General features: G+C 32.8%; 48 protein-coding genes and 1 riboswitch (1 of these 49 running past the window's edge). Of the genes, 38 read left to right on the top strand and 10 right to left on the bottom strand.

Annotation, left to right across the window (positions count from 1 at the left end; genetic code table 11):
- The 7 genes from BN349_RS08340 to BN349_RS08305 form a co-directional block, all read left to right on the top strand.
- Window positions 1–435 carry the 3' portion of a sensor histidine kinase gene (locus tag BN349_RS08340; protein ID WP_148335232.1) on the top strand. It extends 987 nt beyond the left edge of the window, so the window shows 435 of its 1,422 coding nt (coding positions 988–1,422); its start codon lies beyond the left edge, outside the window; it ends in the stop codon at window positions 433–435.
- Between the two features lie 56 nt (window positions 436–491).
- Window positions 492–1,187, top strand: coding sequence for a response regulator transcription factor (locus BN349_RS08335; RefSeq protein WP_019241832.1), 696 nt, complete (start codon window positions 492–494; stop codon window positions 1,185–1,187).
- A 367-nt stretch (window positions 1,188–1,554) separates the two neighbouring features.
- The gene (locus BN349_RS08330; RefSeq protein ID WP_081591205.1) at window positions 1,555–2,991 is read left to right on the top strand and encodes a sensor histidine kinase; all 1,437 of its coding nucleotides are present in this window, start codon (window positions 1,555–1,557) and stop codon (window positions 2,989–2,991) included.
- 88 nt (window positions 2,992–3,079) lie between these two features.
- A complete protein-coding gene (locus BN349_RS08320; protein ID WP_019241829.1) occupies window positions 3,080–4,519 on the top strand; it encodes a HAMP domain-containing sensor histidine kinase in 1,440 nt (479 codons plus the stop codon).
- A gap of 25 nt (window positions 4,520–4,544) precedes the next feature.
- Window positions 4,545–5,030 (top strand): FixH family protein, encoded by a 486-nt coding sequence (locus tag BN349_RS08315; RefSeq protein ID WP_019241828.1) that lies wholly within the window; start codon window positions 4,545–4,547, stop codon window positions 5,028–5,030.
- A gap of 360 nt (window positions 5,031–5,390) precedes the next feature.
- On the top strand, window positions 5,391–5,867 hold the full coding sequence (locus tag BN349_RS08310; RefSeq protein ID WP_019241827.1) for a DUF6385 domain-containing protein: 477 nt from the start codon (window positions 5,391–5,393) through the stop codon (window positions 5,865–5,867).
- Window positions 5,868–6,202: 335 nt separating this feature from the next.
- Window positions 6,203–7,105, top strand: coding sequence for a CAP domain-containing protein (locus tag BN349_RS08305; RefSeq protein WP_019241826.1), 903 nt, complete (start codon window positions 6,203–6,205; stop codon window positions 7,103–7,105).
- A gap of 136 nt (window positions 7,106–7,241) precedes the next feature.
- Here BN349_RS08305 and BN349_RS08300 read toward each other — a convergent pair whose 3' ends face one another.
- Window positions 7,242–7,733, bottom strand: a complete 492-nt coding sequence (locus BN349_RS08300) for an Hsp20/alpha crystallin family protein (RefSeq protein WP_019241825.1) — start codon at window positions 7,731–7,733, stop codon at window positions 7,242–7,244.
- 180 nt (window positions 7,734–7,913) lie between these two features.
- Here BN349_RS08300 and BN349_RS08295 point away from each other — a divergent pair, with 180 nt between their 5' ends.
- The gene (locus BN349_RS08295) at window positions 7,914–8,693 is read left to right on the top strand and encodes an SDR family oxidoreductase (RefSeq protein WP_019241824.1); all 780 of its coding nucleotides are present in this window, start codon (window positions 7,914–7,916) and stop codon (window positions 8,691–8,693) included.
- A 143-nt stretch (window positions 8,694–8,836) separates the two neighbouring features.
- Here BN349_RS08295 and BN349_RS08290 read toward each other — a convergent pair whose 3' ends face one another.
- Both BN349_RS08290 and BN349_RS08285 read right to left on the bottom strand, forming a co-directional pair.
- Complete coding sequence (locus BN349_RS08290; protein WP_019241823.1) at window positions 8,837–9,268, bottom strand: Hsp20/alpha crystallin family protein; 432 nt, start codon at window positions 9,266–9,268, stop codon at window positions 8,837–8,839.
- Window positions 9,269–9,371: 103 nt separating this feature from the next.
- A complete protein-coding gene (locus tag BN349_RS08285) occupies window positions 9,372–10,733 on the bottom strand; it encodes an MATE family efflux transporter (RefSeq protein WP_019241822.1) in 1,362 nt (453 codons plus the stop codon).
- Window positions 10,734–10,914: 181 nt separating this feature from the next.
- On the opposite strand from BN349_RS08285, the gene BN349_RS25315 reads away from it, so the two are divergent.
- The 7 genes from BN349_RS25315 to BN349_RS08250 all read left to right on the top strand — a co-directional run bounded on the left by BN349_RS25315 (window position 10,915) and on the right by BN349_RS08250 (window position 15,897).
- On the top strand, window positions 10,915–11,067 hold the full coding sequence (locus tag BN349_RS25315) for a DUF2639 domain-containing protein (protein WP_019241821.1): 153 nt from the start codon (window positions 10,915–10,917) through the stop codon (window positions 11,065–11,067).
- A 55-nt stretch (window positions 11,068–11,122) separates the two neighbouring features.
- On the top strand, window positions 11,123–11,443 hold the full coding sequence (locus BN349_RS08275; RefSeq protein ID WP_019241820.1) for a DUF4870 domain-containing protein: 321 nt from the start codon (window positions 11,123–11,125) through the stop codon (window positions 11,441–11,443).
- Window positions 11,444–11,624: 181 nt separating this feature from the next.
- A complete protein-coding gene (locus BN349_RS08270; RefSeq protein ID WP_019241819.1) occupies window positions 11,625–12,428 on the top strand; it encodes a hypothetical protein in 804 nt (267 codons plus the stop codon).
- Window positions 12,429–12,507: 79 nt separating this feature from the next.
- Window positions 12,508–13,077, top strand: coding sequence for a beta-class carbonic anhydrase (locus BN349_RS08265; RefSeq protein WP_019241818.1), 570 nt, complete (start codon window positions 12,508–12,510; stop codon window positions 13,075–13,077).
- Between the two features lie 307 nt (window positions 13,078–13,384).
- Window positions 13,385–14,365 (top strand): diaminopimelate epimerase, encoded by a 981-nt coding sequence (gene dapF / locus BN349_RS08260; RefSeq protein ID WP_019241817.1) that lies wholly within the window; start codon window positions 13,385–13,387, stop codon window positions 14,363–14,365.
- 195 nt (window positions 14,366–14,560) lie between these two features.
- Window positions 14,561–15,229: a phosphatase PAP2 family protein gene (locus tag BN349_RS08255; RefSeq protein WP_019241816.1), complete on the top strand. Its 669-nt coding sequence runs from the start codon at window positions 14,561–14,563 to the stop codon at window positions 15,227–15,229.
- A gap of 197 nt (window positions 15,230–15,426) precedes the next feature.
- Window positions 15,427–15,897, top strand: coding sequence for an SRPBCC family protein (locus tag BN349_RS08250; RefSeq protein WP_019241815.1), 471 nt, complete (start codon window positions 15,427–15,429; stop codon window positions 15,895–15,897).
- A gap of 95 nt (window positions 15,898–15,992) precedes the next feature.
- Here the strand turns inward: BN349_RS08250 and mscL are convergent, their stop codons facing one another.
- Window positions 15,993–16,445: a large-conductance mechanosensitive channel protein MscL gene (mscL, locus tag BN349_RS08245; protein WP_019241814.1), complete on the bottom strand. Its 453-nt coding sequence runs from the start codon at window positions 16,443–16,445 to the stop codon at window positions 15,993–15,995.
- A 379-nt stretch (window positions 16,446–16,824) separates the two neighbouring features.
- Window positions 16,825–16,927: riboswitch (SAM riboswitch) on the top strand.
- A gap of 396 nt (window positions 16,928–17,323) precedes the next feature.
- On the opposite strand from mscL, the gene BN349_RS08240 reads away from it, so the two are divergent.
- The 10 genes from BN349_RS08240 to BN349_RS08200 all read left to right on the top strand — a co-directional run bounded on the left by BN349_RS08240 (window position 17,324) and on the right by BN349_RS08200 (window position 31,680).
- The gene (locus BN349_RS08240) at window positions 17,324–18,481 is read left to right on the top strand and encodes a trans-sulfuration enzyme family protein (protein ID WP_019241813.1); all 1,158 of its coding nucleotides are present in this window, start codon (window positions 17,324–17,326) and stop codon (window positions 18,479–18,481) included.
- A 59-nt stretch (window positions 18,482–18,540) separates the two neighbouring features.
- Window positions 18,541–20,385, top strand: a complete 1,845-nt coding sequence (locus BN349_RS08235) for a bifunctional homocysteine S-methyltransferase/methylenetetrahydrofolate reductase (RefSeq protein WP_019241812.1) — start codon at window positions 18,541–18,543, stop codon at window positions 20,383–20,385.
- The gene (gene metH / locus BN349_RS08230) at window positions 20,378–23,815 is read left to right on the top strand and encodes a methionine synthase (protein WP_019241811.1); all 3,438 of its coding nucleotides are present in this window, start codon (window positions 20,378–20,380) and stop codon (window positions 23,813–23,815) included. Before BN349_RS08235 ends, metH begins: the two co-directional genes overlap by 8 nt.
- Window positions 23,816–24,193: 378 nt before the next feature.
- Window positions 24,194–24,394, top strand: coding sequence for a hypothetical protein (locus BN349_RS08225; protein WP_019241810.1), 201 nt, complete (start codon window positions 24,194–24,196; stop codon window positions 24,392–24,394).
- Between the two features lie 358 nt (window positions 24,395–24,752).
- Entirely contained in the window at window positions 24,753–25,547 is a 795-nt protein-coding gene (locus BN349_RS08220) for a polysaccharide deacetylase family protein (RefSeq protein ID WP_019241809.1), read from the top strand.
- Between the two features lie 298 nt (window positions 25,548–25,845).
- Window positions 25,846–28,680 carry a 2-oxoglutarate dehydrogenase E1 component gene (gene sucA, locus BN349_RS08215; protein WP_019241808.1) on the top strand — a complete coding sequence of 945 codons (2,835 nt, stop codon included), beginning with the start codon at window positions 25,846–25,848 and terminating at the stop codon, window positions 28,678–28,680.
- Between the two features lie 23 nt (window positions 28,681–28,703).
- Window positions 28,704–29,954, top strand: a complete 1,251-nt coding sequence (gene odhB / locus BN349_RS08210; protein ID WP_019241807.1) for a 2-oxoglutarate dehydrogenase complex dihydrolipoyllysine-residue succinyltransferase — start codon at window positions 28,704–28,706, stop codon at window positions 29,952–29,954.
- Window positions 29,955–30,189: 235 nt separating this feature from the next.
- The gene (locus tag BN349_RS26635) at window positions 30,190–30,447 is read left to right on the top strand and encodes a TraX family protein (RefSeq protein WP_269719695.1); all 258 of its coding nucleotides are present in this window, start codon (window positions 30,190–30,192) and stop codon (window positions 30,445–30,447) included.
- A gap of 8 nt (window positions 30,448–30,455) precedes the next feature.
- On the top strand, window positions 30,456–30,854 hold the full coding sequence (locus tag BN349_RS26630) for a TraX family protein (RefSeq protein ID WP_269719694.1): 399 nt from the start codon (window positions 30,456–30,458) through the stop codon (window positions 30,852–30,854).
- A gap of 199 nt (window positions 30,855–31,053) precedes the next feature.
- Window positions 31,054–31,680 (top strand): cell wall hydrolase, encoded by a 627-nt coding sequence (locus tag BN349_RS08200; protein ID WP_019241806.1) that lies wholly within the window; start codon window positions 31,054–31,056, stop codon window positions 31,678–31,680.
- 233 nt (window positions 31,681–31,913) lie between these two features.
- Here BN349_RS08200 and BN349_RS08195 read toward each other — a convergent pair whose 3' ends face one another.
- Both BN349_RS08195 and BN349_RS08190 read right to left on the bottom strand, forming a co-directional pair.
- Window positions 31,914–32,777, bottom strand: coding sequence for an IS3 family transposase (locus tag BN349_RS08195; protein ID WP_232423538.1), 864 nt, complete (start codon window positions 32,775–32,777; stop codon window positions 31,914–31,916).
- The gene (locus BN349_RS08190) at window positions 32,741–33,304 is read right to left on the bottom strand and encodes a helix-turn-helix domain-containing protein (protein ID WP_019241804.1); all 564 of its coding nucleotides are present in this window, start codon (window positions 33,302–33,304) and stop codon (window positions 32,741–32,743) included. The genes BN349_RS08195 and BN349_RS08190 overlap by 37 nt, the downstream gene beginning before the upstream one ends.
- Window positions 33,305–33,678: 374 nt before the next feature.
- Between BN349_RS08190 and BN349_RS08185 the strand changes: the two genes are divergently transcribed.
- From BN349_RS08185 to adhE, 6 genes are all read left to right on the top strand, one after another.
- Window positions 33,679–35,928 carry a DEAD/DEAH box helicase gene (locus BN349_RS08185; protein WP_019241803.1) on the top strand — a complete coding sequence of 750 codons (2,250 nt, stop codon included), beginning with the start codon at window positions 33,679–33,681 and terminating at the stop codon, window positions 35,926–35,928.
- An 86-nt stretch (window positions 35,929–36,014) separates the two neighbouring features.
- Window positions 36,015–36,899 carry an LCP family protein gene (locus BN349_RS08180; protein ID WP_019241802.1) on the top strand — a complete coding sequence of 295 codons (885 nt, stop codon included), beginning with the start codon at window positions 36,015–36,017 and terminating at the stop codon, window positions 36,897–36,899.
- Window positions 36,900–37,277: 378 nt separating this feature from the next.
- Window positions 37,278–37,928 (top strand): PAQR family membrane homeostasis protein TrhA, encoded by a 651-nt coding sequence (trhA, locus tag BN349_RS08175; protein ID WP_019241801.1) that lies wholly within the window; start codon window positions 37,278–37,280, stop codon window positions 37,926–37,928.
- A 251-nt stretch (window positions 37,929–38,179) separates the two neighbouring features.
- Complete coding sequence (locus tag BN349_RS08170; RefSeq protein WP_019241800.1) at window positions 38,180–39,181, top strand: phosphotransferase enzyme family protein; 1,002 nt, start codon at window positions 38,180–38,182, stop codon at window positions 39,179–39,181.
- A 272-nt stretch (window positions 39,182–39,453) separates the two neighbouring features.
- Complete coding sequence (locus BN349_RS08160; RefSeq protein WP_019241799.1) at window positions 39,454–39,681, top strand: hypothetical protein; 228 nt, start codon at window positions 39,454–39,456, stop codon at window positions 39,679–39,681.
- Between the two features lie 108 nt (window positions 39,682–39,789).
- Window positions 39,790–42,411 carry a bifunctional acetaldehyde-CoA/alcohol dehydrogenase gene (adhE, locus tag BN349_RS08155; protein WP_019241798.1) on the top strand — a complete coding sequence of 874 codons (2,622 nt, stop codon included), beginning with the start codon at window positions 39,790–39,792 and terminating at the stop codon, window positions 42,409–42,411.
- Between the two features lie 92 nt (window positions 42,412–42,503).
- Here adhE and BN349_RS08150 read toward each other — a convergent pair whose 3' ends face one another.
- Complete coding sequence (locus tag BN349_RS08150) at window positions 42,504–42,719, bottom strand: hypothetical protein (RefSeq protein ID WP_019241797.1); 216 nt, start codon at window positions 42,717–42,719, stop codon at window positions 42,504–42,506.
- Between the two features lie 1,316 nt (window positions 42,720–44,035).
- Here BN349_RS08150 and BN349_RS08145 point away from each other — a divergent pair.
- Entirely contained in the window at window positions 44,036–45,307 is a 1,272-nt protein-coding gene (locus BN349_RS08145; protein WP_019241796.1) for an MFS transporter, read from the top strand.
- 542 nt (window positions 45,308–45,849) lie between these two features.
- On the opposite strand, the gene BN349_RS08140 is transcribed toward BN349_RS08145, so the two are convergent.
- Window positions 45,850–47,469, bottom strand: coding sequence for an ABC-F family ATP-binding cassette domain-containing protein (locus tag BN349_RS08140; protein ID WP_019241795.1), 1,620 nt, complete (start codon window positions 47,467–47,469; stop codon window positions 45,850–45,852).
- Between the two features lie 489 nt (window positions 47,470–47,958).
- Between BN349_RS08140 and BN349_RS08135 the strand changes: the two genes are divergently transcribed.
- Window positions 47,959–48,462 carry a hypothetical protein gene (locus tag BN349_RS08135; protein ID WP_019241794.1) on the top strand — a complete coding sequence of 168 codons (504 nt, stop codon included), beginning with the start codon at window positions 47,959–47,961 and terminating at the stop codon, window positions 48,460–48,462.
- Between the two features lie 155 nt (window positions 48,463–48,617).
- Here the strand turns inward: BN349_RS08135 and BN349_RS08130 are convergent, their stop codons facing one another.
- A complete protein-coding gene (locus tag BN349_RS08130; protein WP_019241793.1) occupies window positions 48,618–49,787 on the bottom strand; it encodes an LL-diaminopimelate aminotransferase in 1,170 nt (389 codons plus the stop codon).
- 386 nt (window positions 49,788–50,173) lie between these two features.
- On the opposite strand from BN349_RS08130, the gene BN349_RS08125 reads away from it, so the two are divergent.
- Window positions 50,174–51,043: a CvfB family protein gene (locus tag BN349_RS08125; RefSeq protein WP_019241792.1), complete on the top strand. Its 870-nt coding sequence runs from the start codon at window positions 50,174–50,176 to the stop codon at window positions 51,041–51,043.
- Window positions 51,044–51,146: 103 nt separating this feature from the next.
- Here BN349_RS08125 and BN349_RS08120 read toward each other — a convergent pair whose 3' ends face one another.
- Window positions 51,147–53,294, bottom strand: coding sequence for an MMPL family transporter (locus BN349_RS08120; protein WP_019241791.1), 2,148 nt, complete (start codon window positions 53,292–53,294; stop codon window positions 51,147–51,149).
- A gap of 349 nt (window positions 53,295–53,643) precedes the next feature.
- Between BN349_RS08120 and BN349_RS08115 the strand changes: the two genes are divergently transcribed.
- The 4 genes from BN349_RS08115 (at window position 53,644) to BN349_RS08100 (ending at window position 57,668) form a co-directional block, all read left to right on the top strand.
- A complete protein-coding gene (locus BN349_RS08115; protein ID WP_019241790.1) occupies window positions 53,644–53,829 on the top strand; it encodes a cold-inducible protein YdjO-related protein in 186 nt (61 codons plus the stop codon).
- A 182-nt stretch (window positions 53,830–54,011) separates the two neighbouring features.
- The gene (locus BN349_RS08110; protein WP_019241789.1) at window positions 54,012–54,785 is read left to right on the top strand and encodes a 3D domain-containing protein; all 774 of its coding nucleotides are present in this window, start codon (window positions 54,012–54,014) and stop codon (window positions 54,783–54,785) included.
- Window positions 54,786–55,070: 285 nt separating this feature from the next.
- Window positions 55,071–57,224: a PAS domain-containing protein gene (locus BN349_RS08105; RefSeq protein WP_019241788.1), complete on the top strand. Its 2,154-nt coding sequence runs from the start codon at window positions 55,071–55,073 to the stop codon at window positions 57,222–57,224.
- Between the two features lie 39 nt (window positions 57,225–57,263).
- Window positions 57,264–57,668, top strand: coding sequence for a sporulation protein (locus tag BN349_RS08100; protein WP_019241787.1), 405 nt, complete (start codon window positions 57,264–57,266; stop codon window positions 57,666–57,668).
- Window positions 57,669–57,671: the final 3 nt, after the last annotated feature.

The following is a 57,671-nucleotide window of genomic DNA, read 5'->3' as shown; positions in this document are numbered from 1 at the left end:
ATGGATAAATATTCATCTGTTTTAAAAGAAAAAGACTTACATTTAGAATTAGACCTTTGTCCAGATGTTATTATAAATGGTGACGAACATAGGATAGAGCAAGTCATTCAAAACATTATGGAAAATGCTATTCGCTATTCTAACGAAGGTGACACAATTACAATTTCATTAGTTATGGAAGATCAATCTTGTGTTTTATCTATTGAAGATAATGGAATCGGTATTAGTGAGAAAGATTTAACCAGAATAACAGAGAGATTTTATCGAGTGAATAAAGCAAGATCAAGATTTGATGGAGGAACAGGACTAGGATTGTCTATTGTTGAAAAACTAATGGATTTACATAATGGGTCAATGGTAATAGAAAGTAAACTTGGATTTGGAACAAAAGTTAGTTTACATTTTCCAATTTTAATGGAAGATGAACAAATATAATCTAAAAAATAATGAAAGTTTTAAATTGTAGTGATAGATAGGAGTTGTTGGAATATATGACAGATTTTAAAGTGCTTGTTGTAGATGATGAAGAGGATATGAGGCATCTCGTTGAAATGTACTTATTGAATTCTGGATTCCAATGTATGGAGGCACAGAATGGTTCTGATGCTTTAAAAATTATAGAAAAAGAAGAAATTGATGTAGTTCTTCTAGATATAATGATGCCAGAAATTGACGGCTTTGAAGTATGTGAGTTAATTCGAAAAAATTCGGATGTCCCAATCATATTTGTTAGTGCTAAAGGAGAAGAATGGGATAAAGTTAAAGGTCTGAAATTAGGTGGAGATGATTATATCGTAAAACCATTCAGCCCTGGAGAGTTAATGGCGCGAATTGAAGCTTTGCTTCGAAGAGTTGGCAAAAAAACAGATGTGGTTAATGAAGATGTCATTGTTTTTGGTGATATTAAGATTAATAAGCTATCTAGAACTGTTACTGTATGTAACCAACCAGTTATGCTAACTCTAAAAGAATATGAATTAATTAACTTCTTAATTATTCATGCTAATCAAGTATTGAGTAGAGAACAGCTATTGGAAAGAATTTGGGGTAATGATTATAGTGGTTCACTCCGTACAGTAGATACACATGTAAAAACATTAAGAATGAAGTTAAAAAATACAGATTATATTCAAACTGTTTGGGGAGTCGGATACAAGTTTGAAAAACCAGTAGAAATGTGTATTTAATGATAAATAACAAATCACAATAAATAGGGATGAACATTTTGTAATGTTCATCCTGTTTTTTTCGAGAAAATATTTCCTAGAAAAAGTAGTGTAGAGAATTTTTTAATTATGTGCATTTACTGATTTTATACTGTTTTGAGTGTATTAGTCTAATATCTATTGACTATTTTTTAACTATCTAGTTACTATATTAATATAACTTTGTATTTTTGATAAATTTATTTGAGGTTTGTAGAAATATTAGAAGTTTTTAATAAAAGTGGGGGATTTTCTCTTTGAAAGAGGAAATCATTATTCTACTAATATATTAATAGAAATTTAAAAGAAATAGAGTGTATAGGTAAAAAGTTCATGAAATTGAGGTTTAATGATGAAAAATAAGTATAAACAGTTAAAATTTAATCAAAAAATGTGGTTAATTATTATTTGTACAGCACTATTAGGTATGATTTTTTCAAATTTTTTAATGAATTTATCTGGTGGGAAGGCAGTAGTAGGCTTTGTCACAAGTGCTATTCAGTCTATAACAGAAAAAGTAGCAGAAGATTATCAAGGTGGCTCCATTGATGAACAATTAAAGGAAAAAGTAAAGCTGTTAGATGATACATTGGAATGGAATATTTCATTATTTGGCGACATCGACATCGATGAATACGAAAAAAACGCATCTGGAAGCATTTCATTGACTGATGAGGAAGAAAGTAAGTTCTTGGCGGGTAATTCCGTTGTAAAAAAAGTATATATCGAAGAGACAAAAAGTGACTCTTTAACGATTCTTCTTCCGTTACTTGATCAAGAGGTATTAAAAGGAGTGATTATATCAGATATTCCAATGACTTCCTTTTCGGAGGTTGGTCATGAAAAATCCATTATATGGATGACTGCTGTCTTTTTCTTTATTGTTTTGATGATCATTATAGGCGTTAGACAAATTAATAAATTCATAAAACCTATTAAAACTATTGAATCTGCTGCTTACAGTGTTTCTAAGGGAAATTATTCTGTTTTGCTTGATGAAGATGGAGCAGATGAAATGAGTAATCTGGCAAAAGCATTTAATAAAATGGCAAAAGCAATTGAAGAAGAGGATAAAAGGAAACAAGAATTTCTTGCAGATGTTTCACATGAATTACGGACACCACTCACTTATGTGAAAGGTTATACGCATGTTTTGTTAGATGATATGGTTCAAAAGCCAGAAGAAAAGCGTAAGTATTTAAAGCTAATTGATCGAGAAACAAGTCGTTTACAAACGATTCTTCAAGATTTATTAGACTTAAGTAAACTAGAGTCAAAAACGTATAAAGTAAATTTACAACCGATTGTTTTTGCACAGTGTATTGAAGATGTTATGCATAAATATGAATCAATAATAGCAGATAAAAATTTAAAGTTAAAAATGAATTTGGATCCTGAGATTATTATTAATGGTGATGAAGATCGACTAGAACAAATCATTCGAAATATTGTTGAAAATTCTATTCGCTATTCAAAAAAGGATAGTTCAATCGTTGTAGAGCTTGAAACTAATAAAGATAATTGTATTTTGTCAATTGCAGATAATGGAATTGGAATGTCTAAAGAGGATTTACAAAAAATTACTGAACGTTTTTATCGTGTGGATAAAGCAAGATCAAGAGCGAGTGGTGGAACAGGACTTGGTTTATCAATTGTTGAAAAATTAATGGATTTACACAAGGGTAAAATGATCATTGAAAGTAAATTAAATATTGGTACAAAAGTAAGCTTGATTTTTCCACTACTTACAGATGATGATATAGATGATACTTCAGAATGCCATTGATTATAAAAGAAAATGTATTTACTTATCTTGAGATGGATTTTGGTGGAAAAGTCATTGTGAATAACACAGTATATTTGGAGATAGATGTATGAAACTTATGAATAAAATTCGAAATAGATCAATGACTGTTAAACAAAAGATTTTAGGTATTGTTGTTATTCTAATTTTTCTTTGTATTGGTTTTTCGTTTTTATTATCGTACGTTATGTATAACCAATTATATGTAGGGGGAACGAAAAAAAATTTAACGACAATAGTGGAAAATCTTTTAGATGAATATAATGGAGAAGCGATAACAGCTGAATTTATCGAGAAAGTAGATTATATCAATACAAAAATATTCGGAGTAACAGGTGTAGTAGATATTGAAAAATTCTCTAATCATAAACCGAATGAATTAATACTAGAATGGTTTACAGAGGATAGAATAAAAAAATTATATAATGGTGAGTTTCTCTTTTATGATGATCGCAACAGACCAGAGTTGGAGGATAAGCTAACCGTGGTTATTTATCCGTTGCTTTCAAAGGGAGAATTGATTGGATTCATCTATGCGTATACTCCGTATAATTACCTTGTCGAGCCTATATTTCTAATAGCAACTCTTTGGATTCTCATTGCAATCTTTTTTGGATGTATCATTGTCTATCCATGTATTAAAATTGTTGACAAAGTAGTGAATCCAATAAAAGAAATGGAGCTAGCAGCAAATCGCGTATCAAAAGGGGATTACTCTACTCTTATTGAAAATTATTCGAATGATGAAATTGGCAAATGTGCGGAAGCCTTTAATAAAATGTCGCTTGCTATTCGAGAAGAGGATGAGAGGAAAAGAGATTTCTTAGCGGACGTTTCTCATGAGCTGAGGACCCCTTTAAGCTATGTAAAGGGTTACTCTCATGCATTGCTTGATGAAACAGTTGACACGACTAATCAGAAAAAATACTTGAAATTAATCGTAAGAGAGTCAAATAGGATGCAGTCTCTTATTCAAGATTTGATGGATTTAATTAAAATGGAGAAAAAGATTTATAGCATAGACTTAAATCCTATCGTGTTATCTCAGATAGTAGAAGAGTCTATGGAGAAATTTCAAACTAAATTACGAGAAAAAAACCTTACCCTAGTTATGAAACTAGATCCAGAGATCATTATTAATGGTGATGATTGCCGAATCGAACAAATTGTACAAAATATTGTAGAAAACGCGATACGTTATTCAAAAGTAAATGGTAAAATTATGATATTCTTAGAAGAAAAGGAAAATGACGTATATTTATCAATTGTTGATAATGGGATTGGAATTAGTGAAGATGATATAAAGAAAGTAACTGAAAGATTTTATCGCGTTAATAAAGCTCGATCAAGATTTAATGGAGGAACTGGTCTAGGATTATCAATTGTCGAAAAGTTGATGATTTTACATCATGGGAAAATGGAAATTTCAAGTAAACTGAATATGTGGACGAAAGTTAACTTGATTTTTCCAAAAATGGAAATTGAAGAAGATGAGTTTTTAACAGGATAAAAGTATAGAACAAAGGGGAAAAGGGATGAAAAAATGTTGGATCGTGTTAATATTAGGGGTATTGATGTTAGCAGCGTGTGGAAAAGACTCTGATTCTACCACATCAGCGAGTAATTCTGGAGATGAGCTACCATTTTTAGATGTAAAATTATCTATTAATCCAGAAACAGCTCAAAAAGGAGATCCGATTGAATTTAGTGCAGAGGTATCCTATGGTAATAAGAAAGTCACTGATGCTGATGAAGTTAAATTTGAAATTTGGAAATCCAAAAGTCAAAACCATGAAAAAATTGCTGTAAAACATAGTAGTAATGGCATTTATAAGTTAGAGAAAAGTTTTAATGAAGAAGGTACATATTATATTTATGCCCATGTAACAGCTGAAGGTATGCATAATATGCCTAAAAAAGAATTTGTAGTAGGTCAACCTAGTGAGCCAGAAACAAAAGATGATATGGAAAATATGGATAGCATGAACGAAGATAAGGATCATTCTTCAAGTAATCATTAGGGCTGAAGGGGCCACAGTAAAATGAATTTATTATTTTACTGTGGCCCCTATGCTTTATGTTATCTACAATTTTTATAATCTTGTTTTGTACTCATGTTAATTTTTTTGGTGTGTCACTTTATTTTATTCTTTGAGTTGAGATAAGTAACAGAGAGAAAATCACATAACATGTAAGAGGGTGTCCATCAAATTTTTTCTTTGGGCACCCTCTTTTTATTGTAACGATCCTATAGATGAGTGTGGCTGAATATCTATATTTTTTAGCAAAAGGATTTTGAAACATAGCTAAATTATTGTTCTTATTACTCATTTGAAGGCATACGATAGCTATTGATAGGAGCAGATAGGTGAGGTGAAAATATGAAAAAGCGTCCAAGTGAACATACACCTCAAAGTACAATGAATCAGGATATCATTCATCAAGAAGTGATTTATGGAGATGAAATTCCAAACCAATGGTCTTTAAAACTTAAAAAGGTGGACGCTAACGTCATAGCACGTACTGATCTTGCAGAGAAAAAAGAATCGAAAATCGTAGATATTAAAAGAAATTTGATTCTTAAGAAAGATGGAAAAGCATCGATTACATTTGATGTATCAACCTTTGATAGATATTCAATTAGCGTCATCAATGATAGTGAGTATTCCATTTCATTTTGTTTTGAACTTAGTCCAGATAACATCCATTTTATGAAGAAATCAGTTTATAAAGAAATTGAAGCATGGCAAATTGAGGCGGTCTCATCAACTGATTACTTTAAGTATGCAAGAATCAAAGTATTTGGAAAAAATATTTCTTCTATCATTGTTTATTTACAAGGAGTGAAGCAATTCTAGAAGATTACATGGCTATTAAATTGGTAATATGTTTGTAATAATAGTCATATAACATGCGTAGTGAAAAAAGTGTCAAGGATAGATTACTGATAGGATTATGGAAATCAATTTACAAATATGGATAGGAAACCTAAATAACACTTAATTGGAAAATAATTGGAAAACTCTAATTGTAGAGGGTTTCAATTATTTTTTTCTTGTGTAAAGGAAAATATTTCTTTATTTCATTTACAAAAAATCCCGATGTAAGATTATGGAACGATTATTACAAAAATCGCATGTTACGATGTGAAGGCAGAAAAGAAAATCACATATATTACAGGAGGATGTTTCGAATGAATAAAAAGATGATATTTTCTATTGCAGCGGCAGCAGCGATTACATTTACAGGGGTAGGTGCTATTAATACAAATGCAGCTTCTCTAGATCAAAACGTAAAGGTTTACCATTATAACCAATATAAAAAGGTTCAATGTTTAGATAAAACAAGTTTAAAAGGTTTATATACATTTGCTAATAGTTTAATAAATATACGTTGTAATCAAGGGAATGTAGTTATTAAACCATGTCCGGATAATAATCAAACAACTCCAGAAGTAGAAAAACCAAACACTGATAACAATAAACCAGAAGCAGATCAACCAGTTGTTGATAACAATAAACCAGAAGCAGATCAACCAGTTGTTGATAACAATAAACCAGAAGCAGATCAACCAGTTGTTGATAACAATAAACCAGAAGCAGATCAACCGGTTGTTGATGATAATAAACCAGAAGTAGATCAACCAGTTGTTGATAATAACAATTCAGAAGTAGATCAACCTACTCAAGATGAAGAAAAGCCTTCTGTTTCAGGAGAAGTAAGTGCATTTGAACAAAAAGTTGTTGAACTAACGAATGCGGAACGTGCAAAGCAAGGATTACCAGCACTAAAATTAGATACTGAATTAAGCAAAGTTGCACGTATTAAATCTCAAGATATGAAAGATAGAAACTATTTTGATCACAATAGTCCAACTTATGGTTCTCCATTTGATATGATGACGAAATTTGGTATTTCTTATAAATCAGCTGGAGAAAATATTGCTCAAGGTCAAAGATCACCTGAAGAAGTAGTACAAGCTTGGATGAATAGCCAAGGGCATAGAGAAAACATTATGAATGCTAGTTATACACACATTGGAGTTGGACATGTAAGTGAAAATAACTATTGGACACAAATGTTTATCGGAAAATAAGTTATTAAACTAAAAGATAATGATAAAAAACGGCTGGGAAAAGGTATGTATCAATTGCCTTTTTCTCGGCCGTTTTTATATTTGGTTTCATGAAATGTAATTAATAATAAAGTTTATATATGAATAGTATTCTTATTTATAGCTCAGTAATGTTAATTTCAGAGTATTGTAGATCATTTGCTTTAGGAAGTTTAATTTCCAGTATTCCTTCTTTAAATTGTGCTGAGCCACCTTTCTTTTTAATAATTGCAGGTAATGTTATAGTATGTCGATCGTTATCTTTCGGAAAACCCTCAATAATAGATGTATTCGAAGTATGGTAGATTTTTAGTTTTTTTAATTGTTCAGGTTCATCGATTGGAAACCGGATGTAAATATCACTATGGGTTTCATATACGGTTGCATGAATCGCTGAGAGTTCATTATTATTTTGAGCTTCATTGGAAAATTGATCAAAAATGGAATGAAAGGCGGACTCGTTACTTGTACCATTGTCATCATTGTTTGCACTTTGTTGCCAATTAGAAAACATATTAGCCATATACTTCTCCATATCCTTAGATTGAGATGATGAAGAAAAATTTTTCATGTATTTTTGAAAAGGGAAAAGTATATTCCAAGGGTTCATTTGTAATAAGCCTCCTTGAAGAGGAAACATCTTAGTGTCTGTTATTATGCACCGCTTCTTGATATCTTATGCAAACAAATGCCTATGTGTTAAAGCTATAAAATCTAGTATTTTAATTTTTCATATTTTTATAAAATTTCTTGTATAATAAATATAATACTAAAAAAAGAGGGGAAAGATGTGAGGGGAAAAGTAGCTCTTATAACTGGTGGTGCAACAGGAATTGGCAAGAGAACGGCATTGGAGTTAGCTAAGAAGGGTTTTCACATTATTATTACATATGTACATAGCAAACAACTTGCAATAGAATTAGTTCAGCAATTACAAAATGATTATGGTATAAAAGCGGCATGCTATTATAGTGATGCCTCAAAAGAAAAAGATTGTAAAGCATTAATTCATAGTATACAACAAGAATTTGAAGGTATTGATGTTTTCGTTCATAATGCAGGACCATATATTCATGAGCGGAAATTGATGTCAGAATACTCTATTCAAGAATGGCAATATATGATCAATGGAAATTTAAACAGTTTTTTTTATTTAGCTCAATATATCCTTCCTTATATGAGAAAACAAAAGTGGGGAAGAATGATTACATTTGGGTTTGATCGTAGTGATACAGCTCCAGGCTGGATTTACCGTTCAGCTTTTGCAGCAGCAAAAAGTGGTTTAACATCCTTAACGAAGACTTTGGCTTTAGAAGAAGCGGGTAATGGAATTACGGTAAATATGATTTGCCCTGGTGATATTATTCCTACATGGAAAGAAAAAAGTATAGAAGAAGCAAAAGTAGTTCAAGATGAAAGCGTACCTGTCGGTAGACCGGGTACAGGAGAAGATATAGCAAGAATGGTTCTTTTTTTATCGAGTGATGAATCTAGCTTTATTACTGGAAGTATAATTCCAGTTACCGGTGGTAAGGATGTGTTAGGAAAAATAGGGCAGTTTAAAAGGTGAATGTTTATCACTTAAACTGCCTTTTGTGTTTTTGCTTCTTAGGCTAGGTTGATTGAGTGGATGTTAAAAACTACTCTCGAATTGTTATATTACAGATTATAAGTTATAGATAAACTAGAAAAGATTATTGTTAGTGATTCCACCTATTCCGTTGTTATGGTGAATGGTATAGGCTGAACTTGTTTATTAGACTTTTGGATTGTCAATTTAAGAACACCATCTTCATATTTTGCCTTTATTTGATTAAGCTGAAATGAAAAGGGGACGATAATGGTTCGTTTAAATGGTCCAAGCTGCCTTTCTTGCTGTATAACTTTTATATTATGCTCCTTTTGTGGGTTAGGTATAATTCCTTCAATTGTTAGTTGCTGACCTTGAATTGAAACGTTAATTTGTTCCTTTCGTTTGATTCCAGGTAATTGAACAAAAATATATCCATTTTCATGGTCCTCCATTACATCAATAGGAGGAGCTTTTTGAGGGAGCATTTTAAGAAAGTCATTCCAAAAATGATCGCCCAGTACTTTTTCATGATCTGACGTATTATTTTCAAATTGATTCTGTTCTTGTGCCATAGCCCACCCTCCAAATAGAAAATGCTATTAGGAATAAACCGTATAAGTATAATCACTTTTTTCTTATAAACTATATGAAGAGTAGGTTGTATATTATGAGTAGTTACGATGATACTTTCGTGACGAATTTCTTCTTCTGAATGTAGATGAGACGAATAGCTAAGCTGATTGCACCGATGGCAAGACCAACAATCAGCCCTATCCAATAACCGTAAGCACCCATATTTGTAAAATGAGCAAACAGATATCCAGTTGGAAGTCCAATAATCCAAAAAGAGGTAAAGGACATAATAAATGCGATGTTAACATCCTTGTAGCCTCTTAATGCTCCTTGTATTGGTGCCATAATAGCATCTGATAATTGGAAGAATAAAGCGAATATTAAAAAATGAGCTGCTAAATTTATGACATCAGCTTCATTAGAGTATAGAGCCGCAATATTTGTTCTAAAGAAGAATAAAACAATACCAAATAATAATGCCATACCTATGGCAAAAACGGTACCGATTATACTGTATTGTCGAGCGTGAATGTATCTTTTCGCGCCTACTTCAAAACCAACAACGATTGTCATAGCCATCGAAATACTTAAAGGAACCATGTATAAGAACGAAGCGAAATTCATAGCTGTTTGATGAGCGGCAATTGTTATCGTATCAAATGAACTCATTAGTAGTGTTACAGCTGAAAAAATACTTGTTTCAAAGAAGATGGACAAACCGATTGGTATGCCAATTTTTAAAACATTTTTACATTCTTTCATGCTAATAGGAACAATCTTCCTAAATAATTGATATTGCTTAAACGGATGGATTTTCACTACGACTACAATTGCAATGAATAAAATCAACCAATAGGTGATGGATGTTGCTACTCCTGCTCCAACACCACCTAGCTCTGGGAATCCCAATTTACCAAAAATAAATAGATAGTTTAATAAGACATTAATAGGTAATGAGATTAATGTAATGATCATAGATACTCGAGTTTGTCCAAGAGCATCAATAAAAGAACGCAACACATTATAAAAAAATAACGGTATGATTCCCCATGATAAAGCCACTAAAAAATCGTGTGCTACTTCACGTACATGTGCATCTAAAGACATGGAATCTAATATAGGATTTAACGTGAAGTATCCGATAAATAGTACACATACAGCTAAAATGATTGCTAAATAAGATCCCTGTGTAACAGAATAGGGTACCCTTTTGGTATTTTTTGCTCCTACTAATTGTGAAACAATTGGGGTAATAGCAATTAAGATACCAGATAGACCTGTATTAACCGGTACCCATATAGAACTTCCGATGGCAACTCCAGCTAGGTCTTTTGATGAATAATTACCTGACATAATTGTGTCAAAAAATGTCATAGAGAACATGCCTAATTGTGTAATTAAGACAGGTAGCATGATCTTTAAGAACAATGCGATTTTTTCATTTGTTGTATTTGCTAGTTTCATATTGAATCCCTCTATTTCTACTTCAAAACATTATAATTTATGTGGATAAATTCATATCATGAGATTATATCATAGAATGCAAAAGAAGTATTGCACTCATCGTCTATTTAATTGAGAAATTAGTCATATTTTCTCTACTAGTTCATATGTTAATAGAAATAGAATATAGGAGGATGCATATATGGCATATAAACATTCAAAAGGTTGGTATGTTTCTCAATTAAGAGAACTAGGAATTACGAAACATCCAATAGAATTAAAAAAACTGAAACTGTATAAAACGTATATTGTTCGTCATTTATATTTTTCAACTGTTGAAGAAAAGTTGAAATGATAACGAAACTAATTCATAATTCTTTCGTATAATAAGTACGAAAGGAGTGTTTGCAATGGTATCAAAAGATGAAAGATTAATGGCTGCTCTTATTTATATTGTTAGTTTTTTCACTGCGTTTATTGGGCCTTTATTAATATGGTTACTACAAAAGGATAAAAGTTCATTTGTTGATTATCATGGTCGAGAGTATTTTAACTTTTTTATTTCATATGCCGTTTATGGGTTTATTGCAGGATTGTTAATGTTTGTATTAGTAGGATTTATCCTTGCGCCAATCGTCGGATTGGCTGCATTCGTCTTTACAATTATCGGTGCAATTAAAGCATACGATGGCGTAGAATATCGTTTTCCTTTTATTTTTAGAATTTTATAAAGTAAAGACGAGAATTTTAATATGAAAGTAAACTGACTTATTTAAAACACAACGATGAAAATGCTTTGTAGTGTTTTAATATAAGTCAGTTTTTTTGTTTCAATGGAAATACAATGTGTATTTACGTTTTTATCGATATCAATAGTATTCATTAACGGGAGTCTAATAATAAGGTGAGTGTATGAATATAAAGCATTACTATAAAAAGACGGCAAATGTCTATTTGAATATTTCACTATTTTCCTTGCTTATTAGTGGAGGAGTGTTCTTTTTTGCGCTTTTCTTTCTTACTAAAAGAGAAATATGGGTTTCGACTACACCGTTTATGCTATTAAGCTGTTTGTATTTTGCCAATTATGTTGTTTATACAAGAAGATTCGAGAGTTTACCTGATGAATTAGATACTAGCAAATCTAATTTGTTAGAAGAAGAAAACATACTAATGACATTCATGCCAGCACCGACATTAAGGGTTTTGTTATTTACACCAAAGGGGAAATTAGTTGGTGAAATATGTGATTATCATAGTGAATGGTATCATTGGCTAATCCCAAATAGTTTATCTGCTATACTACCTCATACATATGTATTAAAAGATCAAAACCAACGCACATTAGCTACTTATAAACTAAGCTCGTTTATGCAAAACAGCATGTCTATTTTTAATGAGTCGGAAGAGCTTATTGCTCACTATAAAGAGAATTGGAAAAAGTCGTTTTTTCGTTTTAATGGAGAAGTTATCAATGCAGATGGTTGTGTTCGAATGAATATTAATATAAGTGGCTTCTTGCAGTCTTTCACTATATCATCAATTGATAATCGAAATTTGGTTTCTTTTCAAAAGGGCTGGATGAATTTAGAATGGGGGGAAAAGTTTAAAGAATTAAATACGCCAATCCTTTCTTTTACAAGCGTATCAACGAATGAAGACAAATTATGTATCTATGGAATATGTGCTCGTTTACTCAATCATAGAAAAAATTGAACAAAATAAGACAAATTACAACAACTAATGATTCAGATTTGTTATAATTATTTGGAAAAAATAAGGTTGGTGAATAAAAATGAAAGCACTAGATGAAATCCTAGCTTATAATGAAGAATTTGTAGGAAAAAAGGAATATGAAGTTTTTCAGACGGATAAATTTCCTGATAAACGAATGGTAGTCATAAGCTGTATGGATACAAGGCTCGTGGAATTACTTCCAAAAGCTATGAATCTTAAAAATGGTGATGTTAAAATCGTCAAAACAGCAGGTGCGATCGTTTCTCACCCGTTTGGTAGTGTTATGCGTAGTATTTTGGTGGCTATTTATGAATTAAATGCTGATGAAGTATTTATTATTGGTCATCATGATTGTGGCATGTCTGCTGTTTCTGTAGATCGCTTTAAAGAAAAAATGGAGCTACGAGACGTTAAGCCAGAAACACTATCAATTATTGAAAACTCTGGATTACATATTCAAGATTGGTTAGAAGGTTTTGATGATGTAAATGAAAGTGTTAAGAGCAGTGTAGGTGTTGTTCGCAATCATCCTTTAATGCCTGCTGATGTACCTGTACACGGACTAGTTATTCATCCGACAACAGGAAAATTAGATGTTATTGTGAATGGTTACGAAGATCATAAATAATATGAGTTATCAATCCGTGTAGGGTGTATATTCCTACACGGATTTTTACTATTTTACACTTTTAGATAGATGTGTGTAGCTTGAAAAAACATCGTCATGTTGTTCATATGGTTAGACAATGAAAGATAAGAAAAATATTTTTCATTTTCAAGAGAGTGTAAATCAGTTATTATTTCAAAAAAGTACGTGACGAATATGTAAATTCATCATATTATGTCTGTGTAACTCTTTTTATTGTTTGTTATTATTAATGTTAAATGTACAAAAAGATTTGAAATGAACATACATAAAAAAACGGAGGATTATTATGGAGCTGAAATTTATTAAATGCCATGGTTCAGGGAATGACTTTTTAATATTAGATGAGTATTCAAATCCTATTCCATTAACGGATGATGAAAGAGCAAAACTTACCGTAACTTTGTGTAATAGAGAACAAGGTGTTGGAGCAGATGGGATTCTATTCTTTCAGAAAAGCGAAATAGCAGATGGCAAAATGAGAGTTTTTAATGCAGATGGTTCAGAAGCATCAATGTGCGGGAATGGTTTACGCTGTATTGCTCGATATGCAAGTGAACTTTTAAATAAAAAACAATTGCAAATTGAAACAATGAAAGCAGTATTAGCAGTTGAAAAAACGGAAGAAATCTATACAAATATTCCAACTTATAAAGTTGAAATTTCTCCTGTTTCTTTCCAAGTGTCAGATTTACCAATGAACATAGATGAAGACACTTTTATGAACCAACATGTACTCCTATTATCAGCTAATCTTACTTTTACAGCTGTTGCGGTGCCTAATCCACATTTAATTTCAATTGTAGATCAACACATTATGCAAAGTAATGTGCAAGAAGAAATTTCGACTTATGTTAATAGCGAAAATCCAATTTTCCCTGACGGTGTTAATGTAAGCTTTGTTAACCTTATTCAAGAGGGCAGTATTTTTGTTAGAACTTTTGAACGAGGTGTAGGCTTCACGAATGCCTGTGGAACAGCGATGAGCGCTTCTACGTTAGTTACATGCATCCAAAACAAAAATGCATTTAATCAAGAAATAACGGTTTATAATCCAGGTGGAAAGGTTAAATGTATAGCACATAATAATAATGATCATTACTCTATTGACCTAATTGGTAATGCTACCTTTGAATATGAGATAGTCCTTGAGATTACGAATGAAGCTTCATTTCAAATAATCAGCAAAGTAGATTTCCCAACTGAAGTTGCGGCATATAAGCAAATGCAAGAAGATGTCCATGCGTTTCTAGCGGAACATCTACACTAAGAGAAATATTTTTTCATTATTCTATTTGAAACAACAAGATGTTAAAAAGGATGTCACTCAAAGGTGCAAATTTTGGGAGACATCCTATTTTTTGTCTACATTCTGTTAGACAACTACAAACTGTATGTTATACATGGTGTATAGCTAAAAATAAAGAGAGATAGCATGATGAAAAAATGTTAAGGAGAACTTAGTATGAATAAATATCTTCAAGAGAATACAAGGGAGAAAAATGCTCGCTATATTATAGCGATGGCAAGTTTATTAGTCCTATTTTCGGTGGTATTTGCATTTATGGTCTATCGACTTCACATAAATGAGTTAAAAAACTTTGATTATTCGATTATTAAATTTATTCAAAGTCGAATTTCTGAACAATTAACATCAGTGATGAAAATAATCACGTTTTTCGGTGGTCAACTAGGCTTGGTTTTAGCGGTCTCAATTAGCAGTATTATTTTGTTTTTTTTCAAGAAGAGATATGCTGTATATATCATATTATCATCCATAGCGGGTTTAGTTTTGAATCTTTTACTTAAAGGATTCTTTGAAAGAGAAAGACCTGTATTTTATCGTTTGATAGAAGAAAATGGTTATAGCTTTCCTAGCGGACATAGTATGAGTGCGATGATTTTTTATATATCATTAGCAGTTATTTTGGCTAAAATTTCTAAAAGTAAAATGGTAGATATTATTATTGGAATTCTGTTTGCTATTTTAATTATTTTGATTGGTATAAGCCGAATCTATTTAGGAGTACATTATCCTAGTGATGTTTTAGCGGGATTTGCTGCTGGTGGATTTGTTGTTTGTATTTGTAGTATTGCACTCAATTATTATGAATTTCGTCGAAGAATAAGTTGAAATATATGGTTACTATTACTCTTATCTATCTATTTTTAACATGCTATAATGATTGCTTAGTTTTTCTTGGTTTTGTTTCAAATACAGTGAGTGAAAAGAGTAAGACTACTACGATAAGCATGTGTTTCTTAACAGTTTGAATGTATTTGAACAGAGCTTAGTTCCAAAAGTGTTAGGAATAGGAGATATTAGTAATCATGGAAGAAGTATTAGTATATAAGATTAAAGAAAGTATTGAAGCTCCAATCGAGAAGGTTTTTTCATTTCTATCAGATGATGACAAAATTAAAGTGTGGAGTCAGATTTTTGTTGAGAATATATATGAATCCGAACAAGATAAACTGGAATGTAAACCAGGAACGAAATATAAAACAGTTTCGAAGTTCAATAAAAAAATAATTACGACTGAAGCTGTTTTGCTTGAGTATGATTTTCCTTATAGTACAGCTGTTCAAGGCAATACAGATCAAGGGGTAATGACAACTAGGTACCTATTAGAGGCATATGAAAAGGATAATCAAATAGTAACACGGTTAATGCTAGAAACATATATTGTCCCTAAAAACTGGTATTATAAACTAATGGTGAAGTTGTTGGGATGGACATCAAAAATAATGATGGAAGAAGAGTTGGAAAAGTTAAAAACAATTGCTGAGGAAAAAGAATAGAAACTAAGAAAAGAGCTATGGATACGGCTCTTTTCTTAGTTTAGTAATAACTTATTTCATCATATGTAAGATTGTACAAAATCATTCAAACATTCTTAGTTTGATACGGCTTTTTCTTCATCTAGAAAGCTTGTACAAGCAGGACAACGTGTTGCTTCAATAGCTATTTCTGACAAACAAGCTGGGCATTTTTTTGTAGTAGGAGCTGGTTGTTCTTTCTTTTTCGTGAATTTATTTATCTGTCTAATAACGATAAAGATACAAAAAGAAATAATTAAAAAGTTAATGACATTGTTTAAGAATAATCCATAGTTAATGGTAGCCGCTCCAGCTGATTTTGCAGCAGCGAGAGAAGGATAATCTTTACCAGATAGATTAATATATAAGTCTGTAAAGTCAACTTTTCCGATTAATAAGCCGATAGGAGGCATTAATACATCCTCTACGAAAGAAGTGATGATCTTTCCAAATGCCGTTCCGACAACAACCCCAACTGCTAAATCTAACACATTACCACGATCAATAAATTTTTTGAATTCTTGCCACATCGAGTAGTCTCCTCTTTTCCTTGAATTTTTCGCTTTCTCCAATATACCAAATATTAGGTAGGTATACTAACTAATTTGCATTTTAGTACAGGACAGTTTGCTAAAAGATTGTGGATTTTCAATAAGTTTGGTGAATAAAAGTAGTGGATAAAAAAGGTCAATTGAAGCGTAAGGTACGAGACTGTTGTATGAAGATTGACCGCCCTGTGGAAATCAAGCATCCGAGAGAGTAGCATAGCCTATTTTTCCTCCATCTTAATAGGCAACAAAGTTAGCGAAAATAGTGTATTACATAAATTATTGTTAAAATATATTGACAAATCTGAAAATACTCCTTATGATAAAAAAACAAAATATTAACAATTAACTACATATCATACTCTTATCTAGAGAGGTGGAGGGACTGGTCCTGTGAAGCCTCGGCAACCATCATATAATGAACGGTGCCAATGCCAGTAGAAATATATTCTAGTCGATGAGAGAGAAGTCAATATAAGTATATAAGGGCGCTCTTTCATAGTGGAAGAGCGCTTTTTGTTTATATTGAAAATGATTTTTATATCAAAGGCATGGTTAGACGTTACTTTTGATATGAAGTAAGGAATTTTGATGCAGCAAATGCGAGAAATGAGTATATCTACTTGGCACTAACCTTAGGATTGCAAATGATTTAGAACTTATATTAAAAAAGAACGAAAATATGCCAAATGATAAAATCAATGCAGTTAAATTGTAGATGCATTACCTGAAAATAGAGTCATCCACCAAGAACATACACCATCAAGAAGTTGATTGAAAATCATTGGTGAGATTATAAATCTCTTTAATGATCATTACATATTAAAAAAATGAATTGTTGATAAAATGGAGGATGAAATATGAATTTTATTACTAAGCTAGTTCAATCAGGAGTAAAAAGAGATCCATCGACAGGAGCCATTAGTACACCCATCTATCAATGTACTACTTTTGAACATCCTGAGCTGGGTAAAAGCACAGGATATGATTATGCTAGAACAGCTAATCCTACAAGAAGAGCACTCGAAGAAGCAATTGCCATTTTAGAAGAAGGTGACGCAGGGTTTGCTTTTTCATCTGGAATGTCGGCGATTTCAACGATTTTATTCCTATTTAAAGCTGGAGATCATATCGTCATCTCAGATGATTTATACGGAGGAACATACCGTGTTTTAGAAGAAATTTTTAAGAACTTTGGAATATCAGCTACATACGCAGATACTTCCTGTACGGAAAGTATAATTGAAGCAATAAAGCCAAACACTGCTGCATTATTTATAGAAACACCTTCTAACCCATTAATGAAGGTGACAGATTTACAAGCAGTTTGTCAAATAGCAAAAGAGCGCCACTTATTAACAATCGTAGATAACACATTTTTATCACCATATTTACAAAAGCCAATCCAGTTTGGTGCTGACATTGTTATTCATAGTGCATCGAAGTATATAGGTGGACATAATGATGTAATCGCTGGTTTAGTAGTAACCGCAACTCCTGAACTTAGTGAAAAAATGTTAAAGTTGCAAAATGGAGCAGGTGCTATTCTTGGACCTCAAGATTCTTGGCTTCTACTAAGAGGTATAAAAACATTGGCAATTCGTATGGAACAACAGCAAAAAAATGCATATCAAATTGCTAGCTGGCTCGAAGAACAAGACCTGATCACAAAAGTGTACTATCCAGGACTTCAATCTCATCCTCAGAAAGCGATTAATGAAAAGCAAAGTAATGGACATGGAGCAATGCTTTCATTCGAAGTGGAAGATATTTCGGTAGTAGCAGCCATTTTGAAAAATTTGAAAATCATTAGTTATGCAGAAAGCTTAGGTGGAGTGGAATCATTAATTACGTATCCATATACGCAAACACATGCTGATATCCCGAAAGAAATGAGAGATAAAATGGGTGTGAATGATCGCTTACTACGACTTTCTGTAGGTATTGAACATGTAGATGATTTACTTTTAGATTTAAAACAAGCTCTACAGCAAAGTCGAAAAAATAGTTTAGTTTAATGGATGACTATTTTTCAACGTAGAAACTACCAGAAAAATGATATTGAGGTGAGTACGTCATGAATTTTCGTGATGAAATACAAAAAAGAATTTTGATCGGTGAAGGTGCGATGGGTACACTTCTTTATGCTACTGGTGTAGATCAATGTTTTGAAGAATTAAACATAACGAATCCAGGCTTAATTAAAAGTGTTCATCAAGCGTACGTCATTGCCGGTTCGGAAATTATCCAATCGAATACTTATGGAGCGAATCATTATAAGTTAAAAAGATTCGGATTAGAAGATCAGGTTTCCGTAATTAATAGAGAAGGAATGAAAATAGCTAGAAGTGCGGCAAATGAGGATTGTTTTGTTTTTGGGACAATTGGCGCGACGAGAAGTCTTCGCAAATCGGACATTTCGATAGATGAAATAAAAAGAAATTTTCGAGAGCAATTATTCAGCTTATTATTAGAAAATCCAGATGGTATTATTTTGGAGACCTATTATGATTTTGAGGAAATGGAGTCCGTTCTGAAAATTGCCAGACAAGAAACGACTTTACCAATTATTGCGAATGTATCTCTACATGAAATTGGTTATTTACAAAATGGAATGCATTTGAGTGATGCGCTAGAAAGATTAGAAGAACTTGGAGCAGATGTTGTCGGTGTTAATTGTCGTCTTGGTCCATATCATACCATTCGTTCGTTTGAACAAGTACCTCTTTTTAAAAAAGCAGTACTGTCTGCATATCCGAATGCAAGCCTCCCAGAATATTTAGATGGGAAGTTGAAGTACGAAGAAAATCCTGAATATTTCGGAAAAAGTTCATTACTCTTACGTGAACAAGGGGTAAGGGTTATTGGAGGATGTTGCGGCACCACGCCAAAGCATATTGAAGAAGTTAAGAAAGCTTTAAAAGGTTTAGAGCCAATTACAGAAAAGAGGATTACTCCAAGAAAGGTTGAAGTGATTCAAACTAGTGTGCAAGGAGAATCAGAAGCGTTATATGAAAAAGCAAGAAAACAACGTACTATTTTAGTAGAATTAGATCCGCCAAAGGTATTGAATACCTCAAAGTATATGGAGGGTGCGAAAGCATTAATGGATGCTGGAGCCGATACCATAACGATGGCTGATAATTCATTAGCTTCACCTCGAATTAGCAATATGGCATTAGGATCTAAATTGCAGCAACATGGAATTAATCCATTGATACATTTAACTTGCCGCGATCATAATTTAATAGGCTTACAATCGCATTTAATGGGTCTGCATACTTTAGGTATGGATGAAATTCTTGTGATTACAGGTGATCCATCAAAGGTTGGAGATTTTCCGGGAGCAACATCTGTGTATGATGTATCTTCTATGGATTTAATTAGTTTAATTAAACAATATAATCAAGGTGTTTCTTATAGTGGAAAGTCATTAGGGCAAAAAACGAATTTCAAAGTTGCTGCTGCTTTTAATCCTAATGTTAAGTACCTTCATAAGGCTGTTGCGCGTATGGAAAAGAAAATCTCCTGTGGAGCCGATTCTTTTTTAACTCAACCCATCTATTCGGTTCATCAAGTAGAAGAGATATACCAAGCGACAAAACATTTATCTACGCCGATTTTCTTAGGAATTATGCCTTTAACAAGTTATCGTAATGCAGAATTTATCCATCATGAAGTCCCTGGAATCACTTTACCTGAGTCGGTGTTACAGGCAATGGCCAAAGTTGGAGATGATCGCGTACAAGCTGAATTAGAAGGGATTGCCATTGCGAAAGAATTAGTTGAAGCGGCAATGGAAAGATTTAATGGAATATATTTAATAACACCATTTTTACGATATAACATGACAGCAGAGCTAACACAATTTATTCGAACAATTGATGCGAAGCAGAAAGAGGAAGTGTCGGTCTATGAATAATCATTCTTTAACGAATATAATGAAGGAACGAATTCTTGTTCTTGACGGGGCAATGGGTACGATGATCCAAAATGCCAATTTAACAGCTTCTGATTTTGGAGGCGAAGAATATGAAGGATGTAATGAATATTTATCACTGACATCTCCTGAGACGATCAGTAAAATTCATGAAGATTATCTACTAGCGGGTGCTGACATTATTGAAACAAATACTTTCGGTGCTACTCGTCTAGTATTGGATGAATACAATATAGGTTCTAAAGCTTATGAAATAAACAAAGCTTCCGCAGAGCTTGCAAAAGCAGCCTGTGAAAAATTTTCAACTCCTGAAAAGCCACGCTTTGTAGGCGGTTCGATGGGACCTACTACCAAAACGCTATCTTTAACAGGTGGTACAACTTTTGATTTGCTAAAAGCTTCTTATTGTGAGCAAGTAGAGGGCTTGATCGATGGTGGCTGTGATGTATTAATTGTGGAAACTTGCCAAGATATGTTGAATGTGAAAGCAGCCTATACGGGTATACAAGAGGCTTTTTCGAAAAAAGATAAAAAGCTCCCTATTATTATTTCCGGTACGATTGAGCCTATGGGAACGACTTTAGCTGGTCAGCCAATTGATGCTTTTTATTTTTCGTGTGACTATATGGAGCCTATTGCAGTAGGTTTGAATTGTGCAACTGGTCCTGAATTTATGACAGATCATGTTCGTACTCTTTCTCAATTAGCAAATACAGGAATTAGTTGTTATCCGAATGCGGGTTTACCTGATGAAGAAGGGCATTATCACGAATCACCATCTTCATTAGCAAGCAAAGTAAAGCAATTTGCTGAAAAAGGGTGGATTAATATTATTGGTGGCTGCTGTGGAACGACACCAGCACATATTTCTGCAATGGTAGAGGCGGTAAAGGACATAGCGCCACGTGTTATTTCAAGTGAAACACATAATCATGCAGTTTCGGGAACAGATTCTCTACTATATGATGATAGTATGAGACCACTCTTTGTTGGTGAGCGTACAAACGTAATTGGTTCAAGAAAATTTAAAGAACTCATTCGTGATAAGAAGTTTGAACAAGCATCAGAAATAGCTCGTGCCCAAGTAAAAAAAGGTGCACATGTTATTGATATATGTTTAGCAGATCCTGATGATGATGAGCTAGGTAACATGAAAGAGTTTGTTTCAGAGGTAGTCAAGAAAGTTAAAGTACCACTCGTAATTGACTCTACTGATGATAAGGTTATAGAAATGGCTCTTAAGCATTCACAAGGAAAGGCAGTTATTAATTCAGTCAATCTAGAAGATGGTGAAGAGAAATTTAAAAGTGTTTCAACACTTATTCATCAGTATGGTGGTGCATTAGTTGTTGGTACAATAGACGAAAAAGGAATGGCAGTTAAAGCAGAAGATAAATTACGCATAGCAAAACGCTCCTATGATTTGCTGGTTAATAAATATGGTGTTAATCCAAAAGATATCATTTTTGACCCACTAGTATTTCCCGTAGGTACTGGAGATGAACAATATATTGGATCAGCTCTTGAAACTGTTAAAGGGATACAGGCGATTAAAGAAACGATGCCAAATTGTTTAACGATTCTTGGTGTTAGCAATGTATCTTTCGGTTTGCCTCCTCGAGGAAGAGAGATTTTAAACGCTGTATTTTTATATCATTGTACAAAAGCTGGCTTAGATTATGCCATTGTTAATACAGAGAAGCTTGAACGTTTTGCAAGTATTCCAAAAGATGAAATCGAATTGTCTGAGAAGCTACTTTTTGAAACAAGTGATGAGACTCTTCAAGCGATGGTGGATTTTTATAGAGATAAGAAAGTTGTCAAACAAGTTGACCATAAAAAATTACCGTTAGAGGAACGATTAGCAAAATATATTGTCGAAGGTACGAAGGAAGGATTAATCCCTGATTTAGATGAAGCGCTAGCTAGGGGTAATGCACCACTCGATATCATTAATGGTCCATTAATGGCAGGCATGAGTGAGGTTGGGGTTCTATTTAACGATAACCAGCTAATTGTTGCAGAGGTTCTTCAAAGTGCGGAAGTTATGAAAGCATCCGTATCCCATTTAGAGCAATTTATGGAGAAAAGTGAGACAGGGAACTCGAAAGGGAAAATTATTTTAGCTACCGTAAAAGGTGACGTACATGATATAGGTAAAAATTTAGTTGAAATCATCCTATCTAATAATGGTTACGATATTATTGATTTAGGCATAAAAGTAACGGCTCAACAGCTTATTGAAGCTGTTGAACAGCACAAGCCTTCTATGATTGGTTTATCTGGGTTGCTTGTTAAATCAGCTCAGCAAATGGTTTTGACAGCCCAGGATTTAAAAGATAAAGAAATCAAGATACCAATTATAGTTGGAGGAGCTGCATTATCTAGGAAATTTACAGATACTAAAATAGCACCAGAATATAAAGGAACAGTACTTTATGCAAAGGATGCAATGGAAGGTTTAGCTTTAGTCAATACAATGCATGATGAAGAAAAGAAGCAATCATTTATTTTTGAACTAAATGAAAAAAGAAGAAAATCCCAAGCACTAGCTGCAACAAAAACTGAAAAAACAGTTGTGGAAAAAGCGGTAGTGACAGTTGGGCAAGCAAATGTAAAAGTGCCAGAAGATTTAAAAAGGCATACATTATTGAATTATCCTTTACAAAGTATAATGCCGTATGTAAATCGACAAATGTTAATCGGCCATCATTTAGGTCTAAAAGGTAAGTTAGATGCATTACTTGAGAAAAAAGATGAAAAAGCTTTGCAATTAACTGAACTAGTCGATTCATTGTATGAAGATTTATCAAGAGATCAGTATCAAGTGAATGGTGTATATCAATTTTTCCCTGCTCAAAGTGATGGGAATAAGGTCATTGTCTATAATCCTGACAATCAAAGTGAGATACTAGAAGTCTTTGATTTTCCAAGACAAAATAGTTCCCCATTTTTATGTTTAGCAGACTATTTGAAACCAGTTTCATCAGGGGAAATGGATTATGTCGCTTTCTATGTAGTAACAGCAGGTAAAGGAATTCGTAAGAAAAGTGATGAATGGAAAGAAAAAGGAGAGTTTTTGAAAAGTCATGCCATTCAGTCTATCGCTTTAGAAACAGCTGAAGGTTTTGCAGAAAGAATGCACCAAGTCATTCGTGATAAGTGGGGAATAAGCGATCATATCGATATGACTATGAAAGAACGTTTTGCCGCTAAATATATTGGGCAAAGATTTTCATTTGGATACCCGGCTTGTCCAAACTTAGAAGATCAAGAAAAACTATTTAGACTATTAAAGCCAGAGGATATTGGTGTCAAACTAACGGATGGCTGTATGATGGAACCAGAAGCATCTGTTTCAGCGATTGTGTTTGCCCATCCTGAGGCTAGGTACTTTAATGTGGAGAGATAACGCGAAATATCAACGTTTTTGGATGCCTTAGTAAAGAAATCAGAATTTGTGAATATAAATGATCACCGAAGTTAGCGTAATTTCTCTGATATAATCTGTAGTTATAAATGTTTAAAAACCTTCTTTTATCTAATTAATTAATTGGACGAGAGAAGGTTTTTTTATTGTGTAGAGAACATCATCTAACAATTGGGAATGAAAGCATAAGCTAGGTTATGATTCTGAGATTACTTATAATGGCTCGACAACAAAGATTACTGTTTGTAGTGCATAAGCTGAAGTAAATAAAGTCATAATTATGTTAAATAATATAAAAAACGCCAATGATTGTTGGTGTTATAATAAAAGACAAATAATCTTTATAAGGAGCTGTCCAAAATGAGAGATTTTCAAATACATTTTAATGGATTAGAGTATTCTGTATTTTACGAATATTGCGATGGGAATGTTTATTGGGAAACTATTCAAGATGGATTTGAGACGAAAGAAGATGCAATAAAATGGGTAGACGGAACAAACGCTGTTCTTGACGAGAGTGAAGAAAGAAGAGAAAGAGAGTTATGGATAGGGGTAAATTAAAGGTTTTATAGTGAATTTAATTTACTGATAAAATACTATATAAAATGTTAATATATATTCTTGGACATTGAAAGAGTCGTCAATAAGGGCGACTCTTATTTTTTTCTTTGAAAGACTACATTAGAAATTAATCTTCTATTACAAAAAAACACATCTAACTTTTTGCTAAATGTATAAATACTTTTTTCTAATTTAATTATAATTTCTGCTCAATGAGGGCGTTCGTGTTGATACGCCTTTACTAATAGTAGCACGTCTCCTGTCAGTGTATTTGTAATAGAAGTGGAAATTTTCATTATCATTTGACCGTATATTACTAAAATAATGACAAACAATAAAAAAGAAAGGAGAGAAGGAAATGTTCGATCAAATACATAAATGCAGAATGAGAATAATAGCTATTATATTTATCCTGTTTGTTGTAAATTTTCAATCATTTTTTTATCATGCAAATGCTCAAGTGAAAGGTGAAGCAGCTCTTACCGAACCAGATATACTCCCTAAAGAAGCGAAGGATAAATCAGAAAAAGTAGCCTATTTAACATTTGATGATGGCCCTTCTACTAATACGATTCCCATATTAGATATTTTGGATGAATATAATATTAAAGCGACTTTTTTTGTTATGGCGAACGATAGCGAGGAAGGGAAAATTGGATATAAAGAAATGATTGAACGAGGACATACCATTGCATTACATACATATTCTCATAATTATGCTGAAATTTATACTTCGCCCGATGCTTTTTTCAATAACATAAAAAAGCTAGAGGCCTTTTTATGGGATCGGTATTCAATAAAAACAAATATCCTTCGTTTTCCAGGAGGATCTAAAAATTATTCAAGTAAGCAATATGGTGGTCCTCAAATTATGCCTCGTATCATAGCAGAATGTGAAAAGAGAGGGTATAGATATTTTGATTGGAATATTGACTCAACAGATGGTATTAGTCCATCCATTAGCGTGTATACGATTACCTCGAAAGTTTTAAATGGTGCTAAGCATACAAATAAGGCAATAATTCTTTTGCATGATATTAATGCAATGGACAATACAGTAACATCTTTACCAACAATTATTAAAGGATTAAAAAAGCAAGGCTTCAGTTTCGATGTAATTCGTGATGAAACAGAAGATATGAGGTTTAAATAGAAAATAAAATCACTATTAAAGCACGAAGAAAATAGTGATTTTATTTTCGTTTTAATATTCAGAAAAAACTTTATAATAAAATAAAAAAAAACATCAAAATTATGTGTCAATTTTTTGTACTACTGAACTGGAAATGGTAATATAGCTGTGGAAACGTTTTAATCTTACTTTTTAATACTACCTATATCGTGTAATTATCGTTACATAATTTTTGATAAAGAAGTTATATTATCCGTATATAGGGTATTAAATAATAAGGATTATATATTGATAACTTCATAAGGTGGGGGTATATAAAATGGCCAGCCAGAGAACAGGCGGGAATCCATGGGATAGTCTAACAGGACCGAATTTTGCTTATTTATTAGAAAAATATGAGCAATATTTAGAGGATTCAAATTCTGTTGACGCAGACGTAAAAGAGTTATTTGACTATTGGGGAGGTCCTGAATTAAATTCAGTACTTTCACCAGCTGAAAACGAACAAGGAAGTAAGAATTTTGGAAATAGTGCAGTAAATATGAAAAAAATCATGGCAGCTGTTAAATTAGTTGACAATATTCGTATGTATGGTCATTTGTCAGCTAATATTTATCCGTTAAACCATGAGAAAAAAGAAGCAAAATTGTTAGACATTAGCAATTATGACTTAACTGAAGCGGATTTAAGAGCAATCCCAGCTTCTTTATTAAGTGAGTATGCTCCTGACTTTGTAAAGGATGGATACGAAGTAGTCTTGTATTTAAAAGAATTGTATACAAAAACAATTGCTTTTGAATTTCAACATGTAAGTGATATTAGAGAACGTGAGTGGTTAACAAGATTAGTTGAATCTACTGAAATGTTCCCACGAATCACAAAACAGAAGAAATTAGCTCTATTAAAAAGTCTTAGTGAAGTTGAAGGATTTGAGAAATTCCTTCATAAGACCTATGTCGGACAAAAACGATTTTCTGTTGAAGGCTTAGATGCACTTATACCTATTTTAGATGAATTAATCTCTGAAGCTGTTCAATCAGGAACGACAAATATTAATATTGGTATGGCTCATAGAGGACGTCTTAATGTTTTAGCACACACATTAGGAAAGCCATATGAAGTTATATTTTCTGAATTCCAACACTCTCCTAATAAGGATTTAGTACCATCTGAAGGTTCAATTGGCATTAATTACGGTTGGACTGGAGATGTTAAATATCATTTAGGTGCAGATAAACAAATTAAAAATGAAAACATAGTGAAAGCAAGACTAACGTTAGCTAACAATCCAAGTCATTTGGAGTTTGTTGGAGCGATTGTTGAAGGCTACACTAGAGCATATCAAGATGATCGTACGAAATCAGGCGTTCCAGAACAAGATTTCGGAAAATCTTTAGCTGTTGTTATTCATGGTGATGCAGCATTCCCTGGTGAAGGTATTGTTGCTGAAACATTGAATTTGAGTGGATTAAAAGGCTATCAAACAGGTGGATCAGTTCATATTATTACAAATAATATGATTGGATTTACAACTGAGAGCTCAGATTCTAGAACAACAAAATATTCAAGTGATTTAGCGAAAGGATATGAAATTCCTATCGTTCACGTTAATGCTGATGATCCAGAAGCTTGTTTAGCAGCTGTTCATTTAGCTTATATATATAGAAAAGAATTCAAGAAAGATTTCTTAATTGATTTAATTGGATATCGTCGATTTGGACATAACGAAATGGATGAGCCAATGACAACAAATCCAATGATGTACAACCTGGTTCACAAACATCCAACAGTAAAAGAAATTTATGCAAACAAATTAATTGAAGCAGGTGAAATTTCAAAAGAATCACTTGATGAAATTGATAATGCTGTTCAAGCGAAGTTAAAAGCAGCACATGATAAAATCGCTGATAATAAAAAAGATGCGTTATTTAGCATGATGCTACCAGAAACAGTTGAAAATGGTATTCCAAAAATGGATACTTCTGTTAGCTTAGATCGCCTGAAATCAATTAATAGCGAATTGCTTCAATGGCCTGAAGGGTTTAATGTTTTCAAAAAACTCGAAAAAATCTTAACTCGTCGTAAAAATGCTGTTGAAGAAAATGGTAAAATTGAATGGGCATTAGCAGAATCATTAGCTTTCGGTTCAATTCTAGAAGATGGTACGCCAATTAGAATGTCTGGACAGGATGCGCAACGTGGTACATTTGCTCATAGACATTTAGTACTACACGACAGTGTAAATGGTGAAGAATATACACCTTTAAACCATATATCAAACTCAAAAGCTTCGTTCACAGTGATTAATAGTCCATTAACTGAAACAGCTGTTTTAGCATTTGAATATGGTTATAACGTATTTTCACCTGAAACTTTAGTCATTTGGGAAGCTCAATTCGGAGATTTTGCAAATGTGGCACAAGTAATATTTGACCAATTTATTTCATCAAGCCGTGCGAAATGGGGTCAAAAATCAGGTCTAGTAATGCTTCTACCACATGGATATGAAGGTCAAGGACCAGAGCATTCTAGTGCACGTATTGAACGTTATTTACAACTAGCAGCAGAAAATAACTGGACTGTTGCAAATCTATCAAGTGCAGCTCAATATTTCCATATTTTAAGAAGACAAGCTAAAGTTCTTAAAATGGAAGAAGTAAGACCATTAGTTTTAATTACACCAAAAAGCTTGCTAAGAAATCCATTAGTTGCAGCTTCACCTGAAGAACTTGTTGAAGGTGAATTCAAGCCATTCTTTGAAGATCCATCAACAATAGATGCAAAAGCTAAGGATGTAACAAAAATTATTATTAGCACAGGTAAGATGAGTATTGACTTACATGAGCATTCTTTATCACTTGAAGATAAGAAAAATATTAAACTAGTAAGATTAGAAGAAATTTATCCATTCCCATTCATTGATATTCAAAATTTCTTCTCTCAATATAAATCATTGAAAGAAATTGTATGGGTACAAGAAGAACCGAAAAACCAAGGTGCATGGAATTTTGTTGAACCAAGATTAAATGCAGCTGCTCCTAAAGGTGTAGATGTACGCTATATCGGAAGAAGAAGACGCTCAAGCACTGCCGAAGGAGATCCAATTATTCACAAACAAGATCAAAATCGTATTATTACTGAAGCATTTCAATAATAAAGCAAAGAGGGGATAGTATTATGGCACAAATCATAGTACCAGAATTAGCAGAATCGATCACAGAGGGAACAATTGCCCAATGGTTAAAAAAACCAGGTGAAGCAATTGAAAAAGGCGAATATATCGCTGAGTTAGAAACGGATAAAGTAAATGTTGAAATCATTTCTGAACATAGTGGTGTAGTAGGCGACTTGTTAAAAGAAGAAGGAGATACTGTACAAGTCGGTGAAGCTATTGCAGTTGTGAATGAAGGTGGAGCTGCAGCGCCAGCACCAGCTGCTGAAACTCCAGCACCAGCTCAAGAAGCATCAGCTAAAGAAGAAGTGAAACCAGCAGCAGCTGAAGAGCCTACTAAAGTAGGTAACGGAATCGTTGCTTCACCAGCAGCTAGAAAATTAGCACGTGAAAAAGGCATTGATTTGCATAATGTTCATGCAAATGATCCACTTGGTCGTGTTCGTGTACAAGATGTAGCGAATGCTGGCACTCAACCAGTAGCGGCAGCTCCTACTGCACCTGCACAACCAAAACAACAAGCTGCACCAGCACCTGCTGCAGTGCAATTTGATAAACCGGTTGAGGTTGTAAAAATGTCTCGTAGAAGACAAACAATTGCAAAACGCTTAGTGGATGTACAACACACAGCGGCAATGTTGACTACTTTTAATGAAGTTGATATGTCTGCGATAATGGATTTACGTAACCGTCGTAAAGAAGCATTCCAAAAAAATAATGATGTAAAACTTGGATTTATGTCATTCTTTACAAAAGCGGTAGTTGGAGCACTGAAAAAATTTCCATTGTTAAATGCGGAAATTCAAGGTGACGAATTAATCATTAAAAAATTCTATGATATTGGTATTGCTGTTGCTGCTCCAGATGGACTAGTAGTTCCAGTCGTAAGAGATGCAGATAAAATTGGTTTCGCTGGTATAGAAAAATCTATCGGTGAATTAGCTGAAAAAGCTCGTAATAACAAGCTTGGCTTAAATGATTTAACTGGCGGAACATTTACTATTACAAATGGTGGTACATTTGGATCATTAATGTCTACACCAATTTTAAATGCTCCACAAGTTGGTATTCTTGGAATGCATAAAACACAATATCGTCCAGTTGCCATTGATGCAAATACAATGGAAATTAGACCAATGATGTATATCGCACTTTCATATGATCACCGTATTGTAGATGGAAAAGAAGCTGTAAGCTTCCTAGTTAAAGTTAAAGAATTACTCGAAGATCCAGAACAATTATTATTAGAAGGTTGATTATAGAAAGAGAAAAAGAATGCTCTAAGCAGCTTATACGCTGTTATGAGCATTCTTTTTTTATGGCTGTTAAAGGTTGTTTGCTTTTATCATAGACTGTTTCTCTAAAATATTTTTTAAGTTCCCTGAATGAATTTAGATGTAAAAAAAGGCAGTACGGTATAGTTACCTAAGCAATACAAAACAGGAGTGATTTCATGAAACTACTGAATGCCTTTCAATTAAAAAATTTGCTATGGTACTAATGGTACTGGATCATTTATATTCGTATATTCCAGGAATGCCAGAATGGTTTTCATTAGTAGGGAGAATCGCTGCACCAATTTTCTTTTATTTTATTGTCGAAGGATTTACTTATACAAGAAGTCGGAAACGTTATTTAGGTCGTTTATATGGATGGGCAACAATTATGCTTATTGGGTCATTTATACTTACGAATATTTTTCCAAGTGAGTATGGTCTTCACAATATATCTTCTTATCTTTGGCTTTAGCGGTCACGATGTTATGTACTATTGAATGGAGCTTTAAGGGTGGAGTTTATAGATGGTTAGGGATTGGAGCCACCATTGTAATAGCTGCTATTTCTTTTATAACTGAAGCTTCGTTATACGGTACCGTCATGACGCTGATATTTTACTTTTTGAAAGACAAAAAAATGTGGATGGCCATCATTTATGTTTTTGTCTCTTTAGGTCTAACTATTGGAATGGCATCAGCTTATATTTTTGAAGCCATGTTTATCTTTGATTATCAATGGGCGATGGTTTTTGCGATCCCATTTATTCTTTTATACAATGGCAAACGAGGTTTAAATAATCCGATTACAAAGTACATGTTTTATATTTTTTACCCGTTGCATTTATGGATTATTTATATAATTAGCTATTTTATAACATAATAATAAAAGCTAAAAAAGACTCTTTATCATTTTAGAGTCTTTTTTTACTGTTATTTTGAGATGTGTATAAACCCGTATACTGTAACAAATGAAATCGCTTTCTTCAAACTCGGATATAGTAATTGGAAATTATTTTACAATGAATAGTTTGAATCGATTTGTTAAGGTTAGTGGGACCTAGAAAAAAGGAGGAAATAACATGAAAAAATTACTATTCAGTTTAGTGATTGCTGCTGCTATGCTCCTGATTTCTTTGGTGCCTGCTCAGGGATTAGCAGAAACAACTAAAGAAGCATCTCCGAAAAATAGAAATGCAAAAGGTGAAATGCTACATGTCGTCAAAAAGGATGAAAATGTTACAGATATAGCGATTCATTATGGTGTACCACTACCAGATTTAATAAAGAAAAATAAGATCAAGGATCAAAAGATAAATGAAGGAGATGTTTTAGTTTTACCGAAAACATTAACTTCACAAGAGAAAGATTTGATGGCAAGACTTGTTCATGCTGAAGCTAAAGGAGAGCCTTATAAAGGTAAAGTAGCAGTTGCAGTTGTCGTATTAAATCGTGTTGATAGTGACAAGTTTCCAAATACAGTAACAAAAGTTATTAATGCCAAAGGACAATTTAGTCCTGTTGCTAACGGTTCAATTAAAAAACCTGCAAGTGCTGAGTCTAAAAAAGCAGTAAATGAAGCAATTGCATTGCAGCATAAAGGCACAAAAGCGACATTCTTCTATAATCCTGACAAAACAAATGATAAATGGATTAAATCTTTGCCAGTTCTAGCTAAGATTGGTAACCATACATTTGCTACATCTTAAACGTATGGTTACCTGAAGAGAGTTCATTTATGTAAAAAAATAATCGTTAATAACGTTCTAATATAATGGCTGTTTTCGCATACTTTATTGTCTATGAACGAGTTAGTGAATAGCGGATGAGTATAATCTCTTTCAATCGATCTTTTAGTGTATAAACAACAATCTTTTAGAAAACAGCCTAAATCATTTAAAAAGAGCACTATGGAAGTGACCCCTTAAAGTTAGAGTTTTTATTATGCAGCTAATTGGCTGGTTTGAGTTCGGTATTGTACTGGACTTAAACCAGCCAATTTTTGCTTAATATGTTTGTTGTTATAGTAATCGATATACTCTTCAATCTTTCGTTTTAGCTCATCATACGATACTAATTCTTCTTCATAATACATTTCTTGTTTTAGAATGCCGAAGAAATCTTCTATTACCGCATTATCTGCACACGTTGCTTTTCTAGACATACTCTGAAAAATGTTAGTTTGCTTTAATGTCTGAATCCATTTGTTGTGCTGGTAATGCCACCCTTGATCTGAATGTATAGTTGTTCGATATTTCGCGTCCTTTTTAATCACTTTCACTGCTTGATTTAATGGTTCTATAACGAAATCTAATGTTGGTCTTTTGGACACACCAAAAGAAATAATCTTACCATTATATACATCTAGAATGGGGCTTAAATAGAGTTTTTCATCTCCAACACATTTGAATTCAGTTACATCTGTTACGGGTTTCTGAAGGCGAATGGGTGTATGAAACCTACGATTTAAGCGATTTTTCGCTACTTTACCGACCTTCCCTTTATAGGAATTATAGCGAGATTTACGTGTGAATTTGGCACACTTCAAGTCTAACTCTTCCATGATTCGTTGCATTTTTTTATGATTAATGATGTAACCTTGCGTTCTTAATGCTAAATAAATACGACAGTATCCGTAGTTTCCCTCGTGCTTTTGAAAAAGGTCAAAAATGATTTCTTTCCATGCTTGATCTGGATCTTCCTTTTTAAACTGTTTCACTTGATAATGATACGTTGACTCGGGAATATCAACCAATTCTAGCACATCTCTTAATTTGAATCCTTCTTCTTTGAGTTCGAATGCCAGTGCTGCTTGTGCTTGACGAGAAAGGCATTCGGATCCTTCTGTAAAGCATTTAACTTTTTTAAATAGGCATTCTCTAAGCGAAGAAGTTCATTTTCACGTTCTAATTGTTCTTCACGAGATAATTCATTTTCTGTTTTGCTTGATTTAACTTTTCGATTTTTAGACATAGGAGGTCGTCCTTTCCCTTTTTCTTTCAGGCCTCCTACACCTTCTTTCAAAAAAATTCTGTACCAATTCGCAATCATAGTGGGATTATTCATGTTAAATTGAATCGCTGTATCTTGGTAAGAAGCACCTGTTTGTTTCATAAAGTGTAATACATCGAGTTTCAATTGAATAGGAATATTTTGTTTCGACTGTTTCTTACATAATCCATCTTCTCCAAATGCATTATAAGCTCGTACCCAACGCTGGATTTGTGCCTTATTTGGTATGCCGAATTTTTTCGCTAACGATACATAACCTAAAGTTCCTTTTAAATACTCTTTGACAATGTGTAATTTTAATTTTCCACTATATTTTGCCATAACAAAACACCCCAAAAGTTAGTTTTTTACTCTAACTTTTGGGGTAAGACACCTATCGGGCTCTTTTTTTGTTGATAATAGGAAAAAGTATATCATTTTGAACTTAGATTGCTGTCTAGATTAACTCCAATCACTCGAGGTCATAAGCCTAGCCAGTCTTGAAGTGGGCATAATCCGGCTTGGCTTATGCTGGTCGGGGATGATCAGAATACTTGAGCTTTTGTTCTTGTTACATTTCATTTTTCATTTGAACTCGTTTTCATACTGGCTTCCATTAGAAAGATATATTATGCTAGTTGAAGTAAATAAATCTCAAAATTGTTCATATTTATGGATGAAAAACGCGTAATAGAGATAGTAATGAGGGTTGTTTCATGGAATTATCATCAAAACAGTTAATAAAAGAATGGCAGCAGGCTCTACAAGCTGAAATTGCCTATTTAAAAAAGTATGGGAGTAAGAAATATCCACTTGCCCATGGAAGGAAATTGAATGGCTCAGATGATTACACCTATTATTTTGATTGTAATCAAATACTTACGATTCCTAATGGTTCAATTATAAAAATTAAATGGGGACTAAGTGAAAAAGAAGGACGTATCCTTTCATCGGAGGGAAAAGGGGTCATTGTTGTACTCGATGAATTCATTGGAGAGGATGTTTCTGAGGCTTATCTTATTTATGATCCATGGCAACTTTTGGACGAGCTTTGTTCAAGATTAGCAGAAATTAAAAAAAGCAAACTAAAACGAAGTAGAATTAAACGCTTATTAGCTCCAAATATGGAAACGAGACATCCTAATATGAAGGATGTTTCAAGTGTGAAAGCATTATTTGTCCGCTCTAAATATAATCCAGTCACTTACGTATGGGGGCCACCGGGAACGGGTAAAACATATACTCTAGCAAGAGTAGCAGCGAATATGTATTTACAAAAAAAGAAGATATTAATTTTTGCCCAAAGTAATGCAGCAGTAGATGTTTTAATGAATGAAATACACCATTTTTTAAATAAAATAAACAAATTTACAGAAGGAGAAATACTTAGGTATGGTTCTCAAGTTAATTCTTCTAACGTTCATGAAAGTATAACGATTCATTATTTATTGTCAAAGCAAGATCCTCGTTTAATAAAAAATAAAGAAGATTTATTAAAAGAAAGAAATGCATTAAAAAATGATTTGTATAAATCTTTTAGTGATCGTGATTCTAAAAAGTTAATGCAAATTGAAAATAAAGTGGCTTCCATTTTAGAAAAAATGAAAAGAAAAGAAAAAACATTATTAAAAGATGCTGATATCATTGGCACGACTTTAGCAAGAGCGGCTACGGATCCATCGATTTATGAGCATTCCTATGATTTGGCGATTATTGATGAGGCTAGCATGTGTTATATTCCACAGGCAGCTTTTGCTGCTTCTCTTGCAAAGAAGGTAATTGTTTGTGGTGATTTTAAACAGCTCCCGCCAATTGCACAATCGAAACATCGTTTAGTGGATGAATGGTTAAAGAAAGATATATTTCATAAATCCGGTGTTGTAGATAGAGTTAAGAATCAAGATTTGCATCCTCATCTATTATTATTAAATGAGCAAAGAAGAATGCATCCAGAAATATCATCGTTTACCAATAAATATGTATATCATTCTCTCGTTCATGATCACCCTAGTGTTCGCAAAAATAGAAACGAGATGATAAATAGAAAACCATTTCCTCAGCATGCTTCTATCCTTTTAGATACGAGTTATACTGGTCCATACAGTATCACAGAGAAGGCTTCATACTCTCGTTGGAATCCATGGCATTTAATGATTTCCTTTCAACTAATTCAAGAAGCTCTAAGTGATGGGTGTCAGTCGATTGGATACATAACTCCATATAGGGCGCAAAGTGAAATGATGAATGTATTACTTGAAGAATTTTATCAGCTTGAATATGCGAATGGAACTATTATTTCAGCTACTGTTCACAAATTCCAGGGAAGTGAAAAAGAAGTTATTATATTTGATAGCGTAGATGGACAACCTCATGATAGACCAGGGATGTTATTGATTGGTAAGGAAAGTGAAAGATTAATAAATGTTGCTATTACGAGAACCAAAGGTAAATTTATTCATGTAAATAATAAAGAGTATACATTGAGAAAAGTGGGTCGATTACAGACTTTTAGAAAGCTAACAGAGCATCAAATGAATTATAATCCGTGTATTACTCATCAAGAAATTGGAACATGGATTAAACATCAAGATTCAAAGATTCAATGGATTCATGCCAAAAAACAAGATGTGGTATTTAAAGACATTGCTCAAGCTAATTCTTCTATCTTGATATCAGTACCTGGAAATGAAAAGCTTTCACCTGAATGGATAGAAAAGCTAAATCAAAGAAAAAAGCGAGTTCAATTATCGATTATTTCAGAGGTACATCATGATTTATTAGGTTCACTTATTCCAGAAACTATTCCTTTTCCTTTTATTCTGATCGATAATCAATATTTATGGATTGGCCAGCCTTTTCAATTAGTTAAGGGAACAAGGCCGCCATATGTAGCGGTTCGCATCCATTCAATAGCTTTCGCTGAACAGTTTCTGAACCATTTACCAATGGAATTTACGTGGAAATGATTTACTTGAAATTGTGAAGAAATTGTATAAAATTTACCATTTATATGCATGCTAACAATACACATATATAGTTAAGGAATGGTTACATGCAAAATATTGTGAAATTTATGATTGGGTTCATGACATTGCTACTCTTAGCTGCTTGCACTGTACAAGATAAAGGAAATCAAAAATCCACTCCGGATTCTGAAAAGAAGCCTATACAAATATTGGTTATCGGTATTGACACTCGTGGAGAAGAAAAATCGAGAAGTGATGCTATACTAGTTTGTCAATATGATCCGAAAAAGAGAAGTATAAAAATTGCTTCTTTAATGAGAGATACTTTTGTAAAAATTCCTACTTATAATAAAGGCTATAATAAATTAAATACAGCTTATTTTCTAGGTGGAAAAGAATTATTAGTTAAAACGATTAAAGAGAACTTCGGAATAACAATTGATCATGTAGTAACCATTGATTTTAAAGGATTTACTCATGTTATTGATACCCTCGTTCCAGAAGGTATTGAAGTGATTGTTACAAAGGAAATGATTGCAGATATGAACCTTCCATATGACGAAGGGAAACATCGTTTACATGGTGATGAATTATTAAATTACGTAAGATTTCGCCATGATCAAGAAAGTGATTTTGGACGAGTAAAAAGGCAACAAGAAGTGATGGTTAAAATAAAGGAACAATTAACAGAAGAAATGACATCAGTTGAAAATTTTGCTACTTTGCCTAAACTGGTAGAAGGTTCATTAAAGTATGTAGATAGTGATTTAAGTATGACGGAAACACTTTCATTAGTTTCGACGGTATTATTACATCAAATTGACAGTATTGAAACAATGACGATTCCAATTGAAAATAGCTTTGAGAACAAAACATATGAACATGCGGGTGCTGTGTTACAAATGGATAGCCAGAAAAACATTGAAGCACTCAGTAATTTCTTCACCCTACCAAAACCAGTTAGTAAATAAGTAAACAGAAACTAATCCTTTCTGTAGCCTATAGTCCAGTCTAAGAGAAGCTATCTTGAAGGTGTTTTTTCCTTCTAGATAGCTTCTCTTATGTATGACCTCAAGGGGCTAAGCACTGGAGCTAGACAGTACGCAAAGTAAAGGAATTAAAGTATTCAATATAAAAGAAAACCGACACCGTTCCTTTTGAAACAATCTCATTCATTGATAAATTTATCTATCATACAATGTTTTAAATAACATTCAAAAGGAGCCATACGGCGAAACAAGTCGATGTTCAAAAGTTCTTCAAATATAATTTACTGTATATGCTGTCAACAAATTTCATAAAGTAATGTATAATATGGTATAAGAGAATTACTTTAGGGAGGGATACATTTGAAAGAAACGCATGTATACACCAAAAAAGAAGAACTTGTTAATGCAATAACACATGGTATTGGTGTCCTTCTAAGCATTACGGCTTTAGTGTTTTTAATTATTTTCGCTGTGAAAAATGGAACTGCCTGGCATGTTGTATCATTTTCTATCTATGGTGCAACGATGTTATTACTTTATCTTTGTTCAACCTTAGTCCACAGCTTCCCAGAAGGTAAGGCAAAAGATATATTTGAAATTTTTGATCATTCAGCGATTTATCTGTTTATCGCAGGAACGTATACACCATTTATGTTAGTTGTTCTAAATGGACCTTTGGGTTGGACGTTATTAAGTATAGTTTGGGCAATTGCGATTGCTGGCGTAGTATTTAAATCGTTCTTTGTTAAAAAATTTATGTTTATGTCAACCGTGCTGTATGTTGTGATGGGCTGGTTGATCGTTATTGCTTGGGAGCCACTAACTGCTACTTTACCAACTGCAGGAATTGTCCTATTAGTAACTGGTGGTATATTGTATACAGTTGGTGCTATTTTCTATGTATGGAGAGGATTTTTATTTCACCATGCGATTTGGCACTTGTTTGTATTAGCAGGCTCAATTTCTCACTTTTTCGCCGTTTTATTCTATGTGACACCTATTAGAATATAAATTAACTCCATTAACTGTTATGAATATCAACATAGAAAACTGTTCTTAGTGAACAGTTTTTTTATTAAGCTGTTATCACTATTTGTTGCTTCTGAACAAGTAGTGATGACAGCTTGGGTTGAATTCCGCTCCAATCGACTTATATACGCAACAAAATAATATAAAACTATAAACTTTTAGAAATTAGTCTTTAATATAGATATACTTTAATATATGAATATGTGAATAAGAAATCTTAGGAAAGTAGGTGTATGATGGAGGCAGCTGTTCAAGCGCTTTTTTCAGATGAAATTATACATTTTGGGTTAAATCAGTTCTCAGTAGATATAGCATCATTAAAAAAACTAGGTGAATTTGAAAGTTATATATTTGAAGGTATGAAGGATAATCAAGCAGTGATTCTTCGTTATACTCACAGCTCTCATCGTAATAGACAACAAATATTATCTGAAATAGACTGGGTATCCTATTTGAAAAGCAATAGAGTGAATGTATATGAACATTATCGTTCTATAAATGATCGTTATCTTGAAAGTGTCTTGGCACTTGATGGAAGTGAATTTTATGTATGTTGCTATGAAAAACTTCCAGGAGTAAGAGTGGAAGTCAACATGATTATGGAAAATTCTGATTTAATCGTTAAATGGGGAGAAGTAATTGGTGAAATGCATAGTATTACAACTACTTATAAACCCTCAATTCATGTAGGAAAAAGATTAGAATGGTACGAAGAGGAGCTTCTTGATTTACATCAATATAAAGTCAAAGACCAAACAATTCGTTATGGTCAATCTATCGTAAAAAGTCTTTGTAAATTAAAAAAGAACAGTGAAAATTATGGATTAATTCACTCTGATTTACATTCAGGAAATTTTACGTATGATCAAGGGGATTTGTATATTTTTGATTTTGATGATTGCTCATACCACTGGTTTGCAAGTGATATAGCAATTCCTTTATACTATACAGTGTTATCCCGAAGTTTTCAGTTTAAAGATGGAGAGCAAGACTTTGCTTATTATTTTATGAAGTATTTCCTAGAAGGCTATAGAAAAAATCACTTTATTACTCAGGACGACCTTAAAACAATACCTCTTTTTCTAAAATTAAGAGATATCACTTTACTTTCAGTTATGCTTAAAAAATTTGATTTAGATAATCTGAGTGATAGTGAAGCAAGACTTTATCAATCAGTAAAACATCGAGTAGATAATGAAGTCTCAATTGTTAATGTAAATTGGAGTGAAATATAAAGAAGAAGACATAAAGGGAAGGAGATATATAACCTATCCTTTATGTCTTCTTTATTAGATTAAATAATGATAAGTTATCTATAATAAATGCTAATAATTGAATGGAGTAGAAAAAAATTAGGTGAAATTTCTGTAATTGGTTAATAAAGGATTGAATTTTACGAAAATGACAAAGATTGTTCAATATTTCACAAAGTTTTACACACAAAAACCGTATATAATAATTTTTGTAGAGAGAGAGAAGCTTCACAAGAGAAGAAGGAGTGATTTTTATGATGGTATGTGAATGGAAGCCATTTACAACAGACATGAAAACCTACACAAGAGAAGATATCGAAGAATTAACAGGTGATGAATTTGAAGCAATGAGATTCGATGAAGGAGCTGAATTTCCTTCAATTATCTGGACTACAAACTTTGTTTGTATAGTAAAAGAAAATGCAAGAATGATTAGTGATATTTCGATAACAAAAATTCCGCGTAATCCAGTTTGTGAGTAATTTGTGTTTTGCTAGCGAAAAGCTAGTTATATTTTAAACACAATATGCTCAACATTTCACAAACTTTTTAGTTCATAAAAAATGTTATTTATTAGGAGGAAGGCCATTATGAAAGAAGTAGTAAAAGCAGTTCCATCTAACCCTGTAAAAGAAGAAAATAATGTTCAAAGAATGATAGATGAATTAGCAGCCAAAGGACAAAAAGCCCTAAAACAATTCATGGACTATGATCAAGAACAAATTAATAACATTGTAAAAGAAATGGCTTTAGCTGGTTTAGATCAGCATATGCAATTAGCTAAAATGGCTGTTGAAGAAACTGGTCGTGGAGTTTATGAAGATAAAATTATTAAAAATATGTTTGCAACAGAATATGTATATCATAATGTGAAATATGATAAAACGGTTGGAATTATTAATGAAAGCAAACAAGATGAAGTATATGAAATTGCAGAACCTGTTGGTGTAATTGCTGGTGTTACGCCAGTAACGAATCCAACATCTACTACTATGTTTAAAGCAATAATAGCTATTAAAACTAGAAATCCAATTATTTTCGCATTCCATCCTTCAGCACAAAAATCAAGTAGTGCTGCTGCTAAAATCTTACTTGATGCAGCTGTAAAAGCAGGAGCTCCTGAAGATTGCATACAATGGATAGATGCACCATCTATTGAAGCTACTAAACTATTAATGAATCATAAAGATGTAGCCCTTGTATTAGCAACAGGTGGAGCAGGAATGGTTCGTTCTGCTTATAGTACTGGTAAACCAGCTTTAGGTGTAGGACCTGGTAACGTTCCTTGTTATTTTGAAAAAACTGCAAATATCAAACGTGCCGTAAATGATTTAATCCTTTCTAAAACGTTTGATAACGGTATGATTTGTGCTTCAGAGCAAGCTGTTATTATTGATAAAGAAATATACCAAGAGGCAAAAAATGAATTAATCTATCATGGTTGTCATTTCTTGACTGCAGAAGAAAAGAAAAAAGTTGAAAAATTAGTAATCGATGAAAATAAATGTGCAGTAAACCCTGATATCGTTGGTAAACCAGCATATGTTATCGCTAAAATGGCTGGTGTAACTGTACCTGAAGATACAAAAATCTTAATAGCTGAATGCAAATCGGTTGGACCACAAGAACCACTTTCAAGAGAAAAACTATCTCCAGTATTAGCATGTTTCCAATCAAACAGTACTGAACAAGGCATCCGACTAGCTGAAGAAATGTTAGAGTTCGGTGGACTTGGTCATTCAGCAGTTATCCATTCAGAGAATCAAGAAGTGATTGAAAAATATGGTTTACGAATGAAAGCTTGCCGTATAATCGTTAATGCTCCATCATCACAAGGGGCAATTGGAGATATATACAATGCGTATATGCCTTCATTAACACTTGGATGTGGTTCATACGGTAATAACTCAGTAAGTCAAAACGTGTCAACAGTACACTTATTAAATATTAAAAAGATGGCGAAGAGAACTGTGAATATGCAATGGTTTAAAATTCCACCAAAAATTTATTTCGAAAAAAACGCTATTCAGTATTTAGCAAAAATGCCAAATATCTCAAAAGCATTTATTGTAACAGATGAAGGTATGGTTAAATTAGGCTACGTAGATCGTATTCTATACTATTTAAGAAAACGTCCAGATTACGTTCATTGTGAGATCTTCTCTGATGTAGAGCCAGATCCATCAATTGAAACAGTAATGAAAGGCGCGGAAATGATGAAGACCTTTAAGCCAGATGTTATTATTACACTTGGTGGTGGTTCGGCGATGGATGCTGCAAAAGGAATGTGGCTATTCTATGAGCACCCTGAAGTATCATTCCATGGCTTAAAACAAAAATTCTTAGATATTCGTAAGCGTGTATTTAAATATCCAAGCTTAGGAAAACATGCACAATTTGTAGCCATCCCAACAACATCTGGTACTGGATCAGAAGTTACAAGCTTCTCAGTTATTACAGATAAAGAAAACAATGTAAAATATCCATTAGCTGATTATGAATTAACACCAGATGTAGCTATTATCGATCCACAATTTGTTATGACTGTACCACCAACTGTTACAGCAGACACAGGTCTTGATGTATTAACTCATGCTATTGAAGCTTATGTTTCTAACATGGCAAATGATTATACAGACGGTTTAGCTATGAAAGCAATCGAATTAGTGTTCAAATACCTTCCACGAGCATACCGAAACGGTAGTACAGATGAAGTAGCTCGAGAAAAAATGCATAATGCTTCAACGATTGCTGGTATGGCATTTGCAAATGCATTTTTAGGTATTAACCATAGTTTAGCTCACAAAATGGGAGCAGAATTCCATATTGCACATGGAAGAGCTAATGCTATCTTAATGCCACATGTTATCCGTTACAATGCGACAAAACCAAAGAAATTTACTGCATTCCCTAAATATGAGCATTTTATTGCAGATCAACGCTATGCTGAAATAGCAAAAATGTTAGGACTACCATGTAAAACTACTGAAGAAGGTGTAGAAAGCCTTGTTCAAGCTATCATTAAACTTGCAAAAGAAATGAATGTAACAATGAGTATTGCTGATTGTGGCGTTTCTAAAGCTGAGTTTGAAAGTAAGGTAGATTACCTAGCTGATAAAGCATTTGAAGATCAATGTACAACAGCAAATCCAAAGCTACCTCTAGTTACTGAGTTAGCTGAGATTTACAGACAAGCTTATAAAGGAGTTTAATCCTTTATATAAATTATCTTCTCTTTTTGACCCTATCACATGTTGATAGGGTTCTTTTTTTGTAGAATCTTCATGAATAAACAACCTAGGGATTAATGATAAAAAGGAAGTGTATTATGAATAAAAGCTGTTTTAAAGAGTAAATATTGATAACGAAATTCTTCAAAAGACATCTCATGTGTCTCAAAATCATATCGTTCTAGAAATGCTTCTACAATTTCCTCTCCATCATGAAATAAATTTGTGACATGTAGTTTATATGAAAAATGATCCAGCATCGGTACATAAGTAAAAAAATGAGAATGCATAAAAATAACTCCTTATATGAAATAAATACTGTCTTATTTTGTGTATACTTACAAAATTGTATGCTTATATCTATAAAAGAGCGCTATTTAATAAATTTCCGTTGAATGTTAATGGCTTATGATTTCAATAATTAAATATATTAATATAATATACTTAATTCTGTTGTCACTTGCTGTTTGAAGATATTTAAAAATATCTTCGGAATTTGCACATAAAATGATTTAGAATGTTACGTTGTTCACAAAATTGAAACAAATTAGTTGACTGTTAAATATTTTAATATTAAAATGTACACATGAATAATATTTTTAAATATTTTTCTTTTAAAATAATTTCTGAAATAAATGAAAAAAAGTTAGAGGGGTCTAGTTTATTTTAGTAATAGAATTAAGGAATAAATGAAAATATTGTTTATGTGCTCTTTTTGCTAGATTGTTTGTTAGATAAGGTAACTGGTTTTTGAAATAATGATGACTTGTCATAATTGATTTTTCGTGTAGTGCAGGGAATTGTAAGAAAAAGATATCATGAATATAATTTTGCAATGATGACAGATGCTGATGGGGGAACAGCTTAATAGGAATGGATTATGAAGTAATGATATCGAAAAGTGAATAAGCTTTTATCGATGAATTATTTAGAACAATTCGTTTTATATTTGAAATATTTAAATAGTTCAAATGATAATAAGAGTGTACACATTTGTGGTTTACTACCAGCTATTCTTTAGCAACATTGTGAAAGCAGGGAATTTTGGAAGCGGTATCATTTACTTAACAAACATATTTTACGTACATTTCAGATTAAAAGATTTAAAGATGAATCTATTTATTCAGAATTATGAAATGTTATTGACCCGTAATATTTTCTATAATTCAACTTATGATGTTTGGATAAAAACTTGAAGATTTTTCATGACCAATAGAACAGGAAGTTTACCCGATAAGAATATAAATGGGAGACATGTAGCTTTTATAACAGTACAAGCTGTTTTATAGCCGGTTTTTAAGTTAACGATGGGGTATATATGATTAATATAGATTGTAGTTCAGAAGGACAAAGATGTGCGGTAAACGATGGTTTAATGAAATTATTTATATGAATTATTGGGTATCAAGTTTGCACCACAAATAAAAAAGAAAGACGTCAAAATCGAATTTTGATGGGTTTTCTAATGGTCAAATTTTCAAGGATGACAGTATTTTTAGAACAAAGAGGAATGAGACAACTGTAATTTTAGGGACGAGATGTGACTAAATGGGGGGATTTAGTTTCATTGCCTAAAAGGTTCTTACAGAATGGGAGGAAAACTATAATGAATACGACAAAGAAAAAAATTCACTTTGCATGGTGGGTATTATTGGGATTATCTATTATGATCGGATTAGCTCGCGGTGGTATTAATAATGCAGGGGGATTATTTTTAACACCTGTTTCAAATGATTTAGATATTAGCATAGGTGCATTATCGATATATTTCAGTCTTTCGTCAATTGCAACCATGATTTTCTTACCAATTGCAGGTAAGATGATGGCGAAATATGATATTCGTTTATTATTAATAGCAGGGATTATTTTACAAGCTGGTTCTTTTGCAATTTTTGGTTTAATGAATTCTGTATGGGGTTGGTACATCTTTTCTATACCAATGGCCATTGGATCAATATTCGTTAACCAAATGGCTGGGCCTGTTTTGATAAACAACTGGTTTAAAAAGCATAACGGTTTAGCGTTAGGGATTATGATGGCAGCTGTAGGACTATTTGGTGCCGTTTTACAACCTTTAGCTGGTAATTTAATTGCAAGCGAAGGATGGAGAGCAACATATCTTATTTTAGGGATTGCAGCGATTATCATTGTTATTCCAGTTGTTCTATTGACAATACGAATGGTTCCACAACAAAAAGGTTTACTACCATATGGTGTAGATGCTTCAGGTGAAGGGGACACTAAGAAAGAAGCACATGAAGATGTAGCAAATAAAGGCGTTACTTTTGCAATTGCCAAAAAATCAACTGCTTTCTATGCATTATTACTCTTCTTCTTCTTTATGACAGCGATAGGAAGCTTTGCTCAACATATTGCACCATTTGCAATGGGTCTTGGTTATGATGTTAAATTTGCTGGTAGTGTAATGGGTGCATTTATGGTTGGGATGTTAATCGGGGCACTTGCATTTGGCTTCTTAACTGATAAAATTGGTGCTAAAAATACGGCGATTTTCTCAATGATTGTTGGATTAGTGTCTATGGTTATGTTACTAACTGTGTCAACAAATCCTACTATGTTTACTTTAGCAATCGGTATTTTTGGGTTTGTAACAGCATCAATTGGTACACTAACACCATTATTAACGACTTCAATTTTTGGTAACAAAGAATATAGCCAAATTTTTGCAACGGCTGCTTTAGGATTAGCTATTGCAGGGATCGTAGCACTTCCTGGATATGGTTTTGTATTCGATGCTACTGGTAGCTACACATATGTTTTATATACAATTATTGCTATGTTGATCATTAATATCGTATTAGTGCTTGTAGCATATAAAGGTAAAAAGAAACTTGAAAAAGACGGACATTGGAATTAAGTTTTATAGAATGATTACAAAAGCCTAACCATATTATGGTTAGGCTTTTAGTGTGTCGATAAAAGGGATCGGGAGGACATCTTCTTTATACAGCATAGTCCTTTAATCATTTGTCGAAGGTTTTTGCTATCTGTACATATTGGGATGAAAGGACTGTGCGCATAAATTCCTATAATGCAAATAGTGTACGAAATAATGAATCCATTTAGTAGATTTTAAGTAGCTATACAGATACGTTAATTAAGCTTAGAGTGGGTGACTCTAGCAGGTAAACTAGGATCATGGTTCACGTAGCGTGGATGTGTTTCGGCTCCGTCCTACGGTAAGAATGCGTCATGACACGGTCATTCTATATTCAATGCAAGTTTCATGACAATATAATAGCGAACACATCCATATAAATAAAAGAAAACAGACTGTAAGCGAACTCGAAATTCTTCGATGTTGTCTACAGTCTGTTTATTGTTTATATAGTTTGTTACGATTTATTACTTACACTTAGTACCTATGTTTACGTAGGTAGGATAACAAACTCAATGTTTTTATTTATACATGTCATCGATTTTTGCTTGTAATTCTTTGTCCTCTAAATACTCATCATAAGTCATCATTTTATCCACTACGCCTTGAGGTGTAATTTCAATGATGCGATTAGCGATTGTTTGCATAAACTGATGGTCATGTGAAGCGAAAATCATAGAACCTTTATAAGCAGTAAGACCATTATTTAATGCTGTAATAGATTCAAGATCTAAGTGGTTTGTTGGTTCATCTAATAACAATACATTTGCTCCGCTTAGCATCATTTTAGATAGCATACAACGAACTTTTTCTCCACCTGAAAGAACGCTCGCTTTCTTCATAACTTCTTCTCCAGAGAATAGCATTCTTCCTAGGAATCCACGTAGGAAACTTTCGCTATCATCTTTAGGAGAGAATTGGCGTAACCAATCAACAAGTGTTAAATCACAGCCCTCGAAGTATTCAGAGTTATCTTTAGGGAAGTATGCTTGAGATGTTGTTACACCCCATTTATAGCTTCCTGAATCTGCTTCTAATTCTCCTGCAAGAATTTTGAAAAGAGTTGTTTTAGCTAATTCGTTGCGTCCAACAATGGCAATTTTATCTCCTTTATTCATAATAAAGTTTACATTGTTTAGCAACTGTTCTCCATCAACGGTTTTAGAGATGTTTTCAACACGTAATAAATCGTTTCCAACTTCACGATCTTGAGCGAAGTTTACATATGGATAACGGCGAGATGAAGGTTGAATATCATCTAATGTAATTTTATCAAGTAATTTTTTACGAGACGTTGCTTGTTTAGATTTAGAAGCATTAGCGCTAAATCGAGCAATAAACGCTTGTAGCTCTTTAATTTTTTCTTCTTTCTTTTTATTTGATTCTTGAGAAAGTTTAAGAGCAAGTTGGCTTGATTCATACCAGAAATCATAGTTACCAACGTAAATTTTAATTTTACCGAAATCTAAGTCAGCAATATGAGTACATACCTTATTTAAGAAATGACGGTCATGTGATACGACAATTACTGTATTTTCAAAGTTAATTAAAAATTCTTCCAGCCATTGAATAGCTTGGATATCCAAATGGTTGGTAGGCTCATCTAGTAAAAGAACATCTGGTTTACCAAATAAAGCTTGTGCTAGTAAAACTTTTACTTTTTCAGAACCTGTTAGCTCACTCATTTTCTTTTGGTGAAGATCTTCTGTGATTCCAAGACCTTGTAACAGTATAGCTGCCTCTGATTCAGCTTCCCATCCATTTAAATCAGCAAATTCACCTTCAAGTTCTGCTGCACGCATACCATCTTCATCAGTGAAGTCTTCTTTCATATAAATAGCATCTTTTTCTTTCATAACTTCATATAGTCTTTGATGACCCATGATAACAACTTGCATTACTTCGAATTCTTCATATTCAAAGTGATTTTGCTTTAAGACTGCTAATCTTTCGTTTGGCCCTAATGAAACATTACCTGTTTGTGATTCAATTTCACCAGATAAAATCTTTAAGAAAGTTGATTTACCAGCACCATTTGCACCGATTAGTCCATAACAGTTACCCGGTGTGAATTTAATATTAACGTCTTCAAATAATTTACGATCTCCGTATCTTAAACTTACGTCTGAAACAGTAATCATGTATTTACCTCCAAATGTTATTTATTAACACGTTTCAAAAGCATCTATGGTTAAATAAATAATAAATATTCATTTCTATCATACGATTCGTGTATTTTATACATAATAGCACTCAAGCCTTAATTATAAAGGAGATATAAAGGATATTCAATATTCGTATAGATAAATAATAAAAAAGCAAGAAAAATTGGATATAAGTCATGGAGTGATACGTACTAATTGATATAATGAAAGTCTTTGCTAATCAGTACATATAAAATAAACGAATCAGAAAACAGCCTGGCAAAACAAATTCAACCTTTTCTATCATATTTACATATTAATGATTGAAAAGTAGGGAATTATCCCGTGCAGGAGCGAAATTTCGCAATTTTTTTATTTAATTAGTAAGAAAATAATTACGAAATCTCTATAAAAAATGAAACCTTTATATGGAGTCATTCGTTTATATTATTATAAATCTATTTGAATTCAGAAAGGGGAGGGGTTATGAAGAAGAGTATGGTATGTATAGGGTTATTAATAACAGTAATCCTTCTCACTTCCTGCAATTCAACAGTAAATCCAGTCACCTCAAAAGAAATTGACATTATTAATGAGAATTTGAAACTAAAAGATAGGGTAGCAGAATTAGAACATTCACTATCAACAACTGAAAAAAAAGAAGAGAAAGAAAAGCATGTTGAAAAAGTGATTTTATCTTTTTTTAATAATATTAATAATGGTGAATTCGCAGAGGCGAGGAATGCAATTTCAGGTCATGTTAATATAACAAAAACAGCTATTATTATAGAGAATGGTGCAAAGTACGACATCGATCAGTTCAAAAGGTATAGTTTACAATTGGTTTCATCAAACTGGTCAACTAATGATGATAGCTGTCTTACTTTTAATTTAATAGGAAGTAAATTAAACAAAAAAATGAATGTAAAAGTAAAAAATATCAATGGTGAATGGAAAATTGATGGATTTGGGATTCACTATAATACATAAAGGGCAGCCTCATTAGTGAAGGAAAAACACTTTTGAGACAGCCCTTATACTTTTGTTATTTTTATGGTTCCATTTTTCATTGAAATGAAAGTATGTTACAAATTTGTAATGAATGTAGTTATGTCACTATTTCAGAAAGAATCCGTCATGACAGTTTATAGAAACATCCCTGAATCTCTAATGTTTTTGACGGCTTGTTGTAAAGAGTCTTCATTCTCTACTAAAGCGATTCTTACAAATCCTTCTCCAGATGGGCCAAATGCAATTCCAGGTGTTACCGTAACACCTGCATGATCCGTTAATTCGAATGCAAACTGCTTGGATGTCCATTTATTAGGGATTTCTGCCCAAATGAACATTCCAGCCTGAGGAGTTTCAATATTCCAGCCAATTTCGCTTAATCCATTAACTAAACAGTCTCGTCTTTTACGATATATAGATCTCGCTTCTTCTGTAAAACTAGACCCTTTTTGTAATGCTAGGGTCGCAGCGTGTTGGATGGGAAGAAAAACACCATAATCTAAATTTGATTTTAATTGCTTAAGAGCTGTGATAATTTTTTCATTTCCAAGAGCATATGCAACTCGACAACCAGCCATATTAAAGCTTTTAGATAAAGAGTTAAATTCAACACCGACTTCTTGACTACCTTCAATAGCTAAGAAACTAATTGGAGCCTCATTACCATAATATAATTCAGAATAGGCAAAATCATGTAAAATCATAATATTATACTTTTTTGCAAAGGCAATAGCTTCTACAAAGATTTGTTCTGTTGCCATGACTGGAATCGGATTTCCTGGAAAGTTTAATATCATTATTGTTGCTTGAGTTGCGATATCTTCTGGTATTTTAGAAAAGTCAGGTAAAAAATGATTTTCTTTTTGTAAAGGCATAAAATAAGGAATGGCTTCAGCCATAGCAATTCCAGTAGCATATGCTGTATACCCAGGGTCAGGAACTAGAACAATATCTCCAGGGTTAGCGATAACCATTGGTAAATGAACTAATCCATCTTGAGAACCCATTAATTGAAAAATTTCCTTTTCACTATCTAAAGTAACATGGTATGTATCACGATAATACGTTTGGACAGCTTGCTGAAATTCATTGGTACCCCGCATGGAATAGCCATATAATTGATCATTCATGGAATGCTGACTGATTGCTTCCATAACGAATGATGGTGGAGGCAAATCGGGACTACCGATGCTAAGATCGATTATGTTCTTACCTTCTTTTATTTTTTTTGCCTTATATGCAGCCATTTCACTAAATATGGAGGCTGAAAAGGATGACATTCTATTAGCGGTTTGTATTTTCATAGTAATGATCCCCCAAATAATTTACCTATGTTAAAGGTTACTGTTGATTTTTCACTAGAAAAATGATTGAAAATCTCTGAGTATCCTAGTGAATAAATAAGGAACTAGTGAGGAGTTTTGCCCTTCCCTCTGGAATACGAATGGATTTGAGTTCTATCAACAAGAAACATTAACTTGGTTTTTTAATAATTCTGAAAATATTGTACCATATCTAATAATCGAGAAACAAAGTATTGGGAAATTCCTTATTAAACCAATTAGATTTCATTATGTTTTTATCTGATAAATTGTATAATAACTATAGTGAAATATATACTTATCATCATAAAAATGATACAGTTAAGAGCGATGTCCAAACAGTTGGATATTGAAGGAGGAAACAATAGATGAGTAAATTAATACCAGGGGAAGTTGTAACTTTACTTGTAGATCGTGAAGAAGAATATGGATATTTTTTGAAAAGTGATAATAGTAAAGATCGCGTTTTACTTCATAATAATGAAATTCAAGGTGAGATAAATATTGGAGATGAAGTAGAAGTATTCATTTTCCAAGATAAAGATGGTCGCTTGTCGGCAACAATGACGATCCCACATATTCAATTAGGTGTATATGGGTGGGGAGTTGTCGAAGGCTATCGAAAAAATTTAGGGGCATTCGTCAATATTGGTATATCAAAAGATATTTTAGTATCGGTTGATGATCTACCTTTAGTGTATGATGTTTGGCCGAAGGTAAAGGATCAATTATATATTACTTTACGTCATGATAAAAATGGTCGTTTGTTCGGAAAATTAGCTACGGAAGAAATTATTCGTGATATTTGTGTTCCAGCACCTGAGAATATGTACAATAAGCGAGTAAAAGGATTTGTTTATAAAACAAAAAAAGTTGGTAGTTATGTGATAACTGAAGAAGGTTACCGCTGTTTTGTTCATGAAAATGAAAGAGGTAAAGAGCCTCGTCTTGGTCAATATGTGGAAGGACGAGTGATAGATGAGAAAGAAGATGGTTCACTGAACATTTCTTTATTACCTTTCAAACATGAAAAAATGCAAGAAGATAGTGATATTATCTTGAATTATCTAAAAATGCGTGCGGGTGCTATGCCTTACAGTGATAAAAGTACCCCAAATGATATTTTGAAAAACTTTGAAATGAGTAAAGGAGCCTTCAAACGAGCATTAGGTAAACTAATGAAAGAAGGGAAAATCTATCAAGAAGATGGATGGACTTATACAAGTGATCGTAAATAAATAGAAATAAAACCGTAATGCTTATTTGAATAAATGAGTATTACGGTTTTTTATTCTGTTTAATAGTGAATGATTTTAGCGAGATGTAGTGAATATGAGTCTTTTATCTCTCTTTTTTTACTTTTTGTTTAGAGAACGGCATCCACCAATTCCAATTTCCTAAAAGCTTCATTAGTGAAGGTACTAGCAATAATCTAATGATTGTGGCATCAATGAAAATAGCTAGTGCAATACCAATTCCAATTTGTTTTACCGGTACCACACCTGTGAATACAAAAGCCCCTGTTAATACAATCATGATAAGCGCTGCTGATGTAATGATTTTACTTGTTGATGATAATCCAACTACAGTAGCTTCATCATTATCCATTGTTTCAAGATATACTTCATGCATCCTTGATATTAGAAAGACCTCATAGTCCATACTTAGTCCAAAAACAATACTAAAGACAAATACCGGGATAATGAGAGCGATATTTGATGGATCTAAACCGAAGTGGCCCTCTTGAAAAATCCATACCAGGATACCAAATGTAGATGTTAGTCCGATAACATTCATGATGATAGCTTTTAAAGGAATGATAACCGAACGGAAAGCAAATAAAAGAATGATATAGGTACTTATTAATATAATGCCAATACCAATTCCAACTTTATCGAATATTTCATCGAATATTTCTTGGTTGAATTTTGCCTCTCCGCCAACCGAAATAATAAAGTCGTAGTTCTTATCTGCCCATTTCTTTACCCATTGTTTAGCCTCTTTAGAAGTGGCTGCTTTTGTTAATGTCACTGGAACGAGTAGTTTATCTTTGTTAATAAACTGCTCTAAGGCAGGAGTAAGAGATTGTTTTGTTTCTGGATTTTGTAATAGGGTATACAAGGTTTGACTATTATCTATACCAGATAATGAGTACAGTGATGCAGTCGATTTTACAATCGAATCTTTCTCTATATCTTTGATAAAGGACTGCATATCTTTGAGTCCTTCTTCGTTTGTCCACGAACCGTTTCTTTCTGCAATCATGTACACTGTAGCATTTTCTTTCATTTGAAAGGCATCATGAATTTTTTCAAATGCTTCACGAGATTCATAGGTGATAGGTAATGATTTTTCATCTGGTATCGAAAGGTTGATATCTTTAATTGGGATAATACCAGCTATCAATATGAGTATGGACAATATTGTAATAATAATGGGACGCTTCATTACAGATTCAGCAAAGGCTCTCCATTTAGGGTTTTCCCCATTTTTTGTTTTAAATATTTTTCCTTTGTCTAAGTATTTTCCTACAAATAGGAGTATAGACGGTAGTAAAGTTAAGGATGATATAACAGCCACAAATACAACGACCATTCCGCCAATTGCTACAGTTTGAAAGATATCTATTTCTATAATTAACATGGCTGCTAATCCAATAAATACACATATAGCTGAGAAAATAATAGACTTCCCTGCAGTTAAAACAGTTTTTAACACCGCTTGTTTAATGGAGTTATGGTTCCTTTCTTCTTTAAAGCGATTAATAAAAAGAAGAGCGAAATCAATACTTAAAGCAAGACCTATCATCGGAGCAACATTTAATAAAAAAACAGATAGATTTAAATAATTCCCTAATAACGTCAGTATTCCAAGTGCAGATATAACAGTGAGTGCACCAACAACGATTGGTATAATGGCAGAAACGATACTTCCGAATGCTAATAATAAAACGATAAGAGCGACAGGAAGACCAATCATTTCAGCAATCATTAAATCATGCTGACTAGCTTTATTCATATCCTCACTAATAACAGATTTCCCGGTCAACATAGCGTGATCATACTGATCGGTAATTTGTCTAACTTTATCTACATATGCATTCATGTCGTCATCTTCTTTATCAAATGACAATGAAGCATAGGCGACATTTGTTTTCATTTGGTTTTCGTTTGTAAGAGGTGATTGGATACTTGTTGTAATCTTAAGCTCATCAATTTGGTTGATTACTTTTTTTATGTATGTTTGAAAGTCTTGTTCGGATGCATTTTTTTCCTTTTCAAAGACAACGATAAGAGTATTTTTAGGAAAATTAAAAGAACTTGAAAGCTCTTTTTCAACTTTCGCATACTCTCCATCCATTTCAAAACCATCACCACTTAACTTGGAGGGTAGATCAATTGCATAAAAGGCTAATCCAACCGCCAGAAGAATCCATACGATAAGCGAAAATTTATAATGTTTAATTATTTTTTGGGCTATTGTAGACATTTCATAAACCTCCCATAAATCAATGCTATCTATATTATGAAAAACAAATGGAAAAAGATAAAGAGAAACTTTGATGGATGGAGCGTTTTTCTTCATCCATCATTAGTTGAACTAATCGGGTTTCAACTGGCGCTTGATCATAAGAAAAAACCAATAGATAAAAAAGACCATCAAGGATAATAAGTAGAAACAAAAGTTATTAACATAGCGCCAGTCCAAACGGGATAAAGAGAAACTTTGATGGCGACATTCGTAACAATTCTGTTTAACAGTAGAATATTTCCAATCATTACACATATACTATAGTTATGATTGGTTTTCAAAATTGAATTCGTCAGGAGGTAACATCATGTACTTTTCGAAAAAACAACAGGAAGTAGATGAAGTAATTATTGAAGACACCCACGTGTTTGCATGTGCTTCAGATGGATGCAATGGTTGGATGAGAATGCAGTTTGCGTCGGATGATTCTTCATGTCCACTATGTGGAAGTAATATGAATGAAGAAATTAGACAATTACCAAAAATAATATAAAAAGGATGTTTTATAGTTCTTTCGTATTATTTATACCAATAAAAGAAAGAATTGAAACCAGAGTGATATTTGATTGTAATGATTGTAACGCATTTATAACTCTACTGTCTCTAATGTTAAGAAAATTCGTGTTATGATAGTTTCCGTTAGCCTTTATGGCTAGCGGAGAGGATGGCTATCAAATGAAAAAAACATTACTATCAATTTTTACAGTAGCTACCATATCTACTACTGTCGGCTTACAAGCTCATGCAGAAGAGATAACTATAAAAAAAGGTGACACCTTATCGGAAATCGCAAAAGAATATGATGTTTCTGTTTCGGATTTAAAAGCATACAATGGGCTAATTTCTGATTTAATTGTGGAGAATCAAAAGCTAACTGTAGTACCAAAGACCAACTATAAAGTGTTGGCTGGAGATTCATTATGGAAAATAGGTCAGCAATTTGGCGTTGAAGTTGCAGATATAAAAACATGGAATAACCTTACAGATGATTTGATTTTTCCTAATCAAAATCTTGTTATCCACAAAACAAATACTACTGTAAAAAATACAACACAAGAAAATGTAAAGAACGAAAATCAAAAGGAACAATCAAAGAGTGAAGAACCAGTTGAGCAACCTGTAAAGAATGATGTTACTACATCTGTTGAAGGTGATGTTGTTAAAACATTGACGATGGAGGCTACTGCATATTCAGAGACAGGTGAAGGAACGACTGGTATGACCGCTACTGGTTTAAATCTTCGTGCAAATCCAAATTTAAAGGTGATTGCTGTAGACCCAAAAGTAATTCCTTTAGGAACGAAAGTTTACGTTGAAGGATATGGATATGCAACCGCTGAAGATACGGGTGGAGCAATTAAAGGAAATCGTATTGATGTATTTATTCCTTCAGAAACAGAAGTAAACCAATGGGGTAGAAAACAAGTTCAAGTGAAAATTCTTCGATAATAATAAAAAAATACGGGAACTTTTTAAGTAAAGTATATATAAAACCACCTTCAATAGAGGGTGGTTTTTGTGTTTATTTATCCTTAATTATGAAAAAAGTAGGTAGTTATATATTGGTAAAAATAACAGAATATATTTAATTTAGTAACAATCATATTGATTTTTCACTCTTTTCAGCCGAAATGTGTCGAAATTCATACAAATTCTTTTCAGAGTATGATATCTTTTAGTAACAATGGTCGTACAATAGACATATAGTATCTACTTTGGAGTTGACTAATTGAAATGGAAGAATTAATTCTCTCTTTTAATCCTATTATTATTATGATTGGGATTTTGCTAACAGGGATCGCGGTATATACAGCAGTCGATTTATTCACAAATGTAAATAGTATGATGGGTAGTAAAAACTTTTTATTTTGGGGAAGTTCATTCTCTTTTTCAATAGGTATTTGGATGATGAGCTTTTTTGGTATGCTGGCATTTGATACGAAACAATCGATTGATACATTACTAATTATTAGTATTATTACATTATTCAGTAGCTCGTTTTTTTCCCTTATGGCCTTTTATATTTTAATGAAGGGGAAAAGAAATTATCATTTAATAATGGGGAGTTTTCTATTAACGATATCAGTTATCATTACATATTCTATTAGCATGTATTCTATTGAAGGAAAAGTACAATATAATTATTTACTTATTATATTATCGTTCATATTGGTTTCTAGCTTTTTTTTATTTGCTTTTTGGTTATTACGACTTATTGAAGAGAAAACATTTTCAGCTGTATGGATAAAAATGTTTTCAGCTTTAATAATGACTGTTTCAATAGGTCAGGGCTTTTTATTGATTATTAAAGCAACTTATCATATTGCTAATAGTAACAATATATTATCCGAAATCAAATTAGAAGGCTATTGGCTTCCATATATCATTCTCTGTTTATCATTCATTATATTTGGTGGCTTAATTTTAGGAAGTATATTAACGAATAAAAACGTCATTAGAAGAAGCATTGTAGCTAGAGATATTATGACAGCTGTTGATACATCTTCCATTGTATTTATTTTAAATGCTAAAGGGACAATTACCTATGTAAATGATAAATTTGTGGAAATCTCTCAGTATTCACAAGAGGAATTACTAGGGAAAAATTATGATTTCTTAAAGGCTGATTATCATGGGGCACCCTTTTCAGAAAACCTATGGAAACATGTAGAAGTAGGAGAGATTCTGAAGGATGAGGTCTGTCATAAGGCAAAGGACCGCTCATTATTTTGGACAGATATGACGGTCATACCGTTTCTTGATGATAAGGGTAGACCTTATCAATATATCGCTATTCTACAGGATATTACCGATCGAAAAGCCGTTGAGAAGGAATTAGAAAATACCATGAAAGAAATACAAGATTATAAATATGCACTCGATGAAGCTTCAATTGTAGCAATTACAGATGCGAAAGGGATAATTACTAAGGTTAATAAGAATTTTACAACGATATCAAAATATTCACAGGAAGAATTAATCGGAAGTGATCATCGATTGTTAAATTCGGGTTATCATTCGAAAGAATTTTTTAAAAATTTATGGAAAAAAATTGGGAATGGTGAAGTTTGGAAAGGAGAAATAAGGAATAAAGCGAAAGATGGTTCTTTTTATTGGGTTGAAACAACGATTATTCCTTTCCTAAATGAAAAAAATAAACCATATAAGTATTTATCTATTCGTAACGATATTACAGAAAAGAAAAAGCAAGAAGAAGTATTGCGTAGACAAGAAAAATTATCAGCTTTAGGTCAATTAGCAGCAGGTATAGCACATGAAATCCGAAACCCATTAACAAGTATGAGAGGTTACACAGAGTTCCTATTATTAGATGAGGAAAAGGAAGATCGAAAGGAACATCTGGAAATTGTTTTAGATGAGATTAATCGGGTCAATAATATTGTAGAAGAATTTATGATGCTCGCAAAGCCACAATCAAATATATTAGCCATCAAAAATATTAATACAATCATTAAAAATACTGTTTCATTATTTTCGTATGAGGCTAAAAAGAAAAAGGTTGATATTTCTTTCACTACTAGTGATGATGATCTTATGGTTTTATGCGATGAAAATCGTATTAAACAAGTGTTTTTAAATCTTATTAAAAATGGTATAGAAGCCATGCCTAACGGTGGAAAGCTTTCTATTCAAATTGAAAGAAAGAGCGGATTTGTTTCAATAAAGGTTATCGATTCAGGCGAGGGAATTCCACAATCCATATTAAATAAAATAGGGGAACCGTTTTTTACAACGAAAGAATCAGGTACAGGACTTGGCTTGATGATTAGTTTTCAAATTATTGAAAGCTATAAAGGAAAAATTGATATTGAAAGCGAGGAAGGAATTGGGACATCCTTCTTAATTGATTTACCTATAGGGGAATAGTAATTGTGTAAGACTAACTTGTATTGAGGTGATATTCAAATGTGGAAAACTTTACTTTCTAGCATAGGATTGGGCAACATTACTGTAGATACAATAGTGGAGAAGAAGGAGTACAAACCTGGTGAAGAATTGTGTGGTAAGGTAGAGATTAATGGCGGTATGACAGACAAAAAAATCGAAGGAATTGTTATTACTCTACTTGTAAAATATGAACAAGATAAATTAGATAGTGACTTTTCATTTCATGAAAAACATATAAGAGAAACTGAAATTAATAACAGTAAAATGATACATTCTAATGAGACAAACACTATTCCTTTCTCAATCAGAATTCCTTTTGATCATCCGAAGAGTGAAAACGGGGTGGAAACTATTATTCGAACGAAACTCCTTGTTTCTCAAAATATCGATCCTGAGGATGAAGATACTATAATTATTTTATAAAAA

Source organism: Bacillus sp. AP8, from assembly GCF_000321185.1.
GTDB lineage: Bacteria > Bacillota > Bacilli > Bacillales > DSM-1321 > Bacillus_AD > Bacillus_AD massilioanorexius.
The sequence above is the reverse complement of the archived record's forward strand: the minus strand, read 5'-3'. Positions and strand labels throughout refer to the sequence as shown.

What these genes read in the sequence shown, in the direction of transcription:
- BN349_RS08190 (WP_019241804.1), bottom strand. Translation starts at nt 33,304, where the DNA reads ATGGCAAAATATAGTGGAAAATTAAAATTACACATTGTCAAAGAGTAT.
- BN349_RS08130 (WP_019241793.1), bottom strand. Translation starts at nt 49,787, where the DNA reads ATGAAAATACAAACCGCTAATAGAATGTCATCCTTTTCAGCCTCCATA.
- mscL (WP_019241814.1), bottom strand. Translation starts at nt 16,445, where the DNA reads ATGTGGCAAGAATTCAAAAAATTTATTGATCGTGGTAATGTGTTAGAT.
- BN349_RS08125 (WP_019241792.1), top strand. Translation starts at nt 50,174, where the DNA reads ATGAGTAAATTAATACCAGGGGAAGTTGTAACTTTACTTGTAGATCGT.
- BN349_RS25315 (WP_019241821.1), top strand. Translation starts at nt 10,915, where the DNA reads ATGGCATATAAACATTCAAAAGGTTGGTATGTTTCTCAATTAAGAGAA.
- BN349_RS08220 (WP_019241809.1), top strand. Translation starts at nt 24,753, where the DNA reads ATGTTCGATCAAATACATAAATGCAGAATGAGAATAATAGCTATTATA.
- BN349_RS08250 (WP_019241815.1), top strand. Translation starts at nt 15,427, where the DNA reads ATGGAAGAAGTATTAGTATATAAGATTAAAGAAAGTATTGAAGCTCCA.
- metH (WP_019241811.1), top strand. Translation starts at nt 20,378, where the DNA reads ATGAATAATCATTCTTTAACGAATATAATGAAGGAACGAATTCTTGTT.
- BN349_RS08265 (WP_019241818.1), top strand. Translation starts at nt 12,508, where the DNA reads ATGAAAGCACTAGATGAAATCCTAGCTTATAATGAAGAATTTGTAGGA.
- BN349_RS08255 (WP_019241816.1), top strand. Translation starts at nt 14,561, where the DNA reads ATGAATAAATATCTTCAAGAGAATACAAGGGAGAAAAATGCTCGCTAT.
- BN349_RS08305 (WP_019241826.1), top strand. Translation starts at nt 6,203, where the DNA reads ATGAATAAAAAGATGATATTTTCTATTGCAGCGGCAGCAGCGATTACA.
- adhE (WP_019241798.1), top strand. Translation starts at nt 39,790, where the DNA reads ATGAAAGAAGTAGTAAAAGCAGTTCCATCTAACCCTGTAAAAGAAGAA.
- BN349_RS08100 (WP_019241787.1), top strand. Translation starts at nt 57,264, where the DNA reads ATGTGGAAAACTTTACTTTCTAGCATAGGATTGGGCAACATTACTGTA.
- BN349_RS08275 (WP_019241820.1), top strand. Translation starts at nt 11,123, where the DNA reads ATGGTATCAAAAGATGAAAGATTAATGGCTGCTCTTATTTATATTGTT.
- BN349_RS08285 (WP_019241822.1), bottom strand. Translation starts at nt 10,733, where the DNA reads ATGAAACTAGCAAATACAACAAATGAAAAAATCGCATTGTTCTTAAAG.
- BN349_RS26630 (WP_269719694.1), top strand. Translation starts at nt 30,456, where the DNA reads ATGTTATGTACTATTGAATGGAGCTTTAAGGGTGGAGTTTATAGATGG.
- BN349_RS08200 (WP_019241806.1), top strand. Translation starts at nt 31,054, where the DNA reads ATGAAAAAATTACTATTCAGTTTAGTGATTGCTGCTGCTATGCTCCTG.
- odhB (WP_019241807.1), top strand. Translation starts at nt 28,704, where the DNA reads ATGGCACAAATCATAGTACCAGAATTAGCAGAATCGATCACAGAGGGA.
- BN349_RS08180 (WP_019241802.1), top strand. Translation starts at nt 36,015, where the DNA reads ATGCAAAATATTGTGAAATTTATGATTGGGTTCATGACATTGCTACTC.
- BN349_RS08145 (WP_019241796.1), top strand. Translation starts at nt 44,036, where the DNA reads ATGAATACGACAAAGAAAAAAATTCACTTTGCATGGTGGGTATTATTG.
- BN349_RS08105 (WP_019241788.1), top strand. Translation starts at nt 55,071, where the DNA reads ATGGAAGAATTAATTCTCTCTTTTAATCCTATTATTATTATGATTGGG.
- BN349_RS08290 (WP_019241823.1), bottom strand. Translation starts at nt 9,268, where the DNA reads ATGGCACAAGAACAGAATCAATTTGAAAATAATACGTCAGATCATGAA.
- BN349_RS08330 (WP_081591205.1), top strand. Translation starts at nt 1,555, where the DNA reads ATGATGAAAAATAAGTATAAACAGTTAAAATTTAATCAAAAAATGTGG.
- BN349_RS08185 (WP_019241803.1), top strand. Translation starts at nt 33,679, where the DNA reads ATGGAATTATCATCAAAACAGTTAATAAAAGAATGGCAGCAGGCTCTA.
- BN349_RS08150 (WP_019241797.1), bottom strand. Translation starts at nt 42,719, where the DNA reads ATGCATTCTCATTTTTTTACTTATGTACCGATGCTGGATCATTTTTCA.
- BN349_RS08115 (WP_019241790.1), top strand. Translation starts at nt 53,644, where the DNA reads ATGTACTTTTCGAAAAAACAACAGGAAGTAGATGAAGTAATTATTGAA.
- BN349_RS08235 (WP_019241812.1), top strand. Translation starts at nt 18,541, where the DNA reads ATGAATTTTCGTGATGAAATACAAAAAAGAATTTTGATCGGTGAAGGT.
- BN349_RS08135 (WP_019241794.1), top strand. Translation starts at nt 47,959, where the DNA reads ATGAAGAAGAGTATGGTATGTATAGGGTTATTAATAACAGTAATCCTT.
- BN349_RS08335 (WP_019241832.1), top strand. Translation starts at nt 492, where the DNA reads ATGACAGATTTTAAAGTGCTTGTTGTAGATGATGAAGAGGATATGAGG.
- BN349_RS26635 (WP_269719695.1), top strand. Translation starts at nt 30,190, where the DNA reads ATGGTACTAATGGTACTGGATCATTTATATTCGTATATTCCAGGAATG.
- BN349_RS08270 (WP_019241819.1), top strand. Translation starts at nt 11,625, where the DNA reads ATGAATATAAAGCATTACTATAAAAAGACGGCAAATGTCTATTTGAAT.
- BN349_RS08225 (WP_019241810.1), top strand. Translation starts at nt 24,194, where the DNA reads ATGAGAGATTTTCAAATACATTTTAATGGATTAGAGTATTCTGTATTT.
- sucA (WP_019241808.1), top strand. Translation starts at nt 25,846, where the DNA reads ATGGCCAGCCAGAGAACAGGCGGGAATCCATGGGATAGTCTAACAGGA.
- BN349_RS08120 (WP_019241791.1), bottom strand. Translation starts at nt 53,294, where the DNA reads ATGTCTACAATAGCCCAAAAAATAATTAAACATTATAAATTTTCGCTT.
- BN349_RS08170 (WP_019241800.1), top strand. Translation starts at nt 38,180, where the DNA reads ATGATGGAGGCAGCTGTTCAAGCGCTTTTTTCAGATGAAATTATACAT.
- BN349_RS08310 (WP_019241827.1), top strand. Translation starts at nt 5,391, where the DNA reads ATGAAAAAGCGTCCAAGTGAACATACACCTCAAAGTACAATGAATCAG.
- BN349_RS08315 (WP_019241828.1), top strand. Translation starts at nt 4,545, where the DNA reads ATGAAAAAATGTTGGATCGTGTTAATATTAGGGGTATTGATGTTAGCA.
- dapF (WP_019241817.1), top strand. Translation starts at nt 13,385, where the DNA reads ATGGAGCTGAAATTTATTAAATGCCATGGTTCAGGGAATGACTTTTTA.
- BN349_RS08140 (WP_019241795.1), bottom strand. Translation starts at nt 47,469, where the DNA reads ATGATTACTGTTTCAGACGTAAGTTTAAGATACGGAGATCGTAAATTA.
- BN349_RS08110 (WP_019241789.1), top strand. Translation starts at nt 54,012, where the DNA reads ATGAAAAAAACATTACTATCAATTTTTACAGTAGCTACCATATCTACT.
- BN349_RS08300 (WP_019241825.1), bottom strand. Translation starts at nt 7,733, where the DNA reads ATGAACCCTTGGAATATACTTTTCCCTTTTCAAAAATACATGAAAAAT.
- BN349_RS08320 (WP_019241829.1), top strand. Translation starts at nt 3,080, where the DNA reads ATGAAACTTATGAATAAAATTCGAAATAGATCAATGACTGTTAAACAA.
- BN349_RS08160 (WP_019241799.1), top strand. Translation starts at nt 39,454, where the DNA reads ATGATGGTATGTGAATGGAAGCCATTTACAACAGACATGAAAACCTAC.
- BN349_RS08240 (WP_019241813.1), top strand. Translation starts at nt 17,324, where the DNA reads ATGAATTTTATTACTAAGCTAGTTCAATCAGGAGTAAAAAGAGATCCA.